This window comes from Streptomyces sp. NPDC091209 (assembly GCF_044757755.1).
Classification (GTDB): Bacteria; Actinomycetota; Actinomycetes; order Streptomycetales; family Streptomycetaceae; genus Streptomyces.
This window is the reverse complement of record NZ_JBIVVR010000023.1, coordinates 55,676-105,229: the sequence shown is the minus strand read 5'-3', so window position 1 is coordinate 105,229 and position 49,554 is coordinate 55,676. Positions and strand designations below refer to the sequence as shown.

Annotated in this window: 41 protein-coding genes and 1 pseudogene (1 of these 42 running past the window's edge); 11 read left to right on the top strand and 31 right to left on the bottom strand. The window is 70.6% G+C overall.

The genetic code is table 11. The features are described from left to right. Positions 1–464 precede the first annotated feature (464 nt). Complete coding sequence (locus tag ACIQRL_RS39895) at positions 465–3,239, top strand: lectin (protein ID WP_401341050.1); 2,775 nt, start codon at positions 465–467, stop codon at positions 3,237–3,239. Positions 3,240–3,354: 115 nt separating this feature from the next. On the opposite strand, the gene ACIQRL_RS39890 is transcribed toward ACIQRL_RS39895, so the two are convergent. Continuing rightward, the gene (locus ACIQRL_RS39890; RefSeq protein ID WP_401341047.1) at positions 3,355–4,254 is read right to left on the bottom strand and encodes an alpha/beta hydrolase; all 900 of its coding nucleotides are present in this window, start codon (positions 4,252–4,254) and stop codon (positions 3,355–3,357) included. Between the two features lie 160 nt (positions 4,255–4,414). Between ACIQRL_RS39890 and ACIQRL_RS39885 the strand changes: the two genes are divergently transcribed. From ACIQRL_RS39885 to ACIQRL_RS39860, 6 genes are all read left to right on the top strand, one after another. After that, the gene (locus ACIQRL_RS39885; protein WP_401341045.1) at positions 4,415–5,413 is read left to right on the top strand and encodes an Lrp/AsnC family transcriptional regulator; all 999 of its coding nucleotides are present in this window, start codon (positions 4,415–4,417) and stop codon (positions 5,411–5,413) included. Positions 5,414–5,747: 334 nt separating this feature from the next. Continuing rightward, positions 5,748–6,608 carry a PaaX family transcriptional regulator C-terminal domain-containing protein gene (locus tag ACIQRL_RS39880; RefSeq protein ID WP_401341065.1) on the top strand — a complete coding sequence of 287 codons (861 nt, stop codon included), beginning with the start codon at positions 5,748–5,750 and terminating at the stop codon, positions 6,606–6,608. A 149-nt stretch (positions 6,609–6,757) separates the two neighbouring features. After that, complete coding sequence (locus ACIQRL_RS39875) at positions 6,758–8,107, top strand: alpha/beta hydrolase (protein WP_401341044.1); 1,350 nt, start codon at positions 6,758–6,760, stop codon at positions 8,105–8,107. A gap of 49 nt (positions 8,108–8,156) precedes the next feature. Further along, positions 8,157–9,728, top strand: coding sequence for an MFS transporter (locus tag ACIQRL_RS39870; RefSeq protein WP_401341042.1), 1,572 nt, complete (start codon positions 8,157–8,159; stop codon positions 9,726–9,728). 114 nt (positions 9,729–9,842) lie between these two features. Beyond that, positions 9,843–10,151 carry a DUF1778 domain-containing protein gene (locus tag ACIQRL_RS39865; protein ID WP_401341041.1) on the top strand — a complete coding sequence of 103 codons (309 nt, stop codon included), beginning with the start codon at positions 9,843–9,845 and terminating at the stop codon, positions 10,149–10,151. Continuing rightward, positions 10,148–10,534, top strand: coding sequence for a fic family toxin-antitoxin system, toxin component (locus ACIQRL_RS39860; RefSeq protein WP_401341039.1), 387 nt, complete (start codon positions 10,148–10,150; stop codon positions 10,532–10,534). Before ACIQRL_RS39865 ends, ACIQRL_RS39860 begins: the two co-directional genes overlap by 4 nt. Positions 10,535–10,859: 325 nt before the next feature. Here the strand turns inward: ACIQRL_RS39860 and ACIQRL_RS39855 are convergent, their stop codons facing one another. After that, entirely contained in the window at positions 10,860–11,444 is a 585-nt protein-coding gene (locus ACIQRL_RS39855) for a TerD family protein (protein ID WP_401341038.1), read from the bottom strand. Positions 11,445–11,758: 314 nt separating this feature from the next. On the opposite strand from ACIQRL_RS39855, the gene ACIQRL_RS39850 reads away from it, so the two are divergent. After that, positions 11,759–12,079: a DUF6191 domain-containing protein gene (locus ACIQRL_RS39850; RefSeq protein WP_401341036.1), complete on the top strand. Its 321-nt coding sequence runs from the start codon at positions 11,759–11,761 to the stop codon at positions 12,077–12,079. Here the strand turns inward: ACIQRL_RS39850 and ACIQRL_RS39845 are convergent. From ACIQRL_RS39845 to ACIQRL_RS39825, 5 genes are all read right to left on the bottom strand, one after another. Continuing rightward, positions 11,979–12,521, bottom strand: a complete 543-nt coding sequence (locus ACIQRL_RS39845) for a GNAT family N-acetyltransferase (RefSeq protein WP_401341033.1) — start codon at positions 12,519–12,521, stop codon at positions 11,979–11,981. The two genes, ACIQRL_RS39850 and ACIQRL_RS39845, sit on opposite strands and share 101 nt — an antisense overlap. A gap of 141 nt (positions 12,522–12,662) precedes the next feature. Further along, entirely contained in the window at positions 12,663–13,793 is a 1,131-nt protein-coding gene (locus ACIQRL_RS39840) for a sensor histidine kinase (protein WP_401341032.1), read from the bottom strand. Further along, the gene (locus tag ACIQRL_RS39835) at positions 13,786–14,481 is read right to left on the bottom strand and encodes a response regulator transcription factor (RefSeq protein ID WP_401341030.1); all 696 of its coding nucleotides are present in this window, start codon (positions 14,479–14,481) and stop codon (positions 13,786–13,788) included. The genes ACIQRL_RS39840 and ACIQRL_RS39835 overlap by 8 nt, the downstream gene beginning before the upstream one ends. Before the next feature lie 77 nt (positions 14,482–14,558). Beyond that, the gene (locus ACIQRL_RS39830; protein ID WP_401341028.1) at positions 14,559–15,269 is read right to left on the bottom strand and encodes a VanZ family protein; all 711 of its coding nucleotides are present in this window, start codon (positions 15,267–15,269) and stop codon (positions 14,559–14,561) included. 266 nt (positions 15,270–15,535) lie between these two features. Then, a complete protein-coding gene (locus ACIQRL_RS39825; protein ID WP_401341027.1) occupies positions 15,536–16,060 on the bottom strand; it encodes a MarR family winged helix-turn-helix transcriptional regulator in 525 nt (174 codons plus the stop codon). Between the two features lie 52 nt (positions 16,061–16,112). Here ACIQRL_RS39825 and ACIQRL_RS39820 point away from each other — a divergent pair, with 52 nt between their 5' ends. After that, complete coding sequence (locus ACIQRL_RS39820) at positions 16,113–17,045, top strand: EamA family transporter (protein ID WP_401341063.1); 933 nt, start codon at positions 16,113–16,115, stop codon at positions 17,043–17,045. 121 nt (positions 17,046–17,166) lie between these two features. Here the strand turns inward: ACIQRL_RS39820 and ACIQRL_RS39815 are convergent, their stop codons facing one another. Next, a complete protein-coding gene (locus tag ACIQRL_RS39815; protein WP_401341025.1) occupies positions 17,167–17,895 on the bottom strand; it encodes a VOC family protein in 729 nt (242 codons plus the stop codon). 676 nt (positions 17,896–18,571) lie between these two features. Between ACIQRL_RS39815 and ACIQRL_RS39810 the strand changes: the two genes are divergently transcribed. After that, positions 18,572–19,252, top strand: a complete 681-nt coding sequence (locus ACIQRL_RS39810; RefSeq protein ID WP_401341022.1) for a phosphatase PAP2 family protein — start codon at positions 18,572–18,574, stop codon at positions 19,250–19,252. Positions 19,253–19,259: 7 nt separating this feature from the next. On the opposite strand, the gene ACIQRL_RS39805 is transcribed toward ACIQRL_RS39810, so the two are convergent. The 21 genes from ACIQRL_RS39805 to ACIQRL_RS39705 all read right to left on the bottom strand — a co-directional run bounded on the left by ACIQRL_RS39805 (position 19,260) and on the right by ACIQRL_RS39705 (position 46,904). Further along, on the bottom strand, positions 19,260–20,624 hold the full coding sequence (locus ACIQRL_RS39805) for a glutamate-1-semialdehyde 2,1-aminomutase (RefSeq protein WP_401341019.1): 1,365 nt from the start codon (positions 20,622–20,624) through the stop codon (positions 19,260–19,262). Between the two features lie 7 nt (positions 20,625–20,631). Then, positions 20,632–21,183 (bottom strand): dTDP-4-dehydrorhamnose 3,5-epimerase, encoded by a 552-nt coding sequence (gene rfbC / locus ACIQRL_RS39800; protein WP_401341061.1) that lies wholly within the window; start codon positions 21,181–21,183, stop codon positions 20,632–20,634. Between the two features lie 11 nt (positions 21,184–21,194). Continuing rightward, positions 21,195–22,436, bottom strand: coding sequence for a polysaccharide pyruvyl transferase family protein (locus tag ACIQRL_RS39795; protein ID WP_401341016.1), 1,242 nt, complete (start codon positions 22,434–22,436; stop codon positions 21,195–21,197). Further along, positions 22,433–23,380 (bottom strand): glycosyltransferase family 2 protein, encoded by a 948-nt coding sequence (locus ACIQRL_RS39790; protein WP_401341013.1) that lies wholly within the window; start codon positions 23,378–23,380, stop codon positions 22,433–22,435. Before ACIQRL_RS39790 ends, ACIQRL_RS39795 begins: the two co-directional genes overlap by 4 nt. Beyond that, the gene (locus tag ACIQRL_RS39785; RefSeq protein WP_401341012.1) at positions 23,377–24,675 is read right to left on the bottom strand and encodes a hypothetical protein; all 1,299 of its coding nucleotides are present in this window, start codon (positions 24,673–24,675) and stop codon (positions 23,377–23,379) included. The genes ACIQRL_RS39790 and ACIQRL_RS39785 overlap by 4 nt, the downstream gene beginning before the upstream one ends. Then, positions 24,672–25,955 carry a DUF4910 domain-containing protein gene (locus ACIQRL_RS39780; protein WP_401341011.1) on the bottom strand — a complete coding sequence of 428 codons (1,284 nt, stop codon included), beginning with the start codon at positions 25,953–25,955 and terminating at the stop codon, positions 24,672–24,674. The genes ACIQRL_RS39785 and ACIQRL_RS39780 overlap by 4 nt, the downstream gene beginning before the upstream one ends. Then, positions 25,943–26,968, bottom strand: a complete 1,026-nt coding sequence (locus ACIQRL_RS39775) for an NAD-dependent epimerase/dehydratase family protein (protein ID WP_401341009.1) — start codon at positions 26,966–26,968, stop codon at positions 25,943–25,945. Before ACIQRL_RS39775 ends, ACIQRL_RS39780 begins: the two co-directional genes overlap by 13 nt. Before the next feature lie 3 nt (positions 26,969–26,971). Beyond that, positions 26,972–27,619 carry a PIG-L deacetylase family protein gene (locus ACIQRL_RS39770; protein ID WP_401341007.1) on the bottom strand — a complete coding sequence of 216 codons (648 nt, stop codon included), beginning with the start codon at positions 27,617–27,619 and terminating at the stop codon, positions 26,972–26,974. Beyond that, positions 27,616–28,443: a glucose-1-phosphate cytidylyltransferase gene (locus ACIQRL_RS39765; RefSeq protein ID WP_401341006.1), complete on the bottom strand. Its 828-nt coding sequence runs from the start codon at positions 28,441–28,443 to the stop codon at positions 27,616–27,618. Before ACIQRL_RS39765 ends, ACIQRL_RS39770 begins: the two co-directional genes overlap by 4 nt. Before the next feature lie 13 nt (positions 28,444–28,456). Then, a complete protein-coding gene (locus ACIQRL_RS39760) occupies positions 28,457–29,692 on the bottom strand; it encodes a class I SAM-dependent methyltransferase (protein ID WP_401341004.1) in 1,236 nt (411 codons plus the stop codon). After that, the gene (locus ACIQRL_RS39755) at positions 29,689–30,963 is read right to left on the bottom strand and encodes a glycosyltransferase (protein ID WP_401341002.1); all 1,275 of its coding nucleotides are present in this window, start codon (positions 30,961–30,963) and stop codon (positions 29,689–29,691) included. The genes ACIQRL_RS39760 and ACIQRL_RS39755 overlap by 4 nt, the downstream gene beginning before the upstream one ends. A gap of 2 nt (positions 30,964–30,965) precedes the next feature. Then, positions 30,966–32,198, bottom strand: coding sequence for an O-antigen ligase domain-containing protein (locus tag ACIQRL_RS39750; protein ID WP_401341001.1), 1,233 nt, complete (start codon positions 32,196–32,198; stop codon positions 30,966–30,968). Position 32,199: 1 nt separating this feature from the next. Further along, a complete protein-coding gene (locus ACIQRL_RS39745; protein ID WP_401341000.1) occupies positions 32,200–33,720 on the bottom strand; it encodes a right-handed parallel beta-helix repeat-containing protein in 1,521 nt (506 codons plus the stop codon). A gap of 9 nt (positions 33,721–33,729) precedes the next feature. Then, on the bottom strand, positions 33,730–35,697 hold the full coding sequence (locus tag ACIQRL_RS39740) for an alginate lyase family protein (protein WP_401340997.1): 1,968 nt from the start codon (positions 35,695–35,697) through the stop codon (positions 33,730–33,732). Then, a complete protein-coding gene (locus ACIQRL_RS39735; protein WP_401340996.1) occupies positions 35,694–37,898 on the bottom strand; it encodes a bi-domain-containing oxidoreductase in 2,205 nt (734 codons plus the stop codon). The genes ACIQRL_RS39740 and ACIQRL_RS39735 overlap by 4 nt, the downstream gene beginning before the upstream one ends. A 25-nt stretch (positions 37,899–37,923) precedes the next feature. Continuing rightward, positions 37,924–39,852 carry an asparagine synthase (glutamine-hydrolyzing) gene (asnB, locus tag ACIQRL_RS39730; RefSeq protein WP_401340993.1) on the bottom strand — a complete coding sequence of 643 codons (1,929 nt, stop codon included), beginning with the start codon at positions 39,850–39,852 and terminating at the stop codon, positions 37,924–37,926. A gap of 2 nt (positions 39,853–39,854) precedes the next feature. Then, positions 39,855–41,372, bottom strand: a complete 1,518-nt coding sequence (locus ACIQRL_RS39725) for a Wzz/FepE/Etk N-terminal domain-containing protein (RefSeq protein WP_401340992.1) — start codon at positions 41,370–41,372, stop codon at positions 39,855–39,857. After that, the gene (locus ACIQRL_RS39720) at positions 41,369–42,766 is read right to left on the bottom strand and encodes a Wzz/FepE/Etk N-terminal domain-containing protein (protein ID WP_401340990.1); all 1,398 of its coding nucleotides are present in this window, start codon (positions 42,764–42,766) and stop codon (positions 41,369–41,371) included. Before ACIQRL_RS39720 ends, ACIQRL_RS39725 begins: the two co-directional genes overlap by 4 nt. Further along, positions 42,763–44,043 carry a glycosyltransferase family 4 protein gene (locus ACIQRL_RS39715; RefSeq protein WP_401340988.1) on the bottom strand — a complete coding sequence of 427 codons (1,281 nt, stop codon included), beginning with the start codon at positions 44,041–44,043 and terminating at the stop codon, positions 42,763–42,765. The genes ACIQRL_RS39720 and ACIQRL_RS39715 overlap by 4 nt, the downstream gene beginning before the upstream one ends. After that, entirely contained in the window at positions 44,033–45,352 is a 1,320-nt protein-coding gene (locus ACIQRL_RS39710; protein WP_401340985.1) for a nucleotide sugar dehydrogenase, read from the bottom strand. Before ACIQRL_RS39710 ends, ACIQRL_RS39715 begins: the two co-directional genes overlap by 11 nt. A gap of 73 nt (positions 45,353–45,425) precedes the next feature. Then, entirely contained in the window at positions 45,426–46,904 is a 1,479-nt protein-coding gene (locus ACIQRL_RS39705) for a sugar transferase (RefSeq protein ID WP_401340983.1), read from the bottom strand. 1,023 nt (positions 46,905–47,927) lie between these two features. Between ACIQRL_RS39705 and ACIQRL_RS39700 the strand changes: the two are divergent. After that, positions 47,928–48,290 (top strand): annotated as a pseudogene (locus tag ACIQRL_RS39700) (hypothetical protein); the annotation flags it as partial. A gap of 272 nt (positions 48,291–48,562) precedes the next feature. Here ACIQRL_RS39700 and ACIQRL_RS39695 read toward each other — a convergent pair. Both ACIQRL_RS39695 and ACIQRL_RS39690 read right to left on the bottom strand, forming a co-directional pair. Then, positions 48,563–49,147 carry a DUF4383 domain-containing protein gene (locus ACIQRL_RS39695; RefSeq protein ID WP_401340981.1) on the bottom strand — a complete coding sequence of 195 codons (585 nt, stop codon included), beginning with the start codon at positions 49,145–49,147 and terminating at the stop codon, positions 48,563–48,565. 341 nt (positions 49,148–49,488) lie between these two features. After that, positions 49,489–49,554, bottom strand: partial view of a sigma-70 family RNA polymerase sigma factor gene (locus ACIQRL_RS39690; protein WP_401340978.1) — the 3' portion only. It continues 552 nt past the right edge of the window; the window shows 66 of its 618 coding nt (coding positions 553–618); the start codon falls outside the window, past its right edge — the gene reads right to left on this strand; it ends in the stop codon at positions 49,489–49,491.

Genomic DNA, 49,554 nt, shown 5'->3' with positions numbered 1-49,554 from the left:
TCAAAGCCCGCACCTCCTACGACGAAGCAATCGCTTGGTCGCACCACGCACACCCCCAAGCCGCTTGACCTCAAACGGCATGGGGTGTCTGACAGGTGCCGCAGCCATCCCACTGAGATGCGCCAGAGTGGGCAGCAGCCCCGGGAAGCCCCAGAAAGCCCCAGGATCACAGCCCCCGTGCGTTGAGGGGCAGACCCCGTGGGCTGGAGCAGACCCCTTGCGCGAGTCGTTGACATGGCCCTGCCGCATGGCTAGCTTCACCAAGAGTTCTCGTCTGCGCCCCCAGGTGCTCGCGGCCCAGGGGCCCCGTCAAAGCGTCGCGTCGCCGGGCGCCCTATCTCGGCGATCAGACAACGTTGTCACCCTCCCTCTCGACTATCGCTCAAGCAAGCACCCCGCTCCCCGCGCGAAGACAACGTTGTCAAGTGCCGCATCCCGCCCCCGAGTAGAGGAGAAACCCCGTGATGACACGACTGTCGAGACCTCCCGGAGCCACCGCGATCGGCTTATTCGCGGCTGCGGCACTGGCCGTGGCCGGGCTGGCCGCACCCGCGTCGGCAGCCGGCAAGGCTGCGCTCGTCACGTCGCCCGCGACGGTGGTCAACCCGTTCATCGGGACGTCGAACCAGGCTGACGACTTTCCCGGGGCCGACGTCCCGTTCGGCATGGTGCAGTGGAGCCCGGACACGCCGTCGCGGCCCGACGGCGGAGGATACGAGTACAACGACTCGTCCATCACCGGCTTCAGCCTCACCCACATCGCCGGACCCGGCTGCGGTGCGGCCGGTGACATACCGGTGCTGCCCACGGTCGGCGCCGTGAACACCGGGGCGACGGACGCGTTCTCGCACGCCAATGAATCGGCGTCCGCGGGCTCGTACAAGGTCGCGCTGAACAATTCGGTGACCACCGAGCTGACCACCACGACACGCAGCGGTATGGCGCGCTTCACCTTCCCGTCGAGCAGCCAGGCCAACCTGATCTTCAAACTCACCGGAAGCCAGAACGGCGCCACCTCGACGCAGTTCACCAAAGTCTCGAGCACCGAGGTGAGCGGGCAGGTCACCAGCGGCCACTTCTGCGGCGCCGGGAACACGTACAGCGTGTACTTCGACATGGTCTTCGACCAGCCGTTCGCCTCGCAAGGGACTTCGATCGCGAAGACGACGGCCACCACCCCGTCGAGGCCCGGCACGGCGTCCAAGAACGCCGCCGAGAAGCCCAACGAACCGGTGCTCCACGGCAAGACCCCCACCGCGACGGCCCCGAAGGCCGCCGACGGCAGCGCCTCCCCGGACGCCGCCGCCTCGAACGGCTACGTCACCTTCAACACCACCACCAACCCGGTGGTGCAGGCGAAGGTCGGCATCTCCTACGTCTCGATCGCCAACGCGACGGCCAACCGGACCGCGGAGAACACCGGTTGGGACTTCAACGCGACCCGCACCGCCGCGCAGAACGCCTGGAACAGCGCCCTCGGCAAAGTGCAGATCGCCGGCGGGACAGCCGCACAGCAGCAGAGCTTCTACACCGCGCTCTACCACTCGCTGCTGCACCCCAACGTCAACAGCGACACCAACGGCCAGTACTACGGCTTCGACGGCAGGACGCACACCGTGGACAGCGGCCACGGAGCGGAATACGCCAACTACTCCGGCTGGGACATCTACCGCTCGCAGGCCCAGCTCGAAGGACTGCTCGCCCCCCAAGTCGCCTCGGACACAGCGCAATCGATGGTCGACGACTACGCCCAGACCGGACTCTTCCCCAAGTGGTCGGAGAACAACGGCGAGTCCTACGTCATGGTGGGCGACCCGGCCGACGCCATCATCGGCGACTACTACGCCTTCGGCGCCAGGGACTTCGACACCAGCACCGCCCTGGCCGACATGATCAAGCAGGCGAGCACGGCCAACAACGACCGACCGGGCGTCAACTACCTCGACTCGCCCGGGTACATGCCGCACGACGGCAGTTACGGCTGCTGCAACTTCTACGGCCCGGTCGCGACCACGCTGGAGTACAACACCGCCGACTTCGCCGTCTCCGCGCTGGCCGGGGCACTCGGCGACACCGGCCACCAGAAGACGTACGCCAACCGCGCCCAAGGCTGGCGCAACGTGCTCAACCCCGCTTCCGGCTTCGTCGAACCGCGCAACGCCGGCGGCTCCTGGACCGGTGGCTTCGACCCCACCAGCGGCACCGACATGGTCGAGGCCGACTCCTGGATCTACACCGGGATGGTTCCGTTCAACATCGGCGGCCTGGCACACGCCAAGGGCGGCAACACGGCGATGAGCCACTACCTGGACACCGTGCTGCGCAGTTACACCGGCGACAAGGGCTACGCATGGGTCGGCAACGAACCCAGCATCGAACTGCCCTGGGAGTACGACTACATCGGACAGCCGTACAAGACGCAGGGCACCGTGCGGGCCATCCAGGACCAGATCTGGGCGAACACCCCCGGCGGCCTGGCCGACGGCAACGACGATCTCGGCGCGATGAGCGCCTGGTACGTGTGGTCCGCGCTCGGCATGTACCCCGAGACCCCCGGCACCTCCGACCTCGCCCTGGGCTCCCCCCTGTTCACACAAGCCGTGGTCACGCTCCCGTCGGGCCAGACACTGACGATCAACGGCAACGGCGCCGCCGACAACGCCCCCTACGTGCAGTCCGCGACATGGAACGGCGCCACCTGGAACAACGCCTACGCCCCGACGACGGCCATCACCGCCGGCGGCACGCTGAACTACACCCTCGGCACCAGCGCCAACACCTCCTGGGCGACGGCAGCGTCCGCGGCCCCGCCCTCCTACGCCGGTGACACCACGGCCCCGGCCTCGCCCCGGATCGGTGCCATCACCTCCGCGGTCGCTTCCAACCTGTGCGCGGACGACGCGAGTTCCTCCACCGCCGACGGCACCCACGTCCAGATCTGGAGCTGCAACAACACCTACGCCCAGGACTGGATCATCGCCGCCGACGGAACGATCCGGACCCTCGGCAAATGCCTGGACGCCGACCACAGCGGCACCACCAACGGCACACTGATCCAGCTGTGGACCTGCAACGGCAGCGGCGCCCAGCAATGGTCCGCGGGTGCCAACGGATCGCTCGTCAACCCCCAGTCCAAGCTGTGCCTGGACGTTCCCAACTCCTCCACCACGACCGGCACCCAACTCCAGCTCTACACCTGCAACGGATCAGGCGCCCAGAACTGGAGACTGCCGACCTGACCCACCGGCACCCGTAGCCCACTCGACCGTGCTGCCGGGGCGCTCACCCGGCAGCACGCTTGCCCTGGTCAGGGGGCTGCACCCGTTCGCGGGTCCGGCCGTGTGCCGGGCTTCGTCACCGCAGGTGCTTCTGGAGGAACGCGATCTCCGCCTCGACGGCTTGTTCATGTGCCTCGAGGAACGGGGCGTAATGACGTCCCGTGAGATGAAGGACCTCGGAGTCCGGTGCGTTGTGGGCCGCCCGGACCGCGGGGCCGGGAAGCGCGCTCTGGTCCTGGTCGCACACGACCACCAGCAGGGGGCACCGGATACGGGAGGCATGGCGGCCGGGCCGGTACCCGCCGATCCGCAGCGCGATCCGCGCGGCGACCGTCTGTTTCCAGTCCGGGTAGCCGTGGTCGGGATCCAGCGCCCGGTCCCCGTCCATGGCGTCGGGCGTGGTGAGCGAGGCGACGGCGCCGCGCACTCCTGCGGTGGGGACGAGCAACGGAGGCCGGCCCAGGAGACCGCCCAGCGCGTCCGCGATGCCCAGGCCGAAGAGCCGGAGGAACGCGAGAGGGGTCATGGAGCGCAGTGCGTGGGGAGCGATGGCTCGGCCGTCGACCATCGGCGACTGGGCGATGACGGAGGCCAGTCGGGGACGGTCGGCAGCGACCTGGAGGATGTGGCCGCCGGCGAGTGAGAAACCCCAGAGGGAGATCTTGTCGGGATCCACGTCGGGCAGCTCCGCCGCGCAGTCGATCGCGGCCTGCCAGTCCGCGCGTTGTTCATCGAAGCGGAGGACCTGCCGGGGCGCGCCCCCGCTCTCCCCGAACCGTCGGTGGTCGAAGGCCAGGACAGCGAATCCGGCGTCGTTGAACCTCCGCGCGAAGCGGTCCGAGGCCGGTTCCTTCGTCACCGCGGTCCCTCCGGCCATGATCACGCAGCCGCCGTTGGTCCCTGGATAGTGCCAGGCAGCGCAGGTGGTGTCGCCGCTGGCGAAGCGTAGTTTGTTCCGTTCTTTGAGAGCGGGCATATCGGCCTCCGTGGTTGACGCGGATGTACTCCTGAGGGTGTTCCCGCGCTCGGGTCCGCCGACCGGCGTCGGGGGAGGAGCGGTGCGTATGACATCCATCGTCGGTCGTGGTTGCCGAGACGGGCGCCGCAGCACGGCGGAATGAGCGAAACTTGTCCTCATGGCACATGTATCGGCGGATTACGTACTGAGCTTCACGGATCAGCGGCTGGTGGCTGCTCTGCAGTGCGACGGCCGTGTCACTGCGGAACAGGCTGCCCGGGTCCTGGGTCTCAGCCCCGCCACCGTGCGCCGCCGTCTGCACGCGCTGAGCGCCGACGGCACCGTGCGTGTGGTCGTCTCACCTGTCGCCCGGCCGCGCAACGGCGGCTCCGCCGGGGCGCTGTTTCTGCGCATCCGGGTCCTGCGAGGAAGACTGGACACGATCGTGGCCGCGCTCGCGGTGCGTGATGACATCTCGTTCATCGACGTCAGCACCTCGGGTGACGAGATCTTCGCGGTCGCCCGTACCGAGCCGGGTTCGCGTGATCCGTTGGTTTTCCGCCAACTGCCCTCCACCCAGGCGGTCACATCCTTGGAGAGCGCTACCGTCCTGCACGTCTTCCGGATCACGTCCGAGTGGCGGCACAGCGTCCTGACGGCGCCCGAGCGTGCGGCCCTGAGCCCGGCCGAGCCGGTGCCCGGGCAGACGTCGTCCGGATCCCCGGGCCCGTACGGCGTCGACGCCGATCCCCTGGAACAGTCCCTCCTCGACGCGCTCACCCCCGACGCCCGCCTCACCGCCGCGGCGCTGGCCGCGCGCACCGGACACGCGGAGACCACGGTCCGCCGACGCGTCGCCCAACTGGCCGCGCAGGGCCGTCTGATCACGCAGGTCCTGGTGGACACGCGCCGTCTCGGGCTGCCCATCGAGGCCAAGCTCCTGTTGCACGTGGCCCCGGACCATCTGGCCGCCGCCGGGAAGGCGTTGGCCGACCACCCTTCGGTGCACGGGGCGTTCGCGACCACGGGACCCTCCAACCTGCACGCGGCCGCCTACTTCTGTGACCTGACAGCCCTCTACGACTTCCTCTCCCGCGACTTGGTCGGCCTGGGGATCACCCGCGTCGAGACGGCCATCGTCGGCCGCGTGGCCAAGCGGCACGGAGTGGGCGTCTGAACCGTTCCGGCGCCGCACCGACGGACGACGTCCTGGCTGTTTTGACGCTCGGCTCCGTTTCGAAGCCGGTACGGGCGTCCGCAGGCCCGGTGAGCCGCAGCGTGAAAGGGACCGGGGGGCCCAGCGGAGCGACGGAGAGCCGGGCGAAGCCGCCGGCCGACGGAAAGCAGGGGCGCGTCGAGCACTGCGGCGCCATGGCGGGGTTGTCGGCCCGTAGGGGGCGAGGCAGTGGGCGAGGCCGCGCACCGTACTTGCACTGATTTCTGATTGCAGTCACAGAAATGACACATTTCTTGGGGTGGGGGTCGGTGCACGTACGCCCCGGGCCTACGCTGTGGCGGTGACCAGTGTCGATGTCGCGGCCGAATCCACTGCCGGGAGCGGGCCCGAGCCGCGTACCCAGTCCCTGATGCTGACCTTCTTCGGCGCGCATGTGCTGGGTCGGTCCATCGCGGTGTCCTCCGGCAGCGTGATCGCCGCCCTGGGCAGGGTGGGCTGCACCGAGGACGCGGTGCGGACGACACTGAACCGGATGGTCAGACGGGGTTTGCTGGAGCGTCGTCGGCAGGGCAGGAAGACCTATTTCGGGCTGACACCCCACGCCGTCCAGGTGCTGACGGACGGCAGGGACCGTATCTGGCGCACCGGCGCGGTCAACCGGGACTGGGACGGCCGGTGGACGATGGTCGGCTTCTCGCTGCCGGAGGCGTGGAGCCGTGAGCGGCACGATCTGCGCTCCCGTCTGATCTGGGCGGGCTTCGGGCCGCTGCAGAACGGCCTGTGGGTGGCCCCGACGTCTGTCGACGTCCGCGAGGTGGTGGCCGGCCTGGGCCTGGAGCCGTATCTGAGGGTGTTCCGGGCCGAGGTGGAGTCGCCGACCGACGTCCGTGAGGTGCTGGAACAGGCCTTCGACGTGCCGGCCATCGGGGCACGGTACCGGGCGTTCCTGCAGCGCTGGGACCGCACCGACCCGCTACCCGCAGCCGCGTCCGGCGATGAACTGGCAGGCCAACTCATGCTGCACACAGACTGGTTGGACCTCGTGCGACGCGACCCGCATCTGCCCGCGGAGCACCTTCCGGCGGACTGGCCGGCGGCTCGGGCGGAGGCCGTCTTCCGCGGTCTGGCCGGCCGCTGGGAGCGTTCGGCAGCGCGAGCCGCCGCGGATCTCCTCGACACTCTGACCCTGGGCTGACCCGCTCGCGGGACGGCGGCTCCCTGCGCGGACCCACCCGGCGGACCCGTCCGCCGCATTATTGGGCATTCTATTGACGGCCATCAAAAAAGAGCCCTACATTCGCAGCGCTCAGCATGCTCCCCCATTCGACTTGCGGAGCCGCCGTCATGCCCCGACACCGTCTTTCGACCCTCGTCGCCTGCACGACCGCATTCGCCACCACTCTGCTCGGGTCGGCGACCGACGCCCGGGCCGCGACCGTCGAGCACCACTCCGGCACGCTGTCCGACGGCGCCACCTGGATCGCGGACAAACCCGCGCGGTGGAACGGCACCCTGCTGCTGTTCAGCCACGGCTTCGGACCGACCATCGCGGCCGACGCCCCGTCGGCCGCCGCGCAGCAGGCGCTGCTGGACGCCGGCTACGCGCTCGCCGGTTCCTCCTACGACCCGCACGGCTCGATGTGGGCGCTCGACTCGGCCGAACGGGACCAGTTCGCCACGCTCGCCACCTTCCGCGGGCAGGTCGGCAGCCCGAGCCGGGTCATCTCCGTGGGCCAGTCCATGGGCGGCCTGGTCAACGCCCAGATCGCCCGGGACGGCGCGGGACGCGTCAACGGCTCGCTCGGCCTGTGCGGCCTCGTCGCGGGCGGCGTCGACCTGGACAACTACCAACTGGACGCCGAGTACTCACTGGCCACGTTCCTCGACCCGGCCGACGCCGACAAGCTCGTGGACCTCGCAAGCCAGGCCGAGGCCACCGCGCTCGCCGAGCGGCTCTCGAACGCGGTGGAGACGGCGCAGCAGACCCTTGCAGGACGCGCCAGGATCGCGCTGGCCGCCGCATACCTCAACCTGGCCGACTGGGCCCCCGGCCAACAGCCGCCCGCACGGGACGACTTCACGGGCCAGGAGCGGCAGCAGTACACCTGGCTCGCCCAAGGCCTGCTCGGCTTCCTCGTACCGGCACGCTGGTCGGTGGAGCAGTCCGCGGGTGGCAACACCTCCTGGAACACGGGCGTCGACTACGCGGGCCTGCTGCGCAAGTCCGCCCACGCCAAGCAGGTCACAGCGCTCTACCGCGGCGCCGGGCTCAACCTGGGCACCGACCTGAACAGGCTCACCCGGGGCGCCGACATCACGGCCGACCGGGCCGCGCTCGCTCATCTGGAACGGACCTCCAGCGCCGGGCAGGGGGTGGCAGTACCGATGCTGGACATCCACACAATCGCCGACCAACTGGTGCCCGTAGAGCAGGAGTCGGCCTTCGCCGGGCGGGTGCGCGGGGCCGGTGACTCCGCACGGCTGCGCCTGGCCTACGTCGCCCGACAGAGCCACTGCAACTTCACCACCGCGGAAGTGGTCGCCGGCCTGCACGCGGTGGAGCACCGACTGGACACCGGGCACTGGGGCGACGCGGCCACCGCCGGACAACTCCAGGACAGCGCGACCGAGTTGAACCTCGGAGGCGCCGCCTTCACCGAGTACCGGCCGAGCGGCATGACCGGCACCCGCTGACCGCGAGCCGATTGCCCTCGCCCCAGCTTCCCCCCCTCAGGAGCCCTCCGTGTCGACGACAACCGAACCCTCCGTCCGAACCGCCACCGGCCCCGGCCTGACCACAGGCACCCTGGTCGCCGGTCTCCTCGCCGTCTGCCTCGCCCAGATCGGCCTGGCCATACCGGCCACCCTCAACGGGCTGTTCCAGTCCGACCTGCACCCCGTCGGCTCACAACTCACCTGGATCTCCGACGCGTTCCTGCTGCCGGTCGCCGTACTGGAGCTGACCTTCGGCCTGCTCGGTGACCTCTTCGGCCGCAAGCGGCTGCTGGTCGGCGGCGCCGCGCTGCTCGCCGTGGGCGAGGTGGTCAGCGCCAGCGCCTCCGGCATCCATCAGCTATGGGCCGGACAGGCGCTGGCCGGTCTGGGCGCGGCCGCCCTCTTCCCGACCTCGCTCGCCATCCTGGCCGCCGGGACCACCTCGCCCGCACAGCGCGCCCGGGTCATCGCGCTGTGGGCGGCCCTGCTGTCCACCGGCGGATTCCTCGCCCCGCTGCTCGGCGGCGTCACCGCCACCTACGGCTCGTGGCGCTGGTCCTTCGTCGTCGTCACCGCCGTCGCCGCGGCGAGCGCCTCGATCAGCGCCCGGTTCACCGTCAATTCCAGTGCCCCCGAGGGGCGTTCGCTCGACATCGCCGGTCAACTGACCATAGGGCTGGGCCTGTTCTCCCTGCTCTACGCCATCATCCAGGGCCCCACGGACGGCTGGGCCTCGACCTCGATCGTCATCGCCTTCGTGCTGGCGGCCGTGTTCCTCGCCGCCTTCCTCCTGGCAGAGAAGCGCGCCAAGTCGCCGCTGCTACGGCTCGACCTGTTCCGCAACCCTGCCTTCGCGGTCGCCTCCGCCGTGGCCGTGGTGGGGATGTTCGCGTTCCTCGGCACCGCCTACTCCGTGAGCATCCGCCTCGGTCCTGTGCAGGACCAGGCGCCGATGCGGACGGGCCTGGCTTTCGTCCTGCTCAACGGCATCGCGCTGGTGATACTGCCGCTGACCGAGCGGCTGCTACGGACGGTGACGCCCAGCTTGCTGCTGAGCATGGGGCTGCTGCTGATCGCGGCTGGCGACTACTGGGCGGCCACGCTGCCGATCACCGACAGCGCGTTCACCGCGCTGATTCTGCCGCTCGGCCTGGTCGGCCTGGGTTTCGCGATCACCGTCTCGTCGATCACGGCGACCGCCGTCAACACCGTGCCGGTGCGACTGGCCGGCATGGCGAGCGCCACCACCAACCTCCTGCGCGACTTCGGCTTCACCCTCGGCCCGGCCGTCATCGGCGCGGTGGCCCTCAGTCGTGCGGCGAGCGACTTCTCCACCTCTCTGCACGACTCCCCCCTGCCCGGTGCGCTCAAGGGTGCGGGCACGGCCGTACTGGACGAAGGCGGTCCCCTCGCGGTGAACGGCGCCTCGGCTGCGTCTCCCCAACTGGCTGACCTGCACCCGCTCGCCCTCGACGCCCTCGGCCACGGCTACTCGATCGGCTTCGTGGTCTGCGGCTCGGCCGCACTGTTCTCCGCGCTGCTGGCCCTCGTCACACTCCGCGGCCGGTCCGCCTCACCCGATGACTCCCCGGGACAGTAGGGACGGCATGGGCCGAGCGGTGGGAATGTGCGGCGGCTACCACCGGTCGTCCACCTCGACGAGTGCTGCGGCGGTACTGGCCCGGCGTGTGGTACCGGCGGTACCATCGGTACCATGTCGCAACCCAAGACCCCCAAAGCGATGAACCTGCGTTTTCCCGATCCCGCTCAGCGGGACGCGATCGAGGCTGCCGCGAGGCAGGAGGGTGTCAGCCTTCAGGAGTACATCCTGTCCGCTGCCTACTCTCGCGCCACCGCAGTCGAAGCGCGCTTCCTCGACGCGTTCAGGGAGTCGATGTCCCGCAGCGGCACCGCGTTCGCCGAGGAGGCCGGCACGGTCGATCCCGACGTGGAGCAGCGGGCCTCAGAGGTGGAGGCCCGGCGCGAACTCGAGGAGCGGCGGGAGCGAGGCCACGCCGCGTGACGCAGAACGAACCGCTCCATCCGATCGATGTGACCTTCCTGCTGCACGCGGCCGAGCTGATGGCCGGTGATCCGCAGGTCGACGACTACGGTCCGCTGTACGCGGCGGTCGCCCGGGTCAACGCCCGGGCCATGGAGCGGGAGATCTACGGCTCCCTGTATCTCAAGGCGGCCGCGCTGCTCCAGACGCTGGTGAGGCTGCCGTGCCTGGAGCATTCGAACGAGGCCTTCGCGTGGCACTCCGCGGAGGCGTACCTGGCCTTGAACGGGCGTCGGCTCGACTGTCCGCCCAAGGAGGCGGTCTCCCTGGTCCGGGATGCCGCTTCGGGTGCGATGGGTGTGGGCATGATCGGCCGCCGCCTGCGGGCCTGGAGCGTCTCCTGACCCGGCGGGCGGGCCGAGTGTGCCCACCGGGGCCGAACGCCTGGGAGGCCGCCCGGGCCGGTACGCAACTCGCCGGGTGAGACGGAGCGCCGCTACGGGTGGCGGTCCGGCGTTAGTCTCCGCTGCGGGAAGTTCCTCCGCCGTGGGCCGCAGGCCCCTCCGTCTGTGACGACGCGGCACACGTGTGGTCAGGCGGATGCTTCTTCCGATGGTTCTTCCGGTGCTTCCTCCGGCTGTCGTCGGCGGCACAGGCCGACGACAGCCGACAGCACGACCACTGTCCGCGGAAGCGAGCTCCGGTCGGGTCCCGGTCTCGGTTACAGGGCTACTTGCTCATGGCGAAGCGCATCAGGGACTGCTCGTCACCCTGCTTGATCTTCCCCGTCACATTGATCACTTCAAGCTTCCAGGCAGCCCCGACCCGCACGGCCTTGGCCACGGCGCAACCGTTGTCCTGGGTGAGCAGGCTGGGCCAGATGTCCGCGACTTGCTGGCTGCTGCCGCCGGTCGCGTCGTAGACCTTGATGCTGATGTTGCGTGCCTTCTGGAAGGAACTTCCCTTCTTGAAGGCGGCGGTGAGGAACACGATCGACGTGATGTGGGCAGGGATGCGGGCGAACTCCACGGAGACGGTTTCGTCGTCGCCGTCGCCGTGTCCGCTCTGGTTGTCACCGCTGTGAATCAGGGAGCCGTTGCCCATGGGGTCGAGGGAATCGAGGCCGGCCAGGCGCACCGGGTCCGCGCCCTGCATGGCGACGGCGATCAGGTCGAGGTCGGTGCCACTCTTGAGGCGCAGCTTGCCCATGACTCCTCCGCTGCTGCCGGACGTAGGGTCCCACGACACCCCGATGGACAGGTGAGTTACTCCGTCCAGGTCGGCGGGGCCGTCTTCCTTGGTGAGCGTGATCATGCTTGGGCCATCCTCTGGTGAAAGGGACTACAACACGCAGAGTGTGCCTGGCGCTCAAATGGTTCCATCCTCTGGGGCCCGACGTACCCGCCGCGCGGAACAGCGGAGCCACCCGAGGGCCTCCGACAACTCCTCTCCCTGACCGTCGCTACGAATGATCAGGGGGTGGGCCGGCGGCCATGGGTTTCCCCTCCGGCGCCCACGGGGTGCCGATGAAGTGCCGACAGCCGGAACGCTCTCGGGTCGGCCTCGCCACCTGACCTCGTACGACCAAGGGACTGGTCGTCGTACGCCACAGCCTTGACAATGGCCGCGTGGAATTCGTCTTCTTCATGACCTTGCCCGGGCTGGTCCTCGTGCTGACCGTGCTGGCCTTCGTCGACCAACTGCTGTTGCGGGCGGGACGGGCCGGCGTACTGCCGTGGCGAAACAGCGCACGACAGAGCCAGATATCGGCGACCGGGTTCGAGCAGCTTCATGCGGCGCTTTCGCCGGGCAAGCAGAACGAGCTGAAGGAGCGGCAGTCGGCGCTGGTCATGCCGGACAACGAGGACGACGGGGCTCCGCCGAACAGGACCATGGTGGATCTGGACGCGGGGACAGCCGTCGTCCGGCTGCCTCGCCTCGGTCAGTAGGGACTTGTCCGGACACCGATGGCAGCCAGGAGTACCCGCTGGACCGCAGGAGCGCGACGGCCGCGTGATCCCTGTCCGCGGCCGTCTGCGCAAGCTGGTCGCTGCCCATCCGACGCGCCCGCCCCTCCGCCCACGACAGAAGCGCTCGGCCGAGACCGCGCCCGTGGTGGGCGGGGTGGACATCGACGGTGGAGCGCCGACCGCCCACCCGGCCCCAGCCGGCCGGCTCGCCGCCGGAGTCGTGAATGAGCACCGCGTCGCAGGTCAGGTCCGGGTCGGACGGGCCGAGGTCGGCTGCGATCCGGTCGGCGCTCGTCGGGGCGCGGCCGTACAACTCGTGCTCGCAGGCGGCGACCAGGCGGTGAATCGCGTGGACGTCGGCGGTGGTGGCCGATCGGCTCCCGTAGCCGATCGGCAACGACGGCGGCGAAGGATCAGGCATGCCATGCACCCTGCGCCATCCGAAGGTTCATGTCGACCCTGGTTCGCCGACCCGGGCGCGGGGACCGCGGAATGCGCGGTCACGCGTCCCATGGGCGCCGGCAGGGTCGCCGCGGCCGGCACCGGCCTTCCCGTCAGCCAGTTAGAGGGGCCCGATCTGGGGCGATGCCTGCGGCGGGCTGGGAAGGCGAATCGTGACGAGGAGGCCGCCGGTGGGGCGGGGCGTGAGGTCGAGAGTGCCGTCGTGTGCCCGGACGATGCTCTGCACGATGGCCAGCCCGAGGCCGACGCCGGCTTGCTCGTCGGTGCGTACGCGTTGCGTTCCGCGCTGGAAGGGTTCGGTGAGGGCCGGTACGAGTTCCGGTGGGAGCGGATGGCCGGTGTTCTCGACCCGCAGCACGCTCACGTCGCCGTCGGCCTCGGTGTGGACCGTCACGCTGCCACCGGCGGGGAGGTTGTGGACGATGGCGTTCTGGACGAGATTCGTCACCATCCGCAGCAGGAGCTCCGGGGAGCCGCTGGTACGGGCCGTCCCGCCGGTGACGTCGAGGGTGATCCGGCGCTGTTCGGCGAGGGCGAGCAGCGTTTCGCCCGCCTCTTCGGCGATGAGGGAGAGGTCGACGCTCTCGCGGGTGAAGTTTCCTCGGTCGCCGCGGCCGAGCAGCAGGAGTGCCTCGGTGAGGTCGATCGCCCGCGTATTGACGGCGTGCAGTCGCTCGATGAGTTCGTCCCGGTCCTGCGTGGGGTCCTTGCGGGCGACGTCGAGGAGCGTCCGCGAGATCGCCAGCGGGGTGCGCAGTTCGTGGGAGGCGTTCGCGGCGAACCTCTGCTGCTCGGCGACGTGGGACTCGAGTTGTTCGAGCATCGAGTCGAACGCGTCGGAGAGTTCACGGAATTCGTCCTGGCTGCCCTTCATACGGATCCGGTGGGACAGTGACCCGTTCCCGGCCCTCCGCGCCGCATCCGTGATCTGTGTGAGGGGTGCGAGCATCCGGCCGGCGAGGACCCATCCTCCGAGGAGGCCGAACACGAGCAGGAACAGCATCGCCACGGCCGCGGCGGGCGCGAAGCCGCGCAGGAGATCGGAGCGGCTGGGTCCGACGATGATGACGGCGCCGTACGCGTTCTGGAGGGATCTGGGGTCTTTGTTCGGTAGCCAGCGCAGCGCGAACACCCACACGACGGCCAGCAGGAGCGTGCCCGCGACGAAGAGGAATCCGGCGTAGCTGAGGGTGAGCTTCAGCCGGGCGCTGCGCCCTGGGCGTCTATTCATGAGTGCCGCCGGGGTGGGTGTTGTCCATGACGGTGTCGATCCGGTAGCCGACGCCGGGCACCGTGGCGATGATCCATGGTTCGCCGAGCCGTTTGCGCAGTGCGGACACGGTGATGCGTACGGCGTTGGTGAAGGGGTCGGCGTTCTCGTCCCAGGCCCGCTCCAGCAGGTCTTCGGAGCTGACGACCCCTCCCTCGGCGGCGACGAGGACTTCAAGGACGGCGAACTGCTTACGCGTCAGCGCGACGTAGCGTCCGTCGCGGAAGACCTCCCGGCGGAAGGGATCCAGCCGCAGGCCCGCGATCTCGCGGACCGGGGGCCGGGCGTGCGCGCGCCTGCGGTCGAGCGCCCGCAGCCGCATGACGAGCTCCCGAAGGTCGAACGGTTTGGTGAGGTAGTCGTCCGCGCCGAGCTCGAACCCGGAAGCCTTGTCGTCGATCCGGTCGGCCGCGGTGAGCATGAGGATCGGGATGCCGCTGCCGGAGGCGACGATGCGCCGGGCGACCTCGTCGCCGGACGGGCCGGGGATGTCGCGGTCGAGGACCGCCAGGTCGTAGGAGTTGACGCTGAGCAGTTCCAGGGCGGAGTCGCCGTCGGTGGCGATGTCGGCGGCGATCGCCTCCAGCCGCAGACCGTCACGGACAGCTTCGGCCAGGTAGGGCTCGTCCTCCACGATCAGTACGCGCATGTCCGAAGCCTAAGCAGGACCAGATATCGCCGACGTATGCAAGGACCGCCCAGGCGCGTACACACGGGACACGCGGCTCAGCCCGCCCCCACCGGCGCGGGGCGCGGCCGGTCCGACGGCGCTTGCGCCGTCGTGCGCCACCAGCGGCGCGACGCCAGCGCGGCCAGCGCGGCGCCGACGGCGTTGACCAGGACGTCGTCCACGGAGGACACCCGGTCCAGCCGCAGGACGTACTGTGCGGTTTCTACCAGGGCCGAGCAGCCCGCCCCGAGGGCCAGGATCCGCGGCACGGACGCCAGCGCCGCGAACCGCATCGGAGCGAAGAACCCCAGCGCCGCGAAGACCAGCAGGTTGCCGACGATCCCGAGCAGCCCCATCGTGACCAGGTCCCGCAGCGGTACGAGGCTCACGCGTTCGGGGACGGTGCCGGCCCCGCCGCCCGGCATCATGGTCAGCCACAGGAACGGCACGGTGCCGTGGACCATGCCCACTTCGGCCAGCGACCTGCGCCACGCCCACGCCGATGTGACGCCGGCGGCACGCCGGACGCGCACCAGAGCCCACACCACCAGCAGGGCCAATGGCATCGTCACCAGCGTCATGAGCACCACGCCGTTGAACGTGTCGAAGCAGCCGTGCCACCGCCCGGCCATGCACATCGGAGCGGACATCATGAGCGGCCGCCGCACGACGAACGCGGCGGCCGCGATGCCGAGGATCGCCAGGCAGAGAAGCACGATCCGGCGTGTGCGTCGGAGCGCTGCCGACAGGGATGTATTGATGTTCACGCCCCTATTGGAGTCGAGGGGCCGTTGCGGGGGCGTATGCGATTTTCGATACACCCGCGATACACGGAAGCGAGCCGTGTCGGGAACGAGGGCGACGCGCCCCTCACGGACCGAATCCCCCTCCCGCCGGCCGACGCGGCGACCGTGGTCCCGGTGCCGGTGAATGAAGTCTGGAAGTCTGGAAGCAGCAAGGCCGTCGCGCCCGCCCAGGTCGACCGGATAACGTGCGAACGAGCTTCGGGACAGGAGCCGCGCCGGGCCGCAGGTCACTCGCCGCCGGGAGCAAGCGGATGTTCCATGCGGGAGAGCCAGGTGCTGAGCAGTGTTTCCAGCGACGCGGACTCGGCCGGCGTCAGCAGATCCAGCAGGTTGCGTTCATTGTTCATGTGGTCGGTGAACGCTCGGTCGATCAATGCTCGTCCGGGCCCGGTGAGTGCGACGATCCGGCCGCGTTGGTCGTCGTCGGAACGGCGGCGGGTGACGAGTCCGGCCCGCTCCAGGCGGTCGATCCTCTTCGTCATCGCGCCGGTGGTGACCATGGTGTGCGCGGCGAGTTCGCCGGGGGCCCGTTCGTAGGGCTCACCTGCGCGGCGCAGTGCGCACAGGACGTCGAACTCGCCCTCGTTCAGGCCGTAGCGGTCGTAGACGAGGCGGAGTTCCTCGCTGAGCCGGTCGGCCAGGCGGTGCAATCGGCCGATCACTCCCTGCGGGGTGGTGTCGACATCGGGCCGCTCGCGACGCCACTCCGCTTGGATGCGAGCCACGCGGTCCAGAAGTTCTCCATGCTCCATGCCTACCAATATAGCTTCCCGAGAAGTTATATTAGCTTCCATGGAAGCTAATATGCGTTGGGTGGCACTGACCGCGGTCGCACCGGTGGCCTGGGGGACCAACTACTTCGTGACACACGAATTCCTGCCGGCCGACCACCCGCTCTACGGGGCCGCCCTGCGGGCACTGCCCGCCGGCCTGGTCCTGCTCGCCTTGTCCAGGCAAATGCCACGCGGCGTGTGGTGGTGGCGGTCCGCGGTCCTCGGGCTGCTCAACATGAGCGTGTTCTTCGTCCTCGTCTACGCCGCCTCCCAGCTGCTTCCGACGAGCGTGGCCTCGACCGTCATGGCGGTGGCCCCGCTGACGATGATGCTCATTGCCTGGCCCCTGGTGTCCGAGCGGCCCCGGACCGCCCACCTGGCCGGCGCCGCGATCGGACTCGGAGGGGTCTGCCTCATGCTTCTCACCGGGGTGGAACGGGTGAGCGTCCCGGGAGTCCTCGCCTCGGCCGCCGCCATGCTGGTGTCGTCCTTCGGGCACATCCTGGCCAAACGGTGGAACGCCGGTGCAGACGTGCTCGCCTCGACCGCCTGGCAGCTCACCGCCGGAGGCCTGTTCCTGCTTCCGGTCGCCGCAGCCGTGGAAGGCCGTCCGCCCGCGCTCTCGGGGCAGACACTCCTGGCGTTCGGCTACGTCACCCTGATCGCCACCGCGCTGGCCTTCGCCGCCTGGTTCACCGGGCTGCGGCACCTGCCCACCGGGACCGTCGGACTGATCGGACTGCTGAATCCCGTCACCGGCGTACTGCTCGGCACAGTGGTCGCCAAAGAGGTGCTGACCGTTCAGCAACTCGGCGGACTGGTCCTGGTCCTGGCCGGAGTCGTCCTGGCCCGGCCCGGGCGCGAGGGCCGACGCGGCACGAGTGAGCCACCCGCCAGCGGGCATCCGGCGACCGTCCGTAAGGAGCGCCCCCTGCGCGCGATCGCTCATGAGGATCAGAAGTGAATGCCGATCCACATCCACTGCAGTCCAACGCAGTCCACTGCAGTCCACTGCAGTCCACCGCGGTCCAGTCCAGGCGACGAGCGTGACGCCGCAAGCGGAAGGTGAACGCGGGCCAGGGCCGCTACCGGTACTTCTGCACGGAGAACTCGTTCCCGTCGGGGTCGAGCAGCAGCGCCTGGTCGCTGTGGCCCCCGACGGTGTCCGTGCGGGTCGCGCCGAGCGAGACCAGGCGGTCGATCTCAGCCTCCAAGTCGGCGTCGGCGCCGGGCAGGAGCGTCAGCTCGAAGCAGAGCCTGTTCGTGCCCGTCTTCGGTGCCACCGGGGGACCGCCCCAGGTGATCTTCGTACCGCCGCTCGGCGACTGGATCGCGGTCTCCTGGTCCTGGTCCCAGACCAGCGGCCACCGCAGCGCCTTGCTCCAGAAGTAGCCGACCTCCTGCGTGCCGTCGCAGGCCAGCGCTCCGATGACTCCGGTGTCGGCGAGGAACCGGTTGCCCGCCTCGATGACGCAGAACTCGTTGCCGTCCGGATCGGCGAGCACCACATGTCCCTCTTCCGGGAGTTGGCCCACGTCGATGTGCTCGCCGCCGAGTCCCAGGGCCCTGGCCACCGTCTGTTGCTGGTCCTCCGGCGAGGCGCTCGTGAGGTCGAAGTGTGCCCGGTTCCGGCCGGTCTTCGGTTCCTGGCTGGGCACGAAACGGATGCGGAACCCGACGGAATCAGGCGGCACGATCGCGAGATCGTCGTCCGGACCTTCGGTCAACTCCCAGTCCAGGACACCGGACCAGAACCGCGCCAGGTCCGACGGCCGGGTCGCATGGAAGCGGATCGCGAACAGTTGACTGGTCATACCCTGTGCATCTCCGATCCGCTGACGGTCGATTCGACGCCTTGCCCTCCACGCGCGTGCAGCCTAGATAGGGCCGTGCGGGGTCCGCATCCGAGTTTCCGTCGGGGGAGTCGGGTCACGCGGCCCTCACCCACAGTTCTCACGCAAAAGTGATCCGGAACCACCGTGCGCGGAGTGTTGACCCGCGGACCTTCCGACGGCGTTTGCCGCGGGCGCAATGTTGGTTAGGGTGACCAGCGGAGAGTGAATCCGATGCCTTTGGCCAGGGTGATGGACAGGTCGGATCGTTCGGGGCTGCACAGGCTGACTGCTTCCGAGCGGGCCAAGTCAGGCACGACGGGGATTCGTCGGGCTGGCGGCGGTCGGCAGGGCGTCGGCCCCGACGGGAGGGGGAGGTGCATCGCATCTATTGGGTGCTCCGCGAGGGTGTGCACGCTTTTCCCCGTCTCGGTCATGAGCGCGATGTTCGGTTCGACCACCGCCGGTCAGGGGGGCGATGCGCGGTCGACTTCGGCGATGAAGCGCGGGCTTCCGCCGGCGTTGTATCGGTAGCCGGCGACCGGATCCCGAAACGCGATGCGCGCGGCGCGGGCCCGGACCACCAGATGGGCGGCCGGTCGGCGTTTGGCGCGAAACACAGGCAAAGCCCCGCAGGGCGACCGGACGCGGTGGGCGTGTGACCGGGCGGTCGGCGCCCGAGGCGCTGCCCCCGTCGCTGCGCGTGTGGCTAGGGCCGACCGCGGTCTTCGCCGCGCTGGTGGTCGTCGTGCTCGGGGTCCTGTATGCCGACGACAGCAAGCCCGGCATGGTGGACGCGCGGATCTGGGCGGCGGTGTACGGGGTGCGGTCGCCGTGGCGGCACGTCGCTCTGGCCATGGACTTCTTGGGGGAGCCCGTGGGAGCGGCGACGCTGATCGTGGCCACCGTGACGGGCTGCCTGCTGCTTCGGCGTCCTCGCGCGGCGGTACTCGTCGTCGCCGGGACCGGCATGACCGTGGGGACGGCAACGCTGCTCAAGTCCCTGGTGGGACGCACCATCCACGACGGAAACCTGTCCTACCCGAGCGGGCACACCGCCTTCGCCACCGCGCTCGCCCTCGCGGTGGCGCTGCTCGCGACCGGCCGGCTCGGACTCGGCAGGACGGCCGGCACGCTACTCGTGCTCGGCGCGGCGCTGGTTGCCGGCACCGCCATGGGCTGGGCGCAGGTCGCCCTGGGCGCGCACTACCCGACCGACGTCCTCGGCGGCTGGTGCACCGCGCTGGCGGTGATACCGGCGACCGCGTGGCTGGTCGACCGGACGGCTGACCGGCTGGTCGACCAGCCGTCCGACACCGTCCCGCGGGAGCGTCGCTGACGTCACGTCACGCCAAGCGGCGGAATACGGGCTTCACCGGTCGTCCGACCAGCCAGGGGGCGGGGTCAGCGGCGTCCAGGGCCTTCCGGTACACCGCACACGCCTGGGCCACCACGTCGACGGTGTGATCGATGTCGGCGTCGTCGAGCGCGCTGCTCACCACGAACGACGGTGCGAGCACCCCGCCGGCGAGGAGGCGGCGCAGGAACAGGGTGCGGTACTGCTGCGACGGCTGCCGGTTCTCGTCGAGGGTGGTGAAGACCAGGTTGCTGGCCCGGCCCCGGACGACGATGTGGTCGCCGACGCCCATGGCGGCCGCGGCGTCGCGGACACCGGCGGCCAACCGCTCGCCGAGGGCGTGCAGCCGCGCGGTGACGCCCTCTTCGACGTAGGTGGTGAGCACCGCCATCGCGGCTGCCAGGGAGTGTGTTTCCGCACCGTGCGTGGTGGACAGCAGGAACACCCGTTCGCCGGAGTGACGCAGCCCGCCCAGCTCCATCAGATCGCGGCGCCCGGCCAGCGCGGAGACGGCGAACCCGTTGCCCAGCGCCTTGCCGAACGTGGAGAGGTCGGGGACGACGCCGTACAGGCCCTGGGCGCCCGCCTCGGACCAGCGCAAGCCGGTGATCATCTCGTCGAAGATCAGTACGCAGCCGTGCCGGTCGGCCAGCTCGCGCAGGCCGGCGAGGTACCCGGGAGTGGGGTCTCCCCTGCTCGAACGAAGTTGAGAGCTTGGGGAAGGCTCGGTGTGGTCGGCGGGTTCGAGAATCAGGCAGGCGACCTCGTCCTGGTACCGGGTGAGCAACTCCTCCGTGGCGGCCAGGTCTCCGTAGGGGAAGGCCACGGTGAGTTCGTTGGTCGCCGCCGGAATGCCGGCGGACATCGGCGTGGTGCCGATGAACCAGTCGTCGACGGAGAAGAACGGATGGTCGGCGCAGAGGGCCACCCGCGGGCGCCCGGTGGCGGCGCGGGCGAGGCGCACCGCGGCGGTGGTGGCGTCGGAGCCGTTCTTCGCGAACTTCACCATCTCGGCGGTCGGCACGGTGGCCAGGAAGCGTTCCGCGGCCTCGACCTCCACGATGGACGGCCGGACGAAGTTGCTGCCGCGGCCGAGTTCGCGCCGCACCGCCTCGAGCACGCGTGGATGGGCGTGGCCGAGGCTGACGGACCGCAGCCCGGAGCCGTACTCGATGTAGCGGTTGCCGTCGACGTCCCACACGTGGGCACCGCTGCCGTGGCTGATGACCGGGGCCAGGTTCTCGGGGTACTGGTCGTCGCCCTTGGCATAGGTGTGCGCGCCGCCGGGGATCATGGCGTGCAGCCGCTCGTTGGCGGCCCGCGACAGGGGCAGGTGAAGCTCATCGGTGTCCACGGGGACCTCAACTTTCTCTGTGCTTGAGGACCTCGGCGAGGCTCGGCGCCTCCCGGTCCCGTGGGGACATCGAGGTGGCCGGCAGGGGCCAGGGAATGGCGAGCTCCGGGTCGTCGAAGGCGATCGTCACGTCCTCGGACGGATCGTGCGGGCGGTCGATCCGGTACGAGGTGTCGGCGGTCTCGGTCAGTGCCTGGAAGCCGTGCGCACACCCCGCGGGGATGTACAGGGTCACCTGCGTCTCGCCGGACAGCTCGAAGAAGGCCCGGTTGCGGTACGTCGGCGAGTCGGGCCGCAGATCCACGACGACGTCGAAGATCCTCCCGTACGAGCACCGCACCAGCTTGGCCTCGCCGGCGCCGGAGCGCAGGTGTAGGCCGCGCAGCACGCCCCGGACCGAGCGGGACAGGCTGTCCTGGACGAAGGCGTCCGGGTCGAGGCCCACCGAGCGGACCACGTCGGCGTCGAAGGTGCGGCAGAAGAAGCCGCGTTCGTCGGCATGCAGTGTCGGCTCGAAGAGGTACGCGCCGGTGATCTCCGGGACTTCGGTCGCTTTCATTCCGGGCGCAGTCATGAAGCCTTCCGCAAGGTGTGGGCGTGATCGGTCGCCGGGAACAGGGCTGTGGTCAAGGAGTTGAACTGGTGCTCGAGTCGCCGGGCGGCGGCCAGGTTCCGCTCGGTGAGGGTCTGCCGCAGCTCGGCCGAACGCTTCTCCAGCGCTCGGAACTGATCGAGCAGCCGGTCCGCGTCGACCTCGCGAGCCGGGTGGCGGTACGCGCCGAGGCCCATCTCCGTCATGAGCGCGTCGCTCTTCGCCGCGTAGCAGAGCGCGAGCACCGGGGTACCGGTCTTCAGCGCGCAGATCAGGTTGTGGTACCGGATCGCCACCACGGTGTCGGCAGCCGCCATCTCCTTCATCAGGTCGGCCAGTGAGGACGGCTCGGCAGCGGTGACCAGCGGCGAGTCCACCGCGTCGAGGATCGCGGCGACCACCGACGCGTCGCACGCGTCACCGGTGAGCAGCCGGACGGTCCTGCCCTCCTCGACCAGCGCGCGGACGAACCGGACCGTCCCGTCGAGGTAGCGCCGGTATATCTCGTCGGCCCGGGCGCGATCGTCGTTGCCGCCGTGGAAGTCCATGACGCCGACACAGACCGGGCCCGGCGGGCCCGACGGGCCCGAGGAGGTGGTCGCCCGCGGCGTCGGCAGAGCGAACGCGAGGTCGGGGTAGACCTCGTCGCGCGCGGTGTCCACTCCCATCGCCCGCATCGCGTCGCGGGACTGCGCGTCCCGGTACGACCGGTACGCGGCCAGCCGCGCCGACCAGCGCACCAGGGCCCGGGTCGGCCGGTTCCCGATCGTCGCGGCGCCGACGCTGACCAGCGCCACCCGGGTGCGCAGCAGCCGGCCACTCGCGCAGAGCAGGAACAGCGAGTACGGGAAGCCCCACGGCCGCAGCGGCAGTGTCGCCTCAAGGACGCCCATGCCGGGCACGATGACCACGTCGTGACGGCGCACCCAGGCAGCGGTGCGGAAGACGTCGACGAGCTTACCCAGGCCCTTCGCCGCGATCGCGCCCGCACGCGACGCGGTCCGGTACTCCCCGCGGTACCAGTGCATTCGCGTCGCGGGGATCCCGAACCGGGTCGTGACGGCCTCGGGTCCGCCGCACAGCGCGTCGACGACCGCCTCCGGGTGTTCGGTGCGCAGGTACCCGAGCACGGCTTCGAGCGATCCGTCGTTGCCGAGGTTGCCGGAGCCGAGCAGTCCGAACACCCCGACGCGCACCGGGCCCCTGTCCGCGGCCGTCATGCCCGCCTCCCCTCACGGCCGGCGACGAGGGCGTCGACGGAGACCGTGAGCAGGCCCGGATCGACCGGGGCGCGGTCCTCGACCCGCTCACCGGCGCCCGGCCGGACCCGGCTGGTCATCCACGCGGCCAGGTGGCGGTGGCATGCGCGCCGGTCGGCCGGGGACAACGGCGCCCGGCGGATCGCCGCGACGAAGCCCCACATGTACTCGGCGAGCAGCCGGGGCGTCGGGTGCAGCGGACCCGCCCGGCGCGGGTCCAGGTTGACGCACCGGGAGCGCTTGGAAGGGTTCGCCCGCTCTGCGCGCGTGGGATGGTCGCGGCGGAAGTACAGCAGCTCCGGCACCTGGTGGAAGGCCCCGTGCAGGGTGATCTCGGCGACGAACGTACGGTCCGCGTGGTGGTAGCTGTCGAGCGGCTTCACCCGGCGCAGCATGTCGGCCCGCATCACCCCGTAGAAGTCGTCGCCCCCCGGCTCGAACAGCAGACTGCGGAAGCGCTCCGGTGCGTGCGGGGAGTCGGTGGCGAGCGTGTACTCGTAGGGGACCTTCACCTGGCCGTCGCCGTCGATGACCGCCTGGCCGGTGTGCGCGAGGATCATGTCCGGCCGCTCGTCCAGCGCCTGGACGCAGCGCCGCAGCAGATCCCGGCCGTACAGGTCGTCGTGCGAGGCCCACTTGAACAGTTCGCCGCGGGACTCGGCGAACACGTGGTTGTGGTTCGGCGTGGCGCCGATGTTCCGGGGCAGCCGGTGATACCGGATGCGCGAGTCCCGCGCGGCGTACTTGCGGCAGATCTCCTGGGTCCCGTCGGTCGAGGCGTTGTCGGAGATGACCAGCTCGAAGTCCTCGTAGGTCTGGCCGAGCAGGGCGTCGAGCGACTCGGCCAGGTACTCCTCGCCGTTGTACACGGGCAGGCCGATGCTCAGCCTGGGTCGGTCGGTCATGAGGTCCTCACTTCGGGGATGGGATCGCGGTGGCGCTCGTGCAGGGCGGACCGCAGGTGCAACCACCACACGGCCGAGCCGCTGATGGTCGCGGCGGCGACGCCCCAGGCCGAGCCGACCGTGCCGGCGGCGGCCGCCCCGCCGAGCCCGCCGCTGACATAGCAGGCGGAGGCGAACAACTGGCAGCGCAGGCTGCGCCGGGCCGCGCCGAGCGCGCGCAGCCCGGCCGCCGCGCCGGTGCCGAGGCCCGCGCCCGCGACGCCGAGGGTGATCGCCACGATGAGCTCCGAGGCGGAGTGCCAGACGCCGCCGAGCACCAGCTCGCCGAACCGGCCGGGCATCAGCAGCAGCGCCGCGCCCCAGAGCAGCGCGCCGACGGCCTGCCCCCCGCCGAGGAGGAGGCAGAACCTGCCCAGTTGACGCGGGGCCTGCCGCAGCACCCGTGCCGCCTCCGGGACGGTGACCAGCGACAGCCCCATCAGCACGGCCAGGAACGGGCCCATGAGGAGTTCGGCGCCGCGCACCGCGCCCACCGCGCTCACCCCGACGATGGCGCCGAGCCCGTACGCCCGCAGCTGGCTGGCGCCGCTGAGGCTGACGTTCTCGACCAGATACCGGTAGCCGAGATCGCGCTGCTCGCGAAGCCACCCGCGCGCCTCGGCCATCCGGGGCGCGATGCCGGACTGGACGCAGCCGTACCCCGCCGCCACCGTGGCGGACGCGCCCCAGGCGAGCACGAAGGCGGCCACGCTGCCCGCACGGGCCGCCACCACCATGGCCGGGACGAGTGCCACACCCCACACGACGTCGTTGACGAACGCCTTCCGCCCGGCACCGGCGGCGAAGAACGAGAACCGCCAGGCGTCCTGGAGCAGCAGCCCCGGCAACATGACACCGAGGGCGGCGAACGCGGGCCCCACGCGGCCGCCCAGGCCGAGCCCTGCCGCCAGACACACCACCCCGAGCGCCGCACCGACGCCGAGCGCGGTACCCGTCGACCGGGCCACCGCCCCGCGCCAAGACGCGTCCGGCACGCCGCTGAAGCGCACCACGAGCGGATCGGTGGCAAGCCCGCGGGAGACGTTGAGCACCACGCCGTACGTCACCCAGGCGAGGCTGAACACGCCGAACGCGGTCACCCCCAGCGAGCGGGCCACGTAGACGCCCACCGCGAAGTTGCTCACGCTGGAGGCCGCCTGGTCGGCCAGTCCCCAGGACAACCGGCCGACGAGGGCCCGCCTGGCGGATCCGGCCGGTGCCCTGGTTTTCTCCCCCTCGGTGGTCATCGGCGTCATGCCTTGATCAGCCCGGCGCCGTGCAGGGCACCGGCCGCGGCGGCGACGGTGTCGAACGGCAGCCCGGACCGCTCGGCGACGTCCAGCAGACTGTGCTCGCCTTCGGAGAGGCTGAGCACCCAGAGCATGGCCATCTGTGCCTGCTTCGCGTCGCTGCGGCCTCCGAGCGAGTCGTACAACCCCCGTCGGCCCAGCTGTGGTTCGCCGTACGGACTGAGGTTGACGTACCGCCGGTTGCGGTCAAGGACGGCGAACGCCTCGCGGCAGACGGCGAGCGTGTCCGCCATCGCCTCCGGGGAGACGAAGTCCAGATTGTCCGCCGAGGTGTGGTACTCGGGGTAGCCGGCGTACGGGGTCCGGCTGAGCGAGCCCACGCCGAGATCGAACCCGGGCGAGCAGAACTGCCGCTCGTCGTAGCCGTACGGAGTGAACTCGGTGACGTGGTGCGGGCGTTCGGAGGCGTCCAGCACATGCCGCATCACCCGGTCGATCTCCGCGTCACCGCGCCTGCTCTGTTTGTACGTCAGCCGGCCCGGGTCCCCGGCGCAGGCCAGCACCAGCCCGTGCTTGACTCGTTCGATCCGCTCCGCGTTGCGGGCCAGCCAGGTGATCGCCCCGATGGTGCCGGGCGCGAACAGGAACCGGTAGGTGTAGTACGGCTTCTGCTCCGCCAGTGCCCGGGCCAGGAACGTCGCCACCGCGATGCCGGCCAGGTTGTCGTTGGCCAGCGACGGGTGGCAGACATGGCAGGAGACGATCACCTCGTCGGCGACCTGCCCGGGCACCACGTGCTCGGCGTAGGTGAGGTGACCATCGGCGAGTGTGGAGTCGACGCGCACCTCGTACTCGCCGTCCGGCAGCGCGTCCAAGGTGTCCTGGGCCAGGCAGAACCCCCATTCCGGCTGGTAGTAGCTGGTGCGGTACGGCACCCAGGACGGGTGGTCCGGCAGGGTGTACAGGTGCGCGCGGAGCTCGGCCAGCGGCATGGTCGCCGACACCGGCACGCTGTAGCCGAGCACGTGCAGGCTGGACGCGGAGAAGTCGACGACCCGGTTGCCGGCCGGGTCGGCGATGTACGCGTCCCGGATGTTCCACTCCTGCGGCACGGTCCAGTCGAGCACCTGCGTCCCGGTCGGCACCTCGTGCACCTGCAGCGGTATGTACTCGCCGACGATGTCCAGGGTGGCGCGCACCCCGTCGCCGGTGATGCTGCGGCAGAGCGGGTACATCCGCTCCACCAGCGCGTACATCGCTTCGCCGGCGTTGGTCATCGGCGCCACCGCAGGGTGTCGTCGACGGTGCCGGCTTCGGTCGCCGCGCGGAGCACGGCGAGCCGGGTGAAGCGCTGCTCGAAGTCCTCCCGGGTCAGCCCGAACTTCCGGTAGGCGTCGGCGAGTTCGAGCGCGCCCTGCTTGACGGTCCACTCGCAGTCGAAGCCGGGAATCGCGGCGCGGAACCGGGAGAAGTCCACCCGGTAGGACCGCGGGTCGGCACCGGTCTCGCCGGTGATCACCACCTTGGAGCCGGTCACCGCCTCGGCGACCTGTTCGGCGATCTCGGCGACCGTGACGTTGTTGACCTCGCTGCCGATGTTGAACGCCCGGTCGTGCACCGCCTCGCGCGGAGCGGTCAGCGCGGCCGTGAAGGCCCGCGCGATGTCGGCGGCGTGCACCAGCGGGCGCCAGGGGGTGCCGTCGGAGAGCACCAACACCTCGCCGGACAGGAGCGCGTGGCCCACCAGGTTGTTCAGCACGATGTCGGCGCGCAGCCGGGGCGAGTAGCCGAAGGCGGTGGCGTTGCGCATGAACACCGGGCTGAAGTCGCCGTCGGCCAGTGCGTGCAGGTCGTCCTCCACCCGCACCTTCGACTCCGCGTACGGCGTCACCGGGCGCAGCGGGGCGTCCTCGGCCACCAGGTCGTCACCGCCGGAGGCGCCGTAGACGGAGCAGGTCGACGCGTACAGGAAGCGCCGCACTCCGGCGTCGCGGGCCAGCCGGGCCAGCCGCACGGAGGCGTGGTGGTTGATGTCGTAGGTGAGCTCCGGCGCCAGCGACCCCAGCGGGTCGTTGGACAGCGCGGCCAGGTGGATCACGGCGTCCACCCCGGCCACGTGCTCGGCCGTTACGTCGCGCAGATCCACCAGCGGCCCCGGCGGGTCCGCAGGCTGTGGGCCAAGGACGCAGTCGGCGAACAGGCCGGCGTCGAGACCGACGACCTCGTGCCCGGCGGCCGCGAGGACCGGGGCCATCACGGTGCCCAGATAGCCCTGGTGCCCGGTCAGCAGTACGCGCAAGGTTCATTCCCCCAGGTCGAGAGTGAGTTTGGTGACGGCGAACGCCTCGGCGTAGCGCGCGTGGCATTCGATGCCGCGGATCCGCGCGAGGCCCAGGAAGGCTTCCCGGTCGTACCAGGGCCGGTGCCGCTGTGAGGGGTAGTGCTCCTGCAGCAGCCGCACCTTCTGTTCCGCGATCTCCGGAGACAGCGGCTGGTACGCCGCCGGACGGCCGAGATCGCCGTCCCACTTGACGATCTCGTAGCCGAGCACGAGATGGTCGCGGAACGCGGTGGGCAGCAGCCGCGCCAGGCCGCGGTGATCCTGGTGCGCGTCATCGGTACGCGGCGCGAGGACCAGGTCGGGCTCGGTCTGCCCGCGCAGTTCCTCGACCGCGGCCTTGGCCTCCTCCCAGTGCGCGGGCATCCGGCCGTCCGGCAGCTTGAGCACCGTCAGCCGCAGATCGGCGCCCGGACAGAAGGCGGCGAGCGCGGCCCGCTCCTCCTGTTCCCGCTCGCCGCCCCCGCCGGAGAGCACCAGCGCGTCGACGCGGATGCCCGGCCTCCCGAGGCAGAGCGTCAGCAGCGTGCCGCCGGCGCCGATGGCGATGTCGTCGCAGTGCGCGCCCACCGCGACGATCCGGTCCAGGCGCCCGGCACCGAGCCGGATCACGTCCTCGCTCCGGCGCCGTCCCTGCTGCCGGTCGCGCTCGCTCCCGTGCCGTCCCGTTCCCACACGGCCCACGGGCGGTCGCCCCGGGCATAGGCCTCGTCGAGCGCGGCCCGCTCCTTCACGGTGTCGGTCGGCTTCCAGAAGCCGCGGTGCTGGTGCGCCACCAACCGTCCGCGCTTGGCCAGTTGGGCACATCCGTCGGCGACCAGGTCCCCGTTCTCCGGTATGTGGTCGAAGACCTCCTGGCGGAGCACGAAGTAGCCGCCGTTCTCCCACAGCGGCATGTCGCTCACCGCGGTGATGCCCCCCACCAGGCCGTCCTCGCCCAGGTCCACACAGTGGAACGACGACTGCGGCGGCACCACCATCATCGACGCACCGGCGTCACGCCGGGCGAACCGGTCGATCATCTCCGGCAGCGGGGCGTCGGTGAGCACGTCGGCGTAGTTGGCGAGGAACATCTCGTCACCGTCCAGGTGATGCCGCACCCGGCGCAGGCGCTCCCCGATCGGCGACTCGATGCCGGTCTGCGCGAACGTGATCGTCCAGGAGGCGATATCGGTGGACAGCAACTCGGTGCGCCCGCCCCGCAGTACGAAGTCGTTGGACGTCGTCTCCTCGTAGTTGAGGAAGAAGTTCTTGATGTGGTGCGCCCCGTAGCCCAGGCACAGGATGAACTCCGTGTGCCCGAAGTACGCGTAGTAGCGCATGACGTGCCAGATCAGCGGCCGCGGGCCGACCATCGCCATCGGCTTGGGCACGTCGTCGGAGGCTCCGTTGCGCATACGCAGTCCGTAACCGCCGCAGAACAGAACGACCTTCATGCTGTGACCTCTTTCAAGACGCGGCCTCGACAATGCTCAGTTCCGGGATGGGAAAGACCAGCCGGCCGCCCCACTCGTGCACGAACGACAACTGCTCGACCAGCTCGGCCCGCAGGTTCCACGGGAGGACGAGGACGTAGTCCGGCCGGTCGGCGGCTATCCGCTCGGGCGGCAGGATCGGGATGCGGGTGCCCGGGGTGAACCTGCCGTGTTTGTAGGGGTTGCGGTCGACCGTGTACCGGAGCAGGTCGGGCCGGATGCCGCAGTGGTTGAGCAGGGTGTTGCCCTTGCCCGGGGCGCCGTAGCCGACGACCGTCTCTCCGCGCTCGGCCGCGTCGATGAGGAACCGCAGCAGGTCCCGGCGCACCTTGGCCACCCGGGCGGAGAACTCCGTGTACCCGGACAACTCCCGCAGCCCGGCGGCCTTCTCCCGGTCCAGTACGTCGGCCACCTGCCCGCCCGGCTCGCCGGCCACCTCGGCCGGCCGGGCCCACAGCCGGATGGAGCCGCCGTGCGTGGGCAGCAACTCGACGTCCACGAGCGTGAGTCCGCCGCTCGCCAGCGCCCGGGCCGCGGACGCGACCGTGTAGTACTGGAAGTGCTCGTGGTAGATCGTGTCGTACTGGTTCTCCTCGATCAGGGTCAGCAGGTGCTGCACCTCGATGGAGACCCAGCCGTCGTCGGCCACCAGGGCGCGCAGCCCCTGGGTGAACCCGACCACGTCGGGGATGTGCGCGTACACGTTGTTGGCCACGACCAGGTCCGCCGGGCCGTGCTCGGCACGGACGGCCGAGCCGGTGTCCGGGGACAGGAACTCGGTGAGCGTGGGCACACCCGCGTCCCGCGCCGCGGCGCCGACGTTCACCGAGGGCTCGATGCCGAGGCAGCGGATCCCGCGGTCCACCACATGCCTCAGCAGGTACCCGTCGTTGCTCGCGACCTCGACCACGAAGGCGTCGGTGCCGAGATCCAACCGCTGTACGGCGTCGGCGACGAACGTGCGCGCGTGCTCCACCCAGGAGGTCGAGAAGGAGGAGAAGTACGCGTACTCGCTGAACGTCTCCTCCGGCGTGATCAGCGGAGGGATCTGCGCGAGCCAGCAGTCGGTGCAGACCCGCAGATGCAGCGGGTACGCCGGTTCCGGCCGGTCCAGTTGCTCAGCGGCGAGAAAGCTCTCGCACGGCGGGGTCGCCCCCAGATCGACGACGCTCGCCAGCGTCGCCGAGCCGCAGAGTCGGCATCGTGTCATCTACTTCCCCCATCCCGCTCGCGCGGGCGCACCCGCCGCGAGCCAGTACTTTTCTCCCCTGCCGGCGACGGGCTCTCCCCGCCGCCGGACCGACCCGCGATCGCGGTGCGGTACCCCTCCACCAGGCGCTCAAGGCCGACGGCCGGGCTGAACCCCTGCTCGTAACGGCGCCGGGCCGCCCGGCCCATCTCCTGGTTGCGGGCCGACTCGGCCGTGATCCGGCGCAGGCAGGACGCGAGCGACGCGGACACGCCCGGCCGGTGCAGCAGCCCGGTCATCCCGTCCTCGACGAGTTCTACGAAGGCGCCGTGACCGGCGGCGACGACCGGGACCCCGGCCGCCATCGCCTCCACCACCACCAGGCCGAACGCCTCCAGCCATGTCGAGGGAGCCACCACGGCGACCGACCGCGCGATGGCCTCCCGGCACTGTGCCGTGTCATAGAGGCCGACGTACCGCACGTCGTCCCGGCCCGCCGCCCAGGCGGTCACCTCCGGCTCCAGCGGCCCCGTACCGGCGATCATGAGCGGGACGCCCACCCCGCCGTCGGCGGCGAGTTCGTCCCACGCGGCCATGAGAAGCCGCACGCCCTTGGCCTCCGCGAGCCGGCCGAGATAGAGCAGATGCTCGCCCGCGCCCGCACGGCCCGCGCCCGGTTCGGGCACGAAGTTGTGCTTCACCGCCAGTCGCTCGGCCGGCATGCCGGCCCGCACCAGGACGTCGCGCTGTGCCGCGGAGATGCAGAAGAACCGCTCCACGCCGGACCACCACCGCCGTCGGTTGACCGACATGCTGACCGCGAGGGGCACCGTCGCCAGCCGGGAGTTCCGGTAGCAGCCGTGCCGGACGGCGGGCAGCGGCGCGGACCCGACGCACTCGGCACACGGCCGGCCGTCCCGCTGCAGCGTGCCGGGCGGGCAGACCTGGGTGTAGTTGTGCAGCGTGGCGACGGCGGGCACGCCGGTGTCGGCGCAGGCGGCCAGCACCGCCGGCGACAGGAGCGGGAAGACGTTGTGGACGTGCACCACGTCCGGCCGCTCGCTACGAAGGACGGCGGCGAGCTCCGCGCGGACCGCCGGGTTCCACGGCACGAGCAGCGGTATCGCGGCCTTGCCCAGCAGGGACCGGGCGGCGATGTCGTCGCTGCGCCGCTCGAACACCTCGACCTGGTGGCCGGCCCCGCGCAGCAGCGCCACCTCCTGGTCGACGACCTTGTTCTCCCCGCTCGGCTGCGCCGAGGCGTAGCGGTTGTGCACCACGAGGACGCGCATGCTCAGGTCACCTCCGATCTCCGTGCCCAACGCGGGGCGTCTCGTCGATGGACTTCGGGTGCCGACAGGGGAGTGGCCGCGGCCGGTGCCGCCAGCAGCGAGGCGGCCACGGCCAGATGCAGCAGATACGGCGAGGCGTCGCCCAGCCCGGCCTCGGTGTACGACGCGATCGCGCAGTAGCTGATCAGGAAGATCGCGCAGGCCCTCGACAGCGACGGCGGCCGCAGCAACGCGACACCGCCCAACACGATGATGATCGCCGCCACCAGGGCGACGCCGGTCATACCCTGCTCGTTGAAGACCGCCAGCCAGCTGTTGTCGATCGGCAGCCCGCCGAACGACTTGTCGCCCAGGCCCACGCCGAACAGGTACTCCGAGGTCGTCCGGGGTGCTGCCAGCAGGGCGTCCCAGACCTTGGCCCGACCGGTGAGGCTGGAGAAATTCTCCTGGCTCTGTCCGCGCAGGAACCACGCCTGCAGCGCGGAGGCGAACCCCACCGCGGCCACGGCGGCGATCAGCACCGCCCAGGTGAAGAACCGGCGGGCGGCGGCGCTGGTCAGGATGAGCGAGCCGATCGCCAACGCCAGCCCGACGAGCAGGCCGAGCGTGGCCGTCCGGGTATGGGTCAGCGCGAGCAGGACGAGGGACGGCACGATGATCACCGCCGCGCTGGTCCTGTCGGTCCGGTGGTCCAGAACGAGCAGCACGGTAAGCCCGATGATCACCGCGGCGTACTGTCCGATCTGCGGAGGGGTGAGCGGCCACAACGCGCCGACCAGCCGCCCGCCGTAGAGCCCGGGCAGGGCCGCGCCCGGTGAGATGACCAGACCGGCGGCCACCGACCCGAGCACCGCGAAGTACATCCGGATGTGGTGCCGGACGAACGTCGGGCCGCCGTCCCACCAGCGGCTGAGAAGCCACAGCGTGCCGACGAACAGAGCCAGCCGGGCGCAGCGGAACAGCGCGCCGAACCCGGACTCCAGGTTCGCGCTGGAGACCACGCTCAGCCCCAGCAGCAGGGTGAGCAGGAACAAGAAGGCGCTGGCCCGGATGCGCAGCCGGAGATTGACCGCGAGCGCCAGCGTGAACGCGGCGACGAGCGCGCCCATGGTGACCATCTGGATGAGGGAGCGGGGCAGCGGGATGATGGTCTTCGCCCCGGCGGAGCCGAGCGTGTTGAGGATCAGCAGCCCCCAGACCGTCCCGACGATCTTCGGCGTGTGGTCCGCGCCCATCTCAACCACCGTCCGGCGCGCGGAAGGTGCTGCCCGCGTCCTGCTGGTACGGCGTGCCCTGCCACTGCCCGGAGTCGAGGATCCGGCTCGGGTCGTGGGCGACGAATCTCCATGGTCCGACGTAGACGTTGTCGTGCCAGCGGTTGTGCTGCTCGCGGGTGATCGCCTCTGCCACCCGTTCGCCCTGGTACGGCGACCAGTCCGGGTAGGTGCCGTAGTTGGCCAGCACCGCCATGCGGTCGCACTTCACCGTGCAGTCGACGACGGACTTGTCCAGTACGAAGCGGTTGCCGTGGATGTCCACCCTCTGGGTCTTCCACCGGCAGTCGGCGTAGAGCGGTGCGGTGGCGATCGCCGGCTGTACGCAGCGGTCGGTGTGCTTCACCAGCAGCGTGCATTCACCGGACGAGGTGTTGGCCGGGCTGTTGCAGAACCGGTCGGCGTTCTCCCACAGGGTGATCCCGGACCAGTTGTTCTCCAGCACGTTCCGATAGATCTCGATCTTGTCCGTGCGGGCTGGGATCCGTGGTTCGCCGCCGGACTCGGAGAGGTAGATGGTCGCGAACGGGAAGGTGTCGCCGCGGTCGGCGTACTTGCGGCCCTCGACCCAGTTGTTGCGCCGGATCGTGTTCTTCCGGATGACCGCGTTGTAGCTGGTCTCGTAGATCAGCGCGGCACCGTCGTTGTCCTCGAGCACGTTGTCCTCGATGAGGAAGTCGTTGTTGTCGGTGTCCGCCCACAACCCGACTCCGCGGTTGTCGTGCACCCAGTTGCCGCGTACGTCGGCGCCGTTGACGGCCCAGAACTTGATGCCTCCGGTGCAGCCGCAGCCCGGCCGCCGCCGCTCCCAGTCGTCCCTGTTGTTGCCCACGATCTCGTTGCCCTCGACCACCAGACCGGTGATCCGGCCGGTGGCCTGGTACGCGTTCATGCCGTACTGGCCGTTGCCGCGCAAGCAGTTGGCGAGAACCCGCTGGCGGGCACCGGCCATCAGCCCGGCGCCGGAGTTGTTCTGGATCGTCGCGTGCTCGATCACCCACCCGTCGGCCGAGTCGTGGTTGACCACGCCCTCGTCGCGCGGCGCGACGAAACCCTGCACGGTCAGGTAGCGGATGGTGACATCGCGGGCGGTGCCGGCGAACGCGTACTGGTTGGTCTTCCGGCCGTCGAGTACCGCGCCGGGCGCGCCGAGGTAGGTGTTCCCCTGTTTGGGGACGACCTGGGCGTAGCGGTCCGGCTCGAGCCGGTGCTTGCCCGGTCGAAGCCAGAACGTGGTGTGCGGGGGGTTGCTCCTGGTCTTCGCGGCCAGGTCACCGGTCACCGCGGGGTCGACCGTCACCGCGCCCGCCGGTGCCGTCGCCGGACCGGCCGAGGGCTTGGCGCACACCCGGGCCACGGGTGTGGATGGCGCGGCGGTCGGCTTCGGCCGCGCGGCCGGCGTGCTCTCACAGCCGGTCGCCGCGAGCAGGGCCAGCGCCAGCAGTGCCGCGGGCAACGCCCGGTGCCGCCACTTGATCCCCAAGCGTCCTCCCTAGCCGCGGAACCTGAGTACGGTGGTGAACCCCTCCGTGCCGTCGGCGAAGCCGGTGCCGACGAGCGTCGTGGTGGGTTCCTTGCGCCCGAAGCCGACGGAGTACCAGCCCAGCGGCGGGTCACTCTCGCCGCGATGGGCCGTCCAGCACAGCCGTTCGGGCAGGTCGAGCGCCGCGGAGCGGTCCTCACCGTCCCGGGTCCAGGCGAGCACCGCCCGGTTCCCCACCAGGTCCGCGGTGATCGCCGGGCCGAGGTGGAAGGCCAGCCGTACGGCTCGGCCCGGGCCGCGCACCTCGTCCACCACCCTCAGCTCATGGCTCGCGGCCGTCAGTTCCACCCGGCGGCGGTGCACGGAGCCCTGGTAACCGTCGTGCTCGGCACACCAGCGGGCCGTCCCCCCGTCGGAGGCGTCGGACGGGTCCGCGGCCAGGACGCGGCTGCGGGCATGCCGGGTCCACAGGAACGGGCCACCGGAGACGGACTGGTCACCGCCGTCCAGTTGCAGGGTGTTGTGGCCGAGGGTCGACCGGAAGTACTGCCGCCACTCGGGCTGCCCGTGGTAGCAGTACGTCCCCGGGTCGGCGAGCACGTCGACCCCGTCGTGCCGGACTTCCACGGACAGCGCGTCCGCGTGAGCGTGCGCGGCGATGGACAGGAATCCGTGCGGACCACCGTCGCAGCGGCACCAGATCTCCTCCGGACCGCGCAGGATGGTCATGCCCGCGTCGGGGAAATGCGCCGGTCGGCTTGCCGGCCGGGACACAGCCGGTGCGGTTCCCTTTTCCGAGTACGGCCGGATGAGCGCGGCCAGCAGCGGGGTGCGCACATCGGAGCCGGTCACCACGGGCCACCAGGCGAGCCGGCCGAACACGGCGTCCCCGGTGGCCAGCAGCGAGGCCCAGCGGTCGGTGCCCGGGCCGTCCACGATCAGGCCGTGCCCGTCGTCCGCGTCCCCCTGGCGCGGTGGCCGTAACCGGTTGTCCACGACGGCCGCGAGCGCGTCGGTCATCCGCAGCAGTACCAGCCGGATCGACGCGGGGACCGGCACGCCGGCGGCATCCGCCTCGGCCACCGCGGCCAGGCCGAGCTCCAGCACCAGTCCGTGGTACTCGGTGGCCAGCTCGCGGTTGAGGCCGGAGCCGAAGGTGTTGCCGCGCAGATGCCGCTCCAGCGACCGCAGCGCGCCGGCTCGCCAACGTGCCGAGGAGGGGAACCACCCGAACGCACAGGCCCCGGCGAACTGCCCGGCGGCTTCGGCGATGACGTGGTTGTTCGCCGAGGACCCCCGGCTGGGGAAGGCGGCGAGCCAGCGCTGGTGGTGCCAGATCTGGTTCAGCGCCACCGGGTTGCCCTCGAACAGCCCGGCCGCGCCCGGCCATTCGTCGAGCAGCCGGCGGATCCACACCCAGGACAGCAGCCGGATGCCCAGCTCGATGCCGCTGATCCAGTGCACGCCGCGCAGCGGTGGGTTGGCCGTCCACCAGGAACGCAGGTGCTCGGCCACTCGCTCGGCGTACCGCTCGTTCCCGGTGATCGCGTAGGCGGCGGCGAGCACGGTGAGGTACTGATGCCGGGACAGCTCCCAGATCTGCTTGATGTCCCCGACCGCGTCCTCGTTCCGGTACGGCACGTCGAAGGCATAGCCCCACGGAGCCCGGCGCCCCGTCTTCGGGTCGCACCACCAGTCCGGGTCGTCCAGGTCGTCGCGGACCACCCCGAAAAACTCGGCGTGCCCGTACATCAGCCGGTCCGCCTCGGCGATGAGACGTTTCGCGGCGTCCGGAGGTATCGCGGCGATCGCCCCGACGGGCAGTACCGCGGTGAACCGGGCGCCGCTCACGCTCGGGCAGTCCGGCCGCGCCGACCGCCACCGCCGCCTGCGCACCGCGTCACCCACCCGGCCGCCGACCTCCCGCGGTCCCATCCGGGACAGCCGCCGCAGGTACCAGCCCGCGCTCATGGTCATCGCGCCCTCGCCAACGTCACCGGCACGCCGCCGGCCAGGCCGGTCCGCACGGCGAGGGTGGCCGCCGTGGTGGCGACCAGCGACTCCAGCGGCACAGGCATCGGTCCACCGGTCCGCACGGCCTTGACGAACGCGGCCAGCTCGGCGGACTGGCCCTTGTCCCGAGCCTGGGGCAGCCGCGAACTGACCCACCGCTTGCGGCCGGCCCCGCCGTCCGAATACAGCGAGGCACGGACGAAGTCGTCGAGCCGCAGTACCTTGCCGTCGGCGACGAGGTCCAGCGTCTCCTTGGGGAAGCCGGCCGCGCCGGTGGTGACGTAGCTGATGGTGGCGGTGGACCCGTCCGGGTAGCGCAGCACGACCTGCAGGTCCTCGTTGCCGGACGTGGCGACCGCGTACACCGATACCGGGTCGGCCTCGAGCAGCCAGCTCGCCGTGTCGATGAAGTGTCCGCCCTCGCCGGCGAAGCGCGAGCCCTCGGTGCCCTGTTGGAGGTACCAGCTGCCGTGCTGCAGCCGGCCCGCGTTGACCAGGTAGCGCAGGCTCGCCGGACCGGTCCGGGCGCCGAACCGCTTCCTGGCCTCCTGCAGCAGCGGCGCGAACCGGCGGTTGAAGCCCACCTGCAGCCGGTCGTTGCCGGATTCCTCCACCGCCGCCAGCACGCCCGCCAGCTCGTCCTCGGTGAGTGCCAACGGCTTCTCCACGAACACCGTCTTGCCGGCCAGCAGCGCCCTGCGGGTCAGGTCCGCGTGTGAACTGTGCCGGGTGACGACGAACACCGCGTCGATGGACTTGTCGCCGAGTACGGCGTCGAGATCGGTGGTCGCCTCGGTGAAGCCGAACTTCCGCTGCGCGTTGGCCGCGGACAGCGCCGTCGTGGTGACGACCGTGGCCAACTCGACACCGTCGCGCTGTCCCAGGTGCGGCAGCAGCATCGACGTCGCGTAGTTTCCCGCGCCGACGAACGCCAGCCGCACCGGCGCATGGGCGGACCGGACCGGTGTGGACGCTCCGCCGCCGCGTCGCACCGCGGGCACGGCCACCACCGGGGCCTCCGCTTCCCCCGCTTCCGCCTTCTGCCCGGGGTACCGGAACAGCACCGCCACGGCCTTCAGTTCACCGTCCTTCAGGCGCTGGTACGTCTCGACGGCGTCCTCGAAGTCGGCGACGTGGGAGACCAACGGCTCCACATCGACGCGGCCGCGGGCGAGGAGATCGAGGAAGCACGCCAGGTTGCGGCGCTCGGTCCAGCGCACATAGCCGATCGGATAGTCCCGCCCCTCGAGCTCGTACTCCGGGTCGTAGCGCCCGGGGCCGTACGAGCGCGAGAACCGGACGTCGAGCTCCTTCTCGTAGTACGCGTTCCACGGCAGGTCCAGGCGGCACTTGCCGATGTCGACGACCCGCCCGCGGTCCCGGCAGAGCCGCGCGGCCAGCTCGACGGGCTGGTTGCTGCCGCCGCCGGCGGCCAGGTACACCTGGTCCACGCCGTGGCCGTCCGTGAGTTCGGCGACGGCGGCCTCCACGCCCGCGGACGCGGGATCACCGCAGGCCGCCGCGCCCAGGCGCTCGGCGAGCTCGCAGCGCACCGGGTCGGGGTCGACCCCGACGACGCGGACCCCCGAGGCGGCAAGCAGTTGCACCACCAGCTGCCCGATCAGCCCGAGGCCGATGACCAGCGCCACGTCGCCGAGCTGCGACTCGCCGCGGCGCACGCCCTGCAACGCGATCGACCCGACGGTGCCGAAGGCCGCGTGCCGCGGCGCGAGGCCGTCCGGCACCCGGGCGTAGAGGTTCTTCGGCACCCAGTTCAGCTCGGCGTGCAACGCGTGCTCGTTGCCGGCGCAGGCCACGAGGTCGCCGACCGCCACGTCGTCGATCCCGGTACCGACCTGCTCGACCACCCCGCACAGCGAGTAGCCCAGCGGCGTGTAGGAGTCCAGCTTGCCCATCACCTTGCGGTAGGTGGCGGGCACCCCGTTGGTGGCCACGCTCTGCATGACCTTGGCCACCTGGTCCGGCCGGGAGCGGGCCTTGCCCAGCATCGACATGCCGGCCTCGGACACCTTCATGAGCTCGGTCCCGGTGGATATCAGCGAGTAGGCGCTCCGGACCAGTACACCGCCCGGCTTGCAGCCCGGCACCGGCACGTCGAGCACCGCAAGCTCGCCGCTCTTGTAGTTCTGGACAACCTGTTTCACCCGAGCTCCTCTTGTTTCAACGCCGTCAAGCCGCTTGGTTCTGGCCGGAGCCAGAGGTCGCGCCGCGATACCAGTACTCGAGCGTCAGCACATGCCACAGATGCTTGGAGAAGTCCCGCTGCCCGGCGGCGTCCTCGGCGACCATGCGCGCCAGCGCGTCGCGGCGCAGGAGCCCGGAACGGACGAGCGCGCCGTCGTTGACCACCTCACGCACCAGCGGTGCCAGATCCCTGCTCATCCACGCCCGCAGCGGCGCGCTGAACAGGCCCTTCGGCCGGTACACGATCTCCCGGGGCAGGATCGAGCCGGCCGCCTCCTTGAGGACGACCTTGCCCTGCCGTCCTACGATCTTGCGGTCGCCGGGCACGGCGAACGCCGCCCTGACCACCTCGACGTCCACGTACGGCACCCGCACCTCGGTCGAGGCGGCCATGCTCGACCGGTCGGTGTAGGCGAGGTTCAGGCCCGGCAGGAACATCCGGGTGTCGCCCAGGCACATGCGGTTGACGAAATCGTCGAGGTCGTTGTCCTCGTAGATGTCCGCGTGCTCGGTCAGCACGTCCTCGACCGTCCCGGCCAGATCCGGATTGACCAGGGCGAGCAGCTCGTCCTGGTCGTACATGGTGTAGCTGCGCCGGAACGCGGTCTCCTCCGGCAGATCGGCGAAGGAGAGGAACCGCTTCGCGAAGCGCACCGACCGGTACCCCCGCCGGGCCGTGGCGACCGGCAGCCGGTCCACAACCGCGGACAGTCCGCGCCGCAGCGGCCGCGGGACGCGCTGGTAGCGCAGCGCGATCAGGTTGGCCAGGTGCTTGCGGTAACCGGCGAACAGCTCGTCGGCGCCCATCCCCGAGAGCATCACCTTGACCCCGGCCTCCCGGGCGGCCGAGCAGATCAGGAACGTGTTGATAGCGGCGGGGTCGCCGATCGGCTCATCCAGGTGGTACGTCATCCGCGGCAGCAGGTCGAGCACCTTCGGAGCGATCTCGATCTCGTGCAGGTCGACGCCGAACCGCTCGGCCACCTGCCGGGCATAGCGCAGGTCGTCCGGCATCGCCTCGAACCTGGCGTCCTCGGCGCGGAACCCGATCGTGTAAGCCGAGATCCCGGGTCGGTCGCGGGCCGCCAGCGCGGTCAGGTAGCTGGAGTCGAGACCGCCGGAGAGGAAGGTCGCCACGGGTACGTCGGAGAGCAGGTGGCGCCGGGTCGACTCCTCGACGATGGCTGCCAGGTCCGGCTGCTCGCCGTCCCGGGCGCGCTCGCGGCCCTCGGCGGCGACGTCCCTCAGGTTCCAGAACCGGCCTCGCTCCACCCGGCCGTCGGGCCGGCACCGGAGCCAGCTCCCCGGCGGCAGCTTCTCCGCCTCGCGGAACGCGCACCGTGAGTCCGGCACCCAGTAGTACAGCAGCGAGGCCACCAGTGCCGCATGGTCCACCTGCAGCGACCCACCGGTCACGGCGGCGAGCGCCTTGAGCTCGGAGGCGAACACCAGACCCTCGCCGCGCCGGAGCAGGAACAGCGGCTTGATGCCGAGCTGGTCGCGGGCGAGCACCAGCTCACCGGTTCGCTCGTCGAAGATCCCGAACGCGAACATGCCGCGCAGCCGGGGCAGGCACTCCGTGCCCCAGCGCCGCCAGGCCTCCAGCAGCACCTCGGTGTCGGAGGTGCCGCGGAAGCGCACCCCGGCGGCTGCCAGCTCGGCACGCAGCTCGGGCGCGTTGTACAGCTCGCCGTTGTACGTCAGGACGAGGCCGTCGGAGGCCATCGGCTGGGCGCCGGTCTCGGACAGGTCGACGATGGCCAGCCGGCGATGCCCGAGGTGCACTTCGCCGTCACCGAGGGGGTGGCTGTACCGGCCCGCCCCGTCCGGACCGCGGTGGGCGAGGGTATCGGTGAGCCGGTCGGCCACGACCTTTCCGTCCGGCCACCGGTAAGTGCCTGCGATGCCACACATGTCTAGCGCGCCTCCTGGTCGCTGTCCGGGACGCGTGCCGCCCACGTCGGCTGCCGCTCGGCCCGCCGCCGGCCGGTCCCGTTCTGCCGGGCCGGCGGCTCGTTCTGGCCGCGCGGCGCGGTGTGCGGCCCGTCCCACAGCGTGCCGTCGGTCCGGTCGCGCGGATCGGGGTCGATCAGCACCACACCGATCACCGGAATGCGCTGGTCGGCGAGTTGCCGCGCCACGGTGTGCAGCCATGCGGCACTGCCGTGCCCGGCGCGCACGACGAGCACGGTCCGGGTGCCGAGGTACCGCAGGTCGGTCCACGCCGTGCCGGGCGCCACCGAGCCGACACCGAGCCGGCGCTCCTGCTGCGACACAGCCGCGGCACGCTCGCCGCTGACCACGGTCGGGTCTCCTGGTTTAGGGCGGCGCTTGGCGAGCTGCAGGCCGGGCAGAGCGTCGACGACGACCAGCGGCCCCTCCGCCGACAGCGCCCTGGCGAGGTCCAGGGCGATCACGCTCGCGCTGCGCGCGCAGCCCAGTTCCAGCAGTGACACCGGTTCCGCGGAGCTGTGCACGCGGGCCAGTGACGCGGTGAGCCGTTCGCGTGCCGCCCGGATCCGTCGGCGTCGCCACAGCCTGGCCGACCGGCGGGGCAGCTCCGCGATGACCGAGGCGCCGAGGTTCGCCGCGATGTCCCGGCGGAGCACGGGGCGGTCCGCCACCACCGTGCCGACTGCGGCCACCGCGAGCCCGAGGAGAAGCCCGAGGACGAGCCCGATCGCGGCGTCGGCGGCAGCGGTTTTGGGCAGAGAATGCGGCACGGCGCGCGGTGCGTCCACGACCTGTGTGCCGACGATGAGCTGGGGCGTGCCGATGCGCGCGTCCGCGGCGCGCTGGCTGAAATCGGTGATCCGCGAGGTGAGTTCGGCCCGGCTGGCGAAGAGCGACTCCAGGTTCGCCGACGCCTTCGGCCCGCTCTGCGACGATCCGTCTCCGATCGCCTTGTTGACCTGGGCGAGTTCGCCCTGCATCCGGTCACGCTCGTCGAGCAGGGCCTTGGCCTCGGCGTTGGTGGCGTCCTTTATCCGCGTCACATGGTCCGCGACGAACGCGTCGGCCAGCGCCTTGGCGCGGGCCACCGCCTCCGCGTCGCTGTCACCGGTCACCGTGATCTGCAGCAGGTTGTTGGTCAGGCCGACAGCCCCGTACTCCTGCAGGAAGTCCTGCGGTTTTTCCGGGGACCCGAGGGACTGCAGGGCTTTGGCGGCGATCCGCGTGGTCTGCAGCAGCCCGACGTCGGTGCGGATCAGTGTTCCGGGATCGTTCGGCTGGTCCTCCTGATGCGCTACCAGCACCTTGGCCACGGCGGTCGGCGGCGGCGGCAGCAGGACCGCCGCCGCCGTGCCGACGAGCAGCCCCAGCAGCGCCATGGAGCACCAGAGGCGGCGCCGCCTCCGCACCGCCACCACCAGCGCCTGGAGGTCGAGCAGCGGAGCGGCGGCCGACGACTCCGAAGTCGTACTCGTCGTCACCCTGAACTTCCCTTCACGTCGTTGCCCACCGCGAGCACCGGCGTGGCGGCATCCCGAGGACGGCCGGCGGATCGCGTCGCACGGGCCCGGACCGGGCCGGCCAGGACGATGCCGACGACCTCGTGCTTGGCGTCCGCACACGCCTCGGCGATGCCGGCGAGCTCAACTGCGGTCCAGGCGCCCGCGCTGAGCACGACCAGGGCACCGGACTCGTTGTCGCGGTCCGGCACCAGCGGCCGGGACACCGAGACCCCCACCACCCGCAGCACGGGGTATCCGCTGCTGGAAGTGCCGGAGGAAGGATCGCTCCCGGCCTCGGCGACGAGCTGCCCGGCGGCCCGGCGGGCGATCTCGTCGCCGTCCGGGACGACGACCAGCAGCCTTCGGGGGGCCGGTAGTTGGTCCCGGAGCCGGGCGCACACCCGCCGGTAGCGGATCCGTCTGCCGGCCTCGTCACCGGATGTCTGGGGGGTCGGTATGTCCCACCGGGTGTCGACGCCCAGCAGCCGGCGGATCCGGGCCCGACCGCCCCGGCCTTCCGGCCGGTGCCCGGACCGTTCACGAGGTACGTCGACGGTGCCCAGCAGCGTCGAGCCCAGCGCCGCGGCGATCTCCGGTTCGCTGCGCAGTCGGCGGCTCATCCGGGCGGCGCTGAGATGGCCGATGACCGCGAGCAGGAAGAAGAGCAGCGCTCCGCCGGCGATGAGCTGTGTCCTCGTCGGCGGGGCCTCGCCGGTCGGCCGGGCGGCCGACCCCATGACGACCATGTTCGCCTTGTTGGCAGCCGGGCCGGCCTGGTCCAGCTTGGTGATGGCCTCGTGCAGTGAGGTGCGCAGCTTCTCGAGTTCGGTGCGGGTCTGCACGCTCTCCACGGTCTGCCCCGGATCGGCGGCGTCGGCCAGGTCGGTGATGCGGCGGTTGGTCTGCACCACCATTTGCTGCAGTGCCTCGAGCTGCGCCGCCGCTTCGGGGTCGGTGTTGGCGTCCACGATCCGCGCGGCGAATGCGACGAACTGCTGGGCCACCTGGTCGGAGAGCTGCTGAGCGCGCTCCGGGGTGTCGGCCGTGCCCGAGATCTTGATGATGTTCGCGTCGGCGGCCTTGGCGCTCACCCGATTCCGCAGCTCGCTGCCGCTGACCCCATGCCAGTGGAGCGTGGCGGCCGCGCGGTCGACCACCACCGAACTGGTCGCGATCTCCGCCTGAGTCAGCAGCTCACGCTCCTCCCACGCACCCGGCAGCAGAACCGATGCCGACGTCGTGTAGCGCGGCGGAAACAGCAGGGAGGTGCCGTACCCGACGAGCGCACCCACCATGGCGAGGATGGTGAGAAGTCGCCAGCGCCGACGGATAATCCGCCCGATCGTGGCCAGGCGTATCGTGTCATCGCTCAACGGTGCGGCCTCCGTCTTGCACGGTCCGGGTCGCCCGCCGACACCGGAGCGTCGTCGTGGCAGACGGCGGCGTAGGCGGCGAGCAGCGACCGCTGGGAGTTGCGCCAGGAGAGCGATCCGCTGATCCGCTCCTGGCCGATCTTGCCCATCAGGGCCCGTTTCTCCGGGTCGTCCAGCAGCAGCGCGATGAGCCCCGCGAACTCGGCCTCGTCGTTGGCGGGCGCGTAGAGGGCGGCGTCACCGGCGGAGACTCGCGCCTCCCGGAGGTCGAACGAGACGATCGGCCGGCCCATCACCATGTATTCCAGGACCTTGTTCATGGTCGACACGTCGTTGAGCGGATTGTGCGGGTCGGGGGAGAGGCACACGTCCGCAGTGGACAGGTAGCGCACCAGGTCGCTGTCCGGAATGCGCCCGGTGAACTGGACCCGCTCCGAGAGCCCGAGCCGCCGGGACAGCTCCACCATCGCGTCGAAGGTGTCGCCGCCGCCGACGAACACCGCGTGCCAGTCGGTCCGCCCGAGCTCGTCGCGCAGCTTCGCGAGGGCCCGCAAGGCGTAGTCGACGCCGTCCTGCGGGCCCATGACGCCGAGGTAGCACAGCAGATGAGGCTTGCCGCGCTTCAGGTCGGGCTCTGGCGGTACGGGGTGGAACCGGTCGATGTCGGGCGCGCTGCGCACCACGAAAACGTCCTCCGGCCGCCGACCGCCACGGCGCACCGCGACATCCCGGTAGCTCTCGTTCGTGGCGAGCACGACGTCCGCGGCCCGGTAGGTCCGCCGTTCCAGCGCGCACACGGCGCGGTAGAGCAGATCCTTGCCGCGGCCGAACCGGGAGAGGTACAGCTCGGGCACCAGGTCGTGCTGGTCGAAGACGAACCGCGCTCCGCGCCGCTTCAGCCACAGCGCCGGAAGGAACAGCAGGTCGGGCGGGTTGCAGGCGTGGACCACGTCGACCGGCCCGACCTTCCGGGCCAGCCGGACCGTATGCCACAACGCCGATCCGTACTCCCGCAGATAGCCGGCCGGCCCTCCGGTGGCCGCACGTAACGGATAGCGGTGGATCCGCACCCCGTCGATCTCCGCCTCCGGCTCCGTGTCGCGCTTGCTGCCCCGGGGACAGATGACGTGCACCTCCCAGCCCGCGTCGCGCAATGTCGTGCACTCCTGCCACACCCGCCGGTCGAAGGGCACCGACAGGTTCTCCACCAGGATCAGCGCACGCCGGTCCGGCCGGTCGCCGCTGGCTGCGTCTTCAAACGATGTGTCACCAAGCAAGGCCCATGTACCCCGGTTCGGCCCGGCGCGCATCGGCGTCGGGGAGGTGGATCAGGTCGACAATCAACGGGCCGTCGTCGCCATGGGGCAGGGCCGACAGCACGGCCGGATCCCTGGTCCCGACGAGGCACACCTCGGCGTGCTCGAGCACCTCGCCGACGGAATCCGCGAGGAGCTGCGCGAGGTGCGGCAGCCGGGTCTCGATGTACTCGCGGTTCGCGCCGAGCAGCCGGGAGAGGCTCACATTGGCGTCGTGGATCCGCAGGTCGTACCCCTTGCCGAAGAGCCTCTCCGCCAGCTCGACGAGCGGGCTCTCGCGGAGGTCGTCGGTGCCGGGCTTGAAGGACAGCCCGAACAGGCCGACCCGGCGCTTGCCGGTGCGCTCGACCAGCTCCACCGCGCGCTGCAGATGGTCGGAGTTGGAGGGGAGCACATGGGCGAGGATGGGCACCGAGACATCGGCCCGCTGTGCCGCGTGGACCAGGCTGCGCAGGTCCTTGGGCAGGCAGGAGCCACCGAAGGCGAAGCCGGGCCGCAGGTAGGCGGGGCTGATGTTCAGCTTGCGGTCGGCCAGGAACACGTCCATGACCTGGTGCGAGTCCACCCCGAGCGCCTGGCATACCGCGCCCAGCTCGTTGGCGAAGCCGATCTTGAGGCCGTGGAACGCGTTGTCCGCGTACTTGATGGCCTCGGCCGTCGGGACCGGCACCCGGAACACCTCGCCGGGCAAGCCGTCGTACAGCGCCCCCACCACATCGCCGCTCGCCGGGTCGAGTTCGCCGATGACGGTCTTGGGCGGGTCGAAGAAGTCCCGCACGCTCGTGCCCTCGCGCAGGAACTCCGGGTTGACCGCGACGCCGATGTCCACCCCGGCCGTTCCGCCGACGTACTTCTCCAGGATCGGTACCAGCAGGTTGAGGCAGGTGCCCGGGAGCATGGTGCTGCGGAACACGACGGTGTGCCGCCCGCCCCGCTCGGCCAGCGCGGCGCCGATCTGCTCGGTGACCCGCTCCAAGTACGTGGTGCACAGGCTGCCGTTGGGTTCCGACGGTGTACCCACGCAGACCAGCGACACCTCGCTGCCGCTGATCGCCTCGCGGACGTCGTCGGTGGCGCGTAACGCTCCCGTCCCCACGACCTCGGCGATGAGCTCGCCGATCCCCTCCTCGACCACCGGGGCCTTGCCGTCGTTGACCAGGTCGACCTTCACCTGGTTCACGTCCACCCCGACGACTTCGTGACCCATGCTGGCCAGGCACGCGGCCGACACGCAGCCCACGTAGCCGAGCCCGAAAACGCTGACTCTCATGACCCGTTCCTCCCCCGAGGCAGGCCCTGCCGGCCCGCGGTCCGCGCGCAGGCCGGACGATGACTCCCGCGCATCAGTAGGCCCCCTGCCCATAGAGCACCGCACGCAGCGTCTTCCACAAGATCACTGTGTCCAGGGCGAGCGACCAGTCCTCCACGTACCGCAGGTCCAGCCGGACCGCCTCCTCCCACGACAGGTCGCTGCGTCCGCTGATCTGCCACAGGCCGGTGAGTCCGGGTTTGACCAGCAGTCGCCGCCGGATCTCCGGTCCGTACGCGGCGGACTCCTCCGGTAACGGAGGCCGCGGACCGACGAGCGACATCGATCCGGTCAGCACGTTGAAAAGCTGCGGGAGCTCATCGATCGAGTACCGGCGCAGCACCGCTCCCACCCGGGTCACCCGCGGATCCCGGCGGAGCTTGAACAGCAGGCCTGCGCCCTCGTTGCGGTCGGCCAGCTCGGCACGTGCCCCGTCGGCCCCGGCGACCATGGTGCGGAACTTGAGAATGGTGAACTCGCGGCCGCCCTTGCCGACTCTGCGCTGGCGATAGAACGCCCCACCCCGACTGTCCAGCAGCACGAGCAGCCCGACGAACACCATCAGCGGCGCGAACAGCATCAGCAGAATCGTTGCGCCTATCCGGTCGACGACCCCTTTGATCGCCCGGCGGCCCCCGGTGAAGGTCGGCATGCTGACCCGCAGCAGCGGGATCCCGAGCACCGCGTCGATGTGCAGCCGAGGGCCGGCCACCTCCATCAGCACGGGGGCCACGATCATCTCGGCGTCGCTGCCTTCGAGGTTCCAGGCCAGCCGCTGCAGCCGGTCGGGCGACCAGTGCGGATCCGGTGTGACAGCGACGACACGGTAGCCCTCGCGGTGCACGTGCCCCGCGACGTCCGCCAGTCGGCCGACGACCGGCACTCCGTCCAGGTGCTCACCGTCGAGCCCGAGACCGTCCGTCGTGCACACCGCGTCCACCCGCCATCCGAGGTGCGGGAACTTACGGGTTCGGCTGATCAGGTCGCGCACGGTGGCCAGGCTTCCGGCGGCGAGCACGGGTCGCAGGCACCGGCCTTCCTTCCGCTGCTTGTGCAGCCGGAGGCGCAGCAGATACCGCGCGGTCATGGTGGTGAGCGCGATCGCGGGGATCGCGACGAAGATCCAGAGCTTGATGTTGCGCGAGGTGAGGGCGATCCCGCCGAGCGCCAGTACGACGGTCGCCGCGAACAGCGAGCGTCCGAGCCGGCGGAATTCCTCGGCGCCCTGGCCGAGCACGGCCGGAGCCCACGACCGGCTCACCGCAAGAGCGCCCAGCACCAGCAGTTCGGTGCCGAATGCGAGAATTCCCCATTTCTCGTGCCAGTTGGCCGCGTCACGGGCCCCGAAGAAGTTGCCGATCGCCGCCACCACGAAGGCGGTCGCCACCGTATCGCTGGTGATCACGGCACGGCGGTATCGCTGCTCCCACTCGATCGCGGGCTGGTTGCTCGACCCGCTCGCCAGACGCTCGCGCGCAGACGGAAACGGGCTGACTAGTCCCCCTTGCCGCACAGAACCCCCCAGGTTCCCAGTGGTTCGACGTTTTCGCCTAACACTGTTCCGGGAGGCCCCCGCCTCCCGCGCCGCGCTGTTCCTCCCCCCGGGAGGCCTCGCCTCCCGCGCATGACATCCCGGCTGTCTCAGTGCAACTCGAACAACCCAACCTGGCGGCAGCGGACTTGAATGCCCAGCCAGACTCTCGAAGTGCGCGGGAACCCGTCGGAACCTCGGGTGCTCTCCGCACCCAGGGCCACTCTCGGGTTCCAGGAACTGATCACCCCCACGTCTGGCGCCGGGGACATGACGGCCGGCTTCTCGTAACGCTGGACCTATAGATCATTAACGGTCGCCTCGTGCCCGAACAGCTGAAGCACGGTCAATCTAGACCATCGGGGCCAGAATGAAGAGAGGGATGTGTGCACTTTGTGATCGAGCTTTGAAGCAGGATGCATCGATCGGAGACCGCCTCCGGGTGCTTTGGTGCCACCGCGCGCTCCAGTGACGCGCCCGGCCCCCGGGTGCGGCTACGACGCGGCAGCGATCGGCGAGCGCCGGCGGGCCTTCCACGGCGCCCGGTTCGGCAAGGCTTCCCGGTGTTCGTGCACTACGGCCTGCCGCTGTGGGTGCCCGAGCCTGGCGGGGCCATCGCCCCGGACGCGCGGCACACGACTCGGCGCCGTCGCCCGCCGTCGCGGCGAACTCCTCGACACGCCGGTCTACGACGGCGCCTACGCCCGCGCCGCTGCCCTGGTCCACGACCGGGGCCGCTCAGCCGAACCGCATCTTCCGGAAGTCCAGCTTGAAGTGGTGGGCCCCTGTCGGCGGCGGCCTGAACCAACGGGAAGGTGGGTCACCGAGAGCGTTTGGCGGCGTTTGCCCGATAACGTTCCAGCAGGCCGATGGACAGTGCCGATGCGGCCATGGGCCCGAACACGGTCGAGCTCGAACCACCGCTGTGATGGCGCTCCCAGAGACGGAATCCGGCCAGCAGGACAACGACTCCGAACAGCAGGACCTGTACGGCCGCGGGGACCAGTGGTACAGCCGTTGGCGCTAAGAGCCCTAACAGAAGTTGTTGATCATGTGACCTTCGGCTTGGACGTTCGTTGGTCCGAGCGTGGGAACAGACGAACTGCGGATCGCCGAGTGGAAGCACCCTCAACGAGAGCGAACCGAACGACTCCCGCAGCACAGCCGACGACGCCACCCCCCCTCGCGTCCCCCGCCACTCTCACCGGCAGCACGAAGTCCTCCTCCGATGCCGACTACTTCAAGGTCACCCTCGCATCAGGCCAGCGCGCCACCGTCCGATGCGCCGTCCCCTCCGGCTACGACGCCGACCTCTACCTCATGGACTCGGCCGGCAGCACCTTGGAGCGCTCCGTCAACGACGGCGCCGGCACCGACGAAACCCTCGCCCTCACACGCACTGAGTCCGGTACCTGCACCTACTACATCGACATCGAGGCTTACAGCGGCGCGGGGACCGCCGCCTATACCTGCCGCTGCGGTCGTTGCGCGCGACGGAGTTCATGGACGGCCGCGGATCGCAGCCGAATTACCGCCACCGCCACCGCGCCGCCCGTTCGTCCGGCCCGCTGCGTCGCCGGCCTGGACGAACATGCGGGGTACTGCGGCGCCGAACGGGCCGAGGCCAGGCCCGGGACGCCTCAGTGGCTGGGTCGCGAGCCGGGAGACACGGTCGCTCCCTGCAGGGCCGTCCGGTCCGTGCCGGTCGGCAGCGCCGGTGCGGTTGCCGGCTGCCGGCGCCGGGCGAGGGATTCCCGGGCGGCCTCGCGCGGGTGACGGCGCTGCCAGTACGGATTGTCGTGCGACAGCTTGCTCGACACGCGCCCATACATGCCGAACGTCAGGATCACCAGCCCCATGACGAAGCTGAAGACGACATTGGTCATGCCGAAGCCGAGGACGTTGGCGGGCCGGTCGAGGATGAAGATGTGGACGAATCCGCTGAGCAGGAACAGGGTTCCCACTGTCATGTTGAGCGTGGAGGCGACGTTGCCGCCGATGGCGGCACCCGCGATCAGGGTCAGGCCGACGGCCACGGAGATCAGGCTCAGGGCGCCGTTGGTCGACATGCCCGCGATGCTGTCCCCGTTCGTGTTGAACGGACTGAGTTCGTCGGCGAATCCGAGGATGCCGAAGACGAGCAGGACCACCCCGCAGAACGCGGAGCCCCAGCGGTAGACGGCGGCCAGGTGGTGGTCGAGGGGGAGTTCGTCCTGGAGCTTCATCGCCCGTCCCTTCTCTTACCGGAAGTCAGGCCCGCGGAAGCGGCGCCTTTTCTTGCGTTTCGTCCCTTCATTCCCTGGAAAGTCACCAAGTGGTTGCACCGCCTTCCTGCGGGGGCGGGATCAGTCGGCCGAGCCCCTGCCGGAGCCGAAGTCGATGTCGGCATGTGCGAGGAGACGTTCCCCGCGAGCAACGCCGTGGAAGCGGCGGACGCTTGAGCGCGATGGGGTGAGAATGGTCGGAAGGGCAGGTCCCCGCCTCCTCTGCCACCGCGAGAAGTCCGGGGCATCAGCTGGTCACGGATCGGAGGCCTGTACCGCCCGCGAGAACCAGCGGAGGGGGCTCAGCCACGGCTGTTCTCCGCCACGTCTTGGAGACAACGGTTCAGCCCGTGCAGCCCGCGACGGGT

Coding starts and splice junctions, on each gene's coding strand:
- ACIQRL_RS39895 (WP_401341050.1), top strand. CDS start 465: ATGACACGACTGTCGAGACCTCCCGGAGCCACCGCGATCGGCTTATTC.
- ACIQRL_RS39890 (WP_401341047.1), bottom strand. CDS start 4,254: ATGCCCGCTCTCAAAGAACGGAACAAACTACGCTTCGCCAGCGGCGAC.
- ACIQRL_RS39885 (WP_401341045.1), top strand. CDS start 4,415: ATGGCACATGTATCGGCGGATTACGTACTGAGCTTCACGGATCAGCGG.
- ACIQRL_RS39875 (WP_401341044.1), top strand. CDS start 6,758: ATGCCCCGACACCGTCTTTCGACCCTCGTCGCCTGCACGACCGCATTC.
- ACIQRL_RS39865 (WP_401341041.1), top strand. CDS start 9,843: ATGTCGCAACCCAAGACCCCCAAAGCGATGAACCTGCGTTTTCCCGAT.
- ACIQRL_RS39855 (WP_401341038.1), bottom strand. CDS start 11,444: ATGATCACGCTCACCAAGGAAGACGGCCCCGCCGACCTGGACGGAGTA.
- ACIQRL_RS39845 (WP_401341033.1), bottom strand. CDS start 12,521: ATGCCTGATCCTTCGCCGCCGTCGTTGCCGATCGGCTACGGGAGCCGA.
- ACIQRL_RS39840 (WP_401341032.1), bottom strand. CDS start 13,793: ATGAATAGACGCCCAGGGCGCAGCGCCCGGCTGAAGCTCACCCTCAGC.
- ACIQRL_RS39835 (WP_401341030.1), bottom strand. CDS start 14,481: ATGCGCGTACTGATCGTGGAGGACGAGCCCTACCTGGCCGAAGCTGTC.
- ACIQRL_RS39825 (WP_401341027.1), bottom strand. CDS start 16,060: ATGGAGCATGGAGAACTTCTGGACCGCGTGGCTCGCATCCAAGCGGAG.
- ACIQRL_RS39820 (WP_401341063.1), top strand. CDS start 16,113: ATGCGTTGGGTGGCACTGACCGCGGTCGCACCGGTGGCCTGGGGGACC.
- ACIQRL_RS39815 (WP_401341025.1), bottom strand. CDS start 17,895: ATGACCAGTCAACTGTTCGCGATCCGCTTCCATGCGACCCGGCCGTCG.
- rfbC (WP_401341061.1), bottom strand. CDS start 21,183: ATGAAAGCGACCGAAGTCCCGGAGATCACCGGCGCGTACCTCTTCGAG.
- ACIQRL_RS39795 (WP_401341016.1), bottom strand. CDS start 22,436: ATGACGGCCGCGGACAGGGGCCCGGTGCGCGTCGGGGTGTTCGGACTG.
- ACIQRL_RS39790 (WP_401341013.1), bottom strand. CDS start 23,380: ATGACCGACCGACCCAGGCTGAGCATCGGCCTGCCCGTGTACAACGGC.
- ACIQRL_RS39785 (WP_401341012.1), bottom strand. CDS start 24,675: ATGACGCCGATGACCACCGAGGGGGAGAAAACCAGGGCACCGGCCGGA.
- ACIQRL_RS39765 (WP_401341006.1), bottom strand. CDS start 28,443: ATGAAGGTCGTTCTGTTCTGCGGCGGTTACGGACTGCGTATGCGCAAC.
- ACIQRL_RS39760 (WP_401341004.1), bottom strand. CDS start 29,692: ATGACACGATGCCGACTCTGCGGCTCGGCGACGCTGGCGAGCGTCGTC.
- ACIQRL_RS39755 (WP_401341002.1), bottom strand. CDS start 30,963: ATGCGCGTCCTCGTGGTGCACAACCGCTACGCCTCGGCGCAGCCGAGC.
- ACIQRL_RS39750 (WP_401341001.1), bottom strand. CDS start 32,198: ATGGGCGCGGACCACACGCCGAAGATCGTCGGGACGGTCTGGGGGCTG.
- ACIQRL_RS39740 (WP_401340997.1), bottom strand. CDS start 35,697: ATGACCATGAGCGCGGGCTGGTACCTGCGGCGGCTGTCCCGGATGGGA.
- asnB (WP_401340993.1), bottom strand. CDS start 39,852: ATGTGTGGCATCGCAGGCACTTACCGGTGGCCGGACGGAAAGGTCGTG.
- ACIQRL_RS39710 (WP_401340985.1), bottom strand. CDS start 45,352: ATGAGAGTCAGCGTTTTCGGGCTCGGCTACGTGGGCTGCGTGTCGGCC.
- ACIQRL_RS39695 (WP_401340981.1), bottom strand. CDS start 49,147: ATGAAGCTCCAGGACGAACTCCCCCTCGACCACCACCTGGCCGCCGTC.